Source organism: Kocuria sp. CCUG 69068 (assembly GCF_020833785.1).
Classification (GTDB): Bacteria; Actinomycetota; Actinomycetes; order Actinomycetales; family Micrococcaceae; genus Kocuria; species Kocuria rosea.
In genome coordinates this window covers 1-51,648 of sequence record NZ_PDDL01000016.1, presented here as the reverse complement: position 1 = coordinate 51,648, position 51,648 = coordinate 1, and the positions used below count along the sequence as shown (strand labels likewise).

The window sequence follows — 51,648 nt, the reverse complement described above, 5'->3', positions numbered from 1 at the left end:
GGCCGGGCGGATCGACACGGACGCCGCCGGTGCCGGGCGGGCCGACGGGTCGTCCGCCGGCTCCTCAGTCGGCCCGGCGGACGTGCCGCGCGGGGACTGGGCGCCCGTGGGGGAGCGGCCGTGAGCCCGCTGCCCCCGCTCGTGGAGCCCGGCCCCGAACTGACCCGCGAGGAGCTCGAGCGCTACGCCCGGCACCTGACCCTGCCCGGGATCGGGACCCGCGGCCAGCGGCGGCTGCGGAACGCCCGCGTGCTCGTCGTCGGCGCCGGGGGGCTCGGGTCCCCGGCCCTGCAGTACCTCGCCGCGGCGGGGGTCGGGACCCTCGGGATCGTCGACGACGACGTGGTGGCGGTCTCCAACCTGCAGCGCCAGGTGGTGCACACGACCGCCGACGTCGGCCGCCCCAAGTCCGTCTCCGCCGCCGAGGCCGTCACCGCGCTCAACCCGCTGGTGGAGGTCCGCACCCACCCCGTCCGGCTGGACGCGGACAACGCCGTGGACATCCTCGGCGGGTACGACCTGGTCCTGGACGGCGCCGACAACTTCGCGACCCGCTACGTGGTCAGCGACGCCGCCGCCCTGACCGGCACGCCTTGCGTGTGGGGCTCCATCCTGCGCTTCGAGGGGCAGGTCAGCGTCTTCTGGGCCGGGCACGGGCCCACCTACCGGGACCTCTACCCCGAGGCCCCGCCGGACGGCGAGGTGCCCAGCTGCGCCGAGGGCGGGGTCTTCGGCATGCTCCCCGCCACCGTCGGCGCGGTCATGGTCACCGAGGCCGTCAAGCTCGTCACCGGCACCGGGGAGCCCCTGCTCGGGCGGGTGCTGCTGCACGACGCGCTGGCGATGACCTGGCGCGAGATGCGGCTCACCCCGGATCCCGACGCCGCCCCGGTCACCGCGGTGGCCCGGCCCGCCGCGGTCTGCGCGCTGCCCGGCGCGGACGCCTCCGAGACCGTCGGGGCGGCCGAGCTGGCCCGGCTGCTCGAGCGCCGGGAGCGCGGGGAGGCGTCCTTCGCCCTGGTGGACGTGCGCGAGGACTGGGAGCGGGAGCTCGTGGCCATCGACGGCGCCGTGCCCGTCCCGCTGCAGGAGATCCTCGACCGCGGCGCGGACGCCCTGCCCCCGGAGGCCCGTGGCACGGACCTCGTGCTGCACTGCAAGGCCGGGGCCCGCTCCGCGACCGCGCTCGCCGCGCTGCGCTCCTTCTACGCCGGGCGGGAGGAGCGGGTCCGCCACCTCGAGGGCGGGGTGCTCGCCTGGGCGGCACAGGTGGACCCGGACCAGCCGGTCTACTGATCCGGTCTCCTGCGGCACACCGCTACACCACCGCGGAGGACGTGACCTTCTGTGACGCCGTCGTGACATTCCATGACGTGCGCCCGTCATCCGGTTGGTCCCGGACCGGGCGGTCTGATGCCATGGCAAGCGCCCCATTCAGAGCGGCTGAGAGATCTGGCTCGACGACGCCGCAGCAACCCGCCCTCCACCGGGGTCAGGGTGCTAATGCCAGAACCGATGGAGATCCCGGATCTGCAGTCGGTCCGTGACGTCAGCCTCCGGCGCTGCCGCCACCGGGCCCGCCCCCGGCGCGACCGGCCGACCGGCAATCCTCGGTGCGACCGAGAGGACCCCCGCATGACCCCGAGCACGGTCGAGGAGACCACCGCCCATCCCCGCGCCGGCACGGACCTCGCCGCCGGCCTGCCCGGGGACTACGCCGGGCTGCGGGAGCACTTCCGGCCGCTGTTCGCGGAGATCGCCGCCGGCGCCCTGGACCGGGACCTCCGGCGCGCGCTGCCCTACGCGGAGGTCGGCCGGCTGGACCGGGCCGGGTTCGGTGCCCTGCGCGTCCCGGCGGCCCACGGCGGCCCCGGGGTCAGCCTCGAAGACTTCACCCGGCTGCTGGTCGACCTGGCCGAGGCCGACTCCAATATCGCCCACCTCTACCGCTCCCACCACGGCTTCGTGGAGTCCCTGCGCTTCCTGCCCCGGGAGCTCCAGGAGGTCTGGTACCCGCGGGTGCTGGCCGGGGCCACCGTGGGCAACGCCTCCACGGAGAAGGGCGGCAACGCGCTGGGCACCCTGAACACCGTGCTCAGCCGGACCCCCGAGGGCTGGGAGCTCACCGGCCGGAAGTTCTACGCCACCGGCTCCGTCTTCTGCGACTACACCCGCGTCTCGGCCGCCCTGGACGGCCGCGACGGGCGCCGCTTCGCCGTCGTCGCCACGGACGCCGAGGGTGTGACGCTCGAGGACGACTGGGACGGCTTCGGGCAGAAGCTCACCGGCACCGGCACCGCGGTCTTCGACCGGGTGCGTGTCCCGGAGGACGCCGTGCTGGACCGCACCGCCGGCAGCGCGGAGGCCGTCCACGAGGCCGCCTTCTTCCAGCTCGTGCTGCTGGCCGTGCTGGCCGGCATCGCGCGGGCGGCCCGGAGGGACGCGGTGGAGACCATCGCCGGACGCCGGCGGACCTTCAACACCGGGCTCGGCCTGCCGTTCCGCGACGACCCGCTGATCCAGGAGGCCACCGGGCGGATCTCCGCCAAGGCCTTCGCCGCCGAGGCCACCGTCCTGCACGCCGCCCGCACCCTGGACGCCGGGATCGCCGCCGCCGCAGCGGCCGGCGCCGACCGGCCGGACTTCACCGGGGCCCTCCCGGCGGCGCTGCACGAGTCCGAGATCGCCGTGGAGCACGCCCAGGTCACCGTGCCGGAGCTGGCGCTCGGCGCGGCCCAGGACCTGTTCCTCACCGTGGGCGCCTCCGCCACGTCCACGGCCAAGGGCCTGGACCGGCACTGGCGCAACGCCCAGACCGTGGCCACCCACAACCCGATCGCCTTCCGCGCCCGAGCCCTCGGCGACTACCTCATCAACGGCACCCTGCCGGAGGGCCTGAACGCCATCGGCGACGCGAAGACCGGCGCCACGACCGATGTCACGGCCGACGCCGACCGAACCCCAGGAGCCTGACGCATGAGCACCACGACCACGGCCGCCCCGGGCCGCAGCAGCATCGTCCACGGCAAGAAGCGCGTCCTGGCCTCGGCCTTCGCCGGGACCACCATCGAGTGGTACGACTTCTACCTCTACGGCACCGCCGCCGCACTCGTCTTCAACGTCCAGTTCTTCCCCATGGCCACCGAGCTCGGCGGCATCGTGGCGTCCTTCGCCACGCTCGCGGTCGGGGTGATCGCCCGACCCTTGGGCGGGATCATCGCCGGGCACCTGGGGGACCGGATCGGCCGCAAGGCCCTGCTGGTGGCCTCGCTGCTGCTCATGGGCGTGGCCTCCACCCTGATCGGCCTGCTGCCCACCTATGAGGTGATCGGCTGGTGGGCCGTCGTCGGCCTCGTGGTCCTGCGCATCCTCCAGGGCCTGTCCGCCGGTGCCGAGTGGGGCGGCTCCGCGCTGCTGAGCGTGGAGCACTCACCGGCCCGCCACCGCGGGTTCTTCGGGTCCTTCACCCAGATCGGCTCCTCCGCCGGCATGCTGCTGGCCACCGGCGCGTTCTTCATCGTGCAGAACGTCATGAGCGAGGAGCAGTTCGCCGCCTACGGCTGGCGCATCCCCTTCCTGCTCTCGGCCCTGCTCGTGGCGGTGGGCCTGTGGATCCGCCTCGGCGTGGCCGACGCCCCGGAGTTCCTGGAGCACCGGGCCTCGGGGAACGTGGCCAAGGCCCCCCTGCGGGAGCTGCTGGTCCACCACCGCCGCCCGGTGCTGGTGACGATCGGCCTGCGCCTGGCCCAGAACGCCGTCTACTACCTGGTGACGGTCTACATGCTGACCTACCTGCGGGACGTGCGCGGGGACAGCGCCGCGGGCGTGACCGCGGTGATGATCGCCTCGGCCATCGGCCTGTTCTCCACCCCGTTCTGGGCCTGGCTGTCCGACCGGGTGGGCCGGAAGGTCGTCTCGGTGACCGCCTACGCGGCGATCGGCGTCTTCGGCTGGGTGCTGTTCGCCTTCCTCGAGGCCGGCCCGCTCGCCCTGCTGCCGCTCGTGGTCATCCTCGGCATCAACCTCGTCCACGACGCGGTCTACGGACCGCAGGCGGCCTGGTTCGCCGAGCAGTTCCCCGTGCACGTGCGGTACTCGGGCGTGAGCTTCGGCTACCAGGTCGGCACCGTCCTGGGCGGCGGGCTCATGCCGCTGATCGCCGCCCTGCTCTTCGCCGCCGGCGGGGACACCCCGTGGCTGATCGCCGGCTACCTCTCCGTGCTGGCCGTGCTCTCCGTCGTCGCCGCCCTGGCCGCGAAGGATCCCGCCCGGGACCGGCGCGGCACCGAACTCACCGATCTGCACGCCGGCCGGACCGCGGCCGACCCGGCCCTCGCGACCCCCGCCGCCGCGAGCGCCACCCAGCCCACCCCCGAGAGGACCACCGTATGAGCCGCCCCCTGCTGCTGAACGCCTTCGACATGATGGTGCCCGTGCACCAGTCACCGGGACTGTGGCGCCACCCGGAGGCCGGGGTCGCCGGCTTCGACACGCTCGAGTACTGGACGTCGCTGGCCCGCACCCTCGAGGAGGGCGGCTTCACCGCGCTGTTCCTGGCGGACGTCCCCGGCGTCTACGACGTGTACGGCGGCGGGGCAGAGGCCACGGCCCGCGGGGGAGTGCAGTACCCGGTGCTCGACCCGCTCGTCGCGGTGCCGGCGATGGCCGCGGCCACCGAGCAGCTCGGCTTCGGGGTGACCGCCTCGGTCACCTACGAAGCCCCCTACCTGCTGGCCCGCACCTTCGCGACCCTCGACCACTTCACCCGCGGCCGGGTGGCGTGGAACGTGGTGACCTCCTACCAGGACTCCGCCGCCCGCAACCTGGGCATGGACCGGCAGATCCCGCACGACGAGCGCTACGACCGCGCCGACGAGTACATGGAGGTCATGTACAAGCTCCTTGAGGGCTCCTTCGAGCCGGGGGCGGTGAAGGCGGACGCCGGCACCGGGGTCTTCGTGGACCCGGAACTCGTGCACCCCATCGGCCACGAGGGCACCTGGTTCTCCGTGCCCGGCCAGGCGCTGACCCACCCCGGACCCCAGGGCACCCCGTTCCTGTTCCAGGCCGGCGCCTCGAAGCGCGGACAGCAGTTCGCCGTGGACCACGCCGAGGCCATCTTCTTCATCGGCAACACCCCGCAGCTCGTGCGCCGGTGGACCGACGGCGTCCGGGCCGAACTGGCCGCGCAGGGACGGGCCGAGGACGCCGTGAAGACCTTCGCCATGGCCACCGTGGTGGTCGCCGAGACCGACGACGAGGCCCACGCCAGGCTCGACGGATACCGCCGGCACGTGGACATCGAGGGAGCGCTGTCCCTGTTCGGCGGCTGGACCGGCGTCGATCTGGCCGGGGCGGACCCCGACGCGCCGCTCGAGTACGTGGCCACCGACGCCAACCAGTCCGCGCTCGCGGCGTTCACGTCGCTGTCCCCGGACCGGACCTGGACGGTGCGGGACCTGGCCGAGTTCGTGGCCATCGGCGGCCGCGGGCCCGTCATCGCCGGGGCGCCCGGCACCGTGGCGGACGAGCTCGAGCGCTGGCGCGAGGAGGCCGGCGTGGACGGTTTCAACATCTCGGCGGCCGTGCGGCCGGCGGACCTGGAGCGGTTCACCACGATGGTTTCGCCGGAGCTGCGGCGCCGCGGCCTGCTGCCGGAGCCCGGGGCCCTCCCCGCCGGCAGAACGCTGCGCGAGGCGCTGGCCGGCGCCGGGCCGAGGCTGGCCGACGACCACCGCGGGGCCTCCTACCGCCGGTGACCGCAGGGCTCTTGGGGTTCGCCGCTCGACCGGCCCGGGACGGCTGTCCGCCGTCCCGGTTCCTCGGCACGGAGCGCTCCTGCCCGGGAGAGGGCAGGAGCGCTCCGCCGCGCCGAGGCGCAGAAGGCGGCCCCCGACCGCCGGGGAACGGATCATGGGGGTCGCTGCACCGGCGTGGGGGCCGGTGCCACCCGAAAAGTACCAGACGGTAATATCGCGGTGCACCATCCTGTGCGGATGCATGAATTGTGCTCCTCGGGGTCTCCCGACTGCCGACCCTCATTTCTCCCGGCTCGTGCCGCGACGACTGGGGACGCGGGCCATCACGTGCCATCGGAGCGGGGAACGAGGCGCCACGGATGTGTGCACACATGGTCCGCTAGCTAGAAGCCCCGGAGGATCACGTTCCAGTAGTCCCGGGGGAGGACCTCGAGGTCGAAGAACCAGGAGGCGCGGTTCGGGGCCAGCAGCGGCACGCCGGGGATGCTGGGCGCCAGTTCGTTGTCCCGGTCGAACTCGGCCAGCACGGCCCGGCCCCGCTGCACCGTCACGGGGGTCACGGTGTACCCGTCGTAGGAGGCCGTGGGCTCCCGGCCGTCACGGGTGGCCAGGAGGTTCTCGGTGAGGATCTTCGTCTGGTGGCGCAGTGCCCCGCCGGACGAGGCGGTCTCCAGTGCGGCAGCGTCCCCGCAGGCCCACACGGTGGGCACACGGCGGTGGCGCAGGGTCTGTGCATCCACGTCCGCGTAGCCCGCCCAAGCGGTGCCCGCGCCCGGCGCGACGCCCAGTCCCGCGTCGGCGATCCAGGCCGGGGCCCGGTGGACTGGGCTGTGGTGCAGCAGGTCGTAGGGCAGGTCCCGCGGCGTCCCCTCGATCGTGGCCCGCAGCCGGCGGGAGGCGGCGTCGATCGACTGCACGTGGGCGCTCGTCAGGACCGTGATGCCGTAGCGCCGGACCCAGGGCTGCAGCACCCGGTCCACGTCCGGCTGGCCGAACACGGTGGCGGTGGGCGTCAGCAGGGTCACCTCGATGTCCTGCAGGACACCCTGGCGCTGCCAGTAGTCGCAGGCCAGGTAGAGGATCTTCTGTCCGATCTGCGGCGTGGGCGCCGGGCCGTCCGGGATCGTGAACAGTGCCCGGCCGCGGCGCAGCCCGCGGATCAGCTCCCAGGTCCTGGGGGCCAGCTCCACGGTGTAGTTGGTCGAGGCGTGCGGGCCGGCCATCGCCTCGGCACTGCCGGGGACACGGTCCCAGTCCGGGGTGGACCCCGCGCAGATCACGACGTGCCGGTAGCCGATGTGCTCGCCGGAGGACAGTGTGGCCATCCGTGCCGCCGGATCCAGTGCCTGGACATGGTCCTGGACCCAGCGCACGCCGCGGGGCATCACGCGGTGCTGGGCCCGGGACATCTGCGGCACGCTCTTCAGTCCGGCGCCCACGTAGGAGAGCATCGGCCGGTAGTGGTGCGTGGACTTCGGCTCCGCGATCACGATGTCCGTGATGCCCTTGCGGCGCAATCGTGCGGCCAGGGAGATCCCGGCATTGCCGCCGCCGATCACGAGGACGTCAGTGGCGTGATCCAAGGGTGCAGTGGTCATCATGACTCCGTGGGACGAGGATGGCTCCACGGCACCGATCGGGGCCGTCCGACCATTCGACCACGAGCCGCGGCGCCCACGCCCGGGCGGTAAGCATCCAGGGGGTGAGGGGGCTCTCAGGACGTCCAACTCGAGGAACTTGTCGGTCGGGACAGCTGATCGCCGGAGCGATGCCGGTGCCTGTTCCGCCAAGGGTCCGGATGAAGTGGCGGCCTTCTGCCGAATATGAATGGCGGCGCACCCTGTCCGGTCGGGTGGCATTCTGCGCATAGATTCTCGGACCATCACTCACTGACAAAGTTGGGCGGCACCCGAGCCGTCACATCGTCACTGAGCTGCTCCGGACGGTGCCCCGCGGGTTCGTGATTCCGGTTGGGGTGGCCGAGGAACTCACCGCACCGCCAAGCAGCGGTCTCAGTGTGCCCCTTCAACTGAAAACACCCTCCCTGAAGGTTGTGCGGTCCCTCGCCGTGCACGGCCACCGGCCACCGGAGACTCCCGGCTTCACCGAGCAGCGTGGCCGGCATCCCAGGGCTGGCGACTGCTGAACCTGTACCACAGTTGAGCTCGCCTCGGGAGTCCTATTCGTAGTACTTGAAGCGCGGCTCACCCTGGACGCCTGCGCGTTGCATCGCCTCCTGCAGTTCCGGCAGTGCCGTGAAGGCGCGGGCCTCGTCGACCGAATCGAAGTAGTGGAGCACGAGCACGTTGTCCGGATCATCGACCATGCGGTGCACTGACTCGCCGGTGATGTTGCTGAATGCCGGTACGTCCGAGACGGAGTCGTAGACCTTTCGCCAGGCGTCGTAGTCGGCCACGCGGTGCCGGATCAGGAGCAGTGCCATAGTGGTCTCCCCGAGGACTGGATTGACGGGCGCGCCCGACCCAATGGTGGGAGGGCGCTGGTGACTACGTGCCACGCTACGCCCCGCTCGGTCGCCCCGGAAGGGGCGACCGAGCCGGGTCCGGGGCAGGACGCGGATGACGCGTCGACACCTGCCGATTCATCAGTCTCTTATGAGCGATTCTCGGTCAGTGGTGCCGCTCGACGCCGCCAAGTGTCGCTTTCAGGAGCCGACCGCACTCTCGGGCCAGTTATCACGTGGATAGTGCGGTCGACCTGTGCTACTGAGACGAAGGATTTTGCTACAAACTCGCCGACCGGCCCAAACCGTCCATTCGGGTGTGAGCCGCGGCGACAAGTGGTGGTGTTGTGACAGAGCTATACGGCGGCATCGAGGTCTTGCCTCTCGATCGGAGTCGTCGGACCGGCCGAGCTCGAGGTAATCAACGGGTTGACCGGCCGCGGGCGACCGTCCCACTTCCTTGGTAGTGGGACGACCCCTGCGGAGATCCTTGCCTGATGTGCATGCTCGGCGTTTCCTGTACCAGAACTTGGACCAAAAGTACCGGCCTGTTTAGGCCGTACGGAACCGACTTTCGGTACGCTGGCCGCATGGAATTGGGCTATGCGCGGGTCTCGACGGCCAAACAGGACCTCGAGCGGCAGATCGATGCCCTCCGGCAGGTCGGGATCGCGCCCGAGCGGATCTATGTGGACAAGAAATCCGGGGCCACCACCGACCGTCCCGGCTTGGCCGCGGCCCTGGCCTACGCCCGGGAGGGCGATGTGATCGTGGTGCACACCCTGGACCGGCTCGGGCGCACTGTGCGCGACACCTTGAACCTGATCCACGATCTCGCCGAGCGGGGGGTGGGGGTGCGCAACCTGGCGGATCCGATCAAGGTGGACTCCACCAACCCGAATGATCCGATGGCTCAGCTGGCGGTGGTGCTACTGGCGCTGTTCGGGCAGATGGAACGCACCTACACCCTCGAGCGCGCCGCCCACGCGAGAGCGGTGGCCACGGCCAAGGGCCGGCGGATCGGGCGGCCTACGGTGGTGGATGCGGACAAGCTGGCCTACGCCGCACACCTGCGCGAGTCCGGGCACACGATGGCGGAGATCGTGGCCAAGACCGGGATCACCCGCACCACCCTCTACCGTCACCTCCCGCCCCGGCCGGCAGAGGCCGTGACCGCCGGGCCGGTCACGGCCGCTGAAGTCGATCCTGACCCGGCGGACTGACTCTTCGCCACACCCGCGACGGTCAGGGGGTGGCCGCAGGGGCGTCCTCGGTTGGTTGGGCTCTGCCCGTGGTCCTGGGCGGGGGCAACGATGATGTCCTCCGCACCCGTATCGGTGTCCACGAGGTCCGTCTTGAGCTTCCGCCACAGCTGCTCGAGCGCCTCGGGCAACCGTTGACCACCGCGCTGGGGCGCCGGTGCTGCGGCGGCGGGTATGGCGTGGGGCGGGGTAGCCCCCCGGCCACCCCGCCCCACGCTGCTTCGTCGCGGACCTATGATCTGGCGCGCACCCCGGTTCCCCCCGGAACCACGATGCGCCCGGTCGACGCGGCCGAAGCTGGAGGATGGTCTGATGCAGATCACCTGTCCCCCTGATAGGCCAGGATGCTCGCTCTGACCCCCGCCAACAATTTTGAGGGAAGTGGCGACGTTCACAACATGACACATCAATGTGCGGTTGCGAACAGGGCTGGTCGGGATGGGCGGTGGGGGTGAGCAGGGCCGGGCGGTGCGCGAGATCAGTCGTGAATCTCCGCGGTCTCGTCCGCCAGGTCGTCGAGCACCCACTCCGAGAGCTGCCCGGCAGGGACGACGAACGCGCCCTCTTGCAGCAGTTGCGCCTCCCAGGCCGGGAGGGGCCCCTCGGTGGCCTCAGCGTCGTGGACGGCCATCGCGGCCGCGTAGCCCGCGGCCAACTCGAGGGCCCACTCCTGGTGGCCGGCGTAGCAGGGGTGACCGGGATCCGAACTGCTCACCTCCAGCCACCGGGCCGGATCCAGCGGGGCGGAGCTGGCGGGCAGCAACTGCTGGTGGAGCTCCCAGGTGACCTCGGCCCAGCGACCCGCCGGGGTGACCACCATGGGGTAATACGTGGCGACCCACCGGGTGGGCGAGGCGGGGTGCAGCTCAACGGCCAATGCCCCAGATGCAGAAATAGTCATGCCTTCTTCCTGTGCGCAGATGACGGATCGTCCGGCGGGGCGGCCTGAAGCGCAACCGCATCGCCGGGTCTGGGGGGCCCGATGGTGATCACCCAGGATAGGCACGGGGACGATAACCATGGAAGCAAGCTGAGCCATATGACATCAGGCCGATCTCCAAGCCATGGGTTGCGAGACGTCTCGTCCGGAAAATTTGCGCCCGCATGTTTCCGCGGTTCGGCCTGTCTCGTAGCTATGTGCTTTATCCATACCCCTAGAATCAGATACTCAACGTCGGTTGCGAGACAGATGGGGTGGACATGGGGAAGCTGATCGGCTATGCCCGAGTGTCGACGCGGCAGCAGGACGCAGACCGTCAAGTGTCTGACCTCCTGGGTGCCGGTGTGCGGCGCGATGACATCTATGTCGACAGTGGAGTGTCTGGAGGGCGTGCTTCGCGTCCGCAGTTTGACCGGGCGGTCGCTGCGCTCGAGTCGGGGGACACTCTGGTGATCACCACGCTGGACCGGCTGGGCCGCTCGACGCAGAACATGCTGGCCTTCGCCGAGGCACTGCGGGCGAGGGGAGCGGGGCTGAGGGTGCTCAACCTGGGTGGGGGAGACGTGGACACGGCCACCCCGATGGGGTCGATGGTGTTCACGGTGATGGCGGCCTTGGCCCAGATGGAGTTGGAGATCAAGCGGGAGCGGATCACCGACTCGGTGGCCAAGCGCCGGGCCGCCGGCCAGGACCTCGGCGGGCGCCGCCCGACCTTCACCGACTCCCAGATCCGCAACGCCCTCCGACTGATTGACGGTGGGGAGCCGGCTACCCAGGTCGCCCGCGACCTCGGGATGGGTCAAGCCCCCTGGAGTGGTGTAGCGATCTTTCGTGTAAGGGTCAGGCTGTGAGCGCGGTCAGGGGGTCGGTGGTCACCTCGCTTCCGGTGTCCGCGACGGTGGTGAGCCGGCAGCGGGTGAGGACCTCGAGGCCGAGATAGCGGCGGCCTTCGGCCCACTCGTCGGTCTGCTCGGCCAGCACGGCTCCCACGAGGCGGACGATGGCTTGCCGGTTGGGGAAGATCCCGACCGCGTCGGTCCGGCGCCGGATCTCCCGGTTCAGCCGCTCAGCTGGGTTGTTGGACCAGATCTGGGCCCAGACGTCCTTGGGGAAGTTCGTGAACGCGAGGATGTCCTCACGGGCATCGGCCAGGTATTCAGCCACCGCGGGCAGCTTCTCGGCGACGTAGTCCAGCAACCGGTCGAACTGGGCGTTCACGGCTGTCGCGTCGGGCTGGTCGTAGACGCTGTGGAGCATGGCTTTGACGGCCGGCCACATGGACTTCGGGCAAATCGACATGAGATTGGCCGCGTAGTGGGTGCGGCACCTCTGCCAGGACGCCCCGGGCAGGTTCGCCGCGATCGCGTCCTTGAGCCCGGCGTGGGCGTCACTGGTGACCAGGCGGACCCCGCCCAGGCCGCGGGCCACCAGATCGGCGAAGAACTCGTTCCAGGCCGCCCCGGTCTCGGCCGTGGCCACCCGCATGCCCAGGACCTCACGGTGGCCGTCACCGTTGACCCCGGTGGCCAGGAGCACGACCGCGTTCACCACGCGCCCGCCCTCGCGGACTTTCATCGTCAGTGCGTCGGCGGCGACGAAGGTGAACGGCCCGACGTCCCCGAGGGGCCGGTGGCGGAAGGACTCCACGTGCTCGTCGAGGTCACCGGCCATCCTTGAGACCTGGGACTTCGACAGGGCGTTGATCCCAAGGGTCTTCACCAGCTTGTCCATCCGGCGGGTCGAGACCCCGGCGAGGTAGCAGTCGGCGACCACGGTGATCAGCGCGGACTCGGCCCGCTTGCGGCGCTCCAGCAACCACTCCGGGAAGTAGGTGCCGGCCCGCAGTTTCGGGACGGCTACGTCGATCGTGCCCACGCGGGTGTCGAGGTCGCGGTGGCGGTAGCCGTTGCGCTGGGTTACCCGCTCGGGAGCGGGTCGGCCCCACTCGGCGCCGACCACCGCGTCCGCGTCGGCGGAGAGCAGCGCGTTGATCACCGTCTGCAGCAGGTTGCGCATCAGATCCGGCGAGGCTTCGGACAGGGCTTCACCGAGCAGGCCGGTGGGGTCGACAATGTGAGGAGCGGTCATCGTGATGATGTCCTTTCGAGGGTGCTGTGAGAGGTGAACTCGAAAGATCTCACGGTGGCCGCGCCCTCGTCCGCAACGACGAGCAGGGCCACCGCGCTACACCACTATCGGGGGCTCAACTCATAGGGGCCTGCGCCCGCTAGATGGTCCGCACACACGGAAGCCTCCACGGCCCACCGCTTCGTTCCCCGTCCACCGGCCCGACTGGTTTCGCTTATTGGTCTCCCACCCCCTGCCCTGTCGGGAGCGGGCTGCTCCACGGGGTGCAACGACCCCCGTGGTCCCATCGTGGGAATCGGACGCCGCGCGGGACAAACCCTGGCCGTGCAGACGATGTTCTTGCGGCCACTGTGACGTCGAGCAGGCGCCGGAGGCACGCACCGACGGCGCAACTCCGTGGGAATCTTGACGGAATCTTGAGGATCCCGCGAGGTGGGCGTCAAGTGTGGACGAGACCCTGAAGTTAGATCGGCTCCGGATGCCCCGGGGCCATGGACGCGACCCCCGACGGGCCGCACACTTCGCTGGCCCTGGAAGGGCCGGCTCGATCAGGGGGAGTCATGAGCGCGATGTCACGAGCGGAGAGAACCGATTCAGGGAGACTCGACGATGCACTGATCCGGCCCACACGCCGGTTGGTGGGGATCGATGCGGCGAGGGGGTTGGCGCTGGTCGGGTTGATGGCCATCCACATCCTGCCCTCTTGGAACGAGGAGACCGGGGAGGCCAGCTTCACCTGGCGGATCTTCTCCGGGGACTCCGCAGCCCTGTTCGCCCTGCTGGCCGGGGTCGGACTGGCCCTGACTTCCGGCGGAAGCCACCCGCACGAAGGCAAGGCGATGACCGCCGACCGGATCGGCCTGGCGATACGGGCCGTGCTGATTGCGGCGGTGGGGCTGTGGATCGGGACGCTGATGCCCGAAGACGCCCCGGCGGACAACATCTTGATCTACTACGGGGTGTTCTTCCTGCTGGCAATCCCCTTCCTGCACGCCGGGCCGAAGGTACTCTTCATCTCCGCGGCGGTCTTCGGGCTCGTGTCCCCGCTGCTGATGCAGGGCCTGCTCAACGAGCTGCCCGCCTGGAGCAACTACAATCCCACCCTCACCACCGTCCTGACGGAGCCGGGGGCCACGGCCTCCCAGTTGCTGCTCACCGGGACCTACCCAGCCCTGCCGTACATGACTTATCTGCTGGTCGGCATGGGTCTGGGCCGGTTGAACCTGCGCAAGCAGGAGGTGCAGATCCGGCTGCTGGTCATCGGTGTCGGGATCGCGATCTTTGCTCAGGCCACCTCCTACTTCCTGCTCTACGCCTTCGGCGGCTACCAGCGGCTGCTGGACGCCTCCTCGTTCGGTGAGGAGGAACTCGCCGAGGTCCTGATCTGGGGCCCGGACTCGCTGCCCACCTCCACGGTGTGGTGGCTGGCGATCGCCACCCCGCACACCAACACCCCGCTGGCGATCGCGGCCAGCCTGGGCGTTGCCCTGGCCGTGCTCGGGGCCTTCCTGCTGATCGCCCGCAAGGTCGAGGCCTGGTTGCTGCCATTGGCAGCGATGGGCGTCATGACTCTAACCCTGTACACCGCTCATCTGGTGGGCCTGTCCTTCGAGCTCCACTACGACCAGCCGTACCTGTGGTTCCTGATCCACGTGACGCTGGCGGCCTTGTTCGCGGTCGCCTGGTATCGCGCCCTGGGTCAGGGCCCGCTGGAGCGGGTGATCGGGCTCAGCGTGAAAGGCACCCGCCGGCTCGTGCTCGGAGGGACCACCGGGACCTCGCGCAGGTAGGTGCCCCGGCACCGCCGCGGGCCGTGCCGGTCACCAAGCTCCGAAGCTCTGGTGGCGGGCACGGCCCGCAGTCGTTCTCAGGCCTTAGGTCCGGGTGTCCCCAGTGTTCAGCCGGTGGGGCGACGGTAGGGCAGGTGGATCCGGAAGCTGGCGCCGCGGCCGGGGCCGTCACTGGCGGCCTCCAGGGTTCCGCCCTGGGCCTCGACCAGGGCCTTGCTGATCGCCAGGCCCAGCCCCGAGCCGCCGCGGTGGGCCTCCCGGCCGGTGTTCGCGCGGTAGAAGCGCTCGAAGACGTGCGGGAGATTTTCGGCGCTGATGCCCTCCCCGGTGTCGGTGACGGTGTAGGTGACCGCCTCGGCGGTGTGGTCGGTGCGCAGGACGATGGTGCCCCCGGTCGGGGTGTGGCGCAGGGCGTTCTCCAGCAGATTGCTCAGCACCTGGCCCATCCGCTCCGGATCCAGCGGCACCGGGGCGGTCTCCGGGCCGGTGCTCACCGAGGTGATCGACACGCCCTTGCCGGCGGCGTCGGGCTCGATGGCCGCGACCGCCTGGCCCGCCAAATGCTCCGGGTCTTGGGGGGTGAGCTGCAGACGAGTCATGCCTTCCTCGGCGGCGGTGAGCTGGCGGATGTCGCGGGCCAGGCGCTCCAGGCGGGTGATCTGGGCGTTGAGGATCCCGGTGGTGTGCTCGTCGAGGGCGACCACCCCGTCCTCGACGCCTTCCAGATGGCCCTTGAGACTGGCCAGCGGGGTGCGCATCTCATGGGCTAGATCAGCAAGCATCTGTCGGCGGATGGTGTCCACGGAAGCGAGCTTGGCCGCCATCTCGTTGAAAGAGGAGGCCAGGGCGTCGAACTCCGGGCCCAGCTTGGTGGAGGTGACGCGCACGTCGTAGTTGCCCGCGGCCACCTCTCCGGCCGCGGTGCTGAAGGAGGCCAGGGACCGCCCGATCGTGCGGTAGAGGTAGAAGGTGAGCATCCCGGCGATGTAGAGAGCCGGCAACCCGCCGATGGCCAGGGCCGTGAGACTCACCGAGCGGAAGGCGTCCTCCAGATGCACCAGCCCGAGGGCCTCATCGGCGTGACCGGACTCGACGAGCTCGTGGTAAAACATGTTCGGCCCGACCAGCACCGCAGTCACGACCACGATGATCAACCCGATCAACAGCACCGCGGTCTGGGCCAGCATCAACCGCACCGTCAACGGGCTCCAGGACCAGCGCGGGCCTGTTAAGACAGTGCTGCTCATTCTCCGGTGCCCATCCGGAAACCGATCCCGCGGATCGTATGGATGAACTTCGGGCTGGCGGCCTCATCGCCGAGCTTCTTGCGGATCCGCCCGATGTGCACGTCCACCAGGTGTTCGTCCCCGGTCCAGGCGGTGTCCCAGACGATCTCCACCAGCTGCCGGCGCGAGAGCACCATCTGCGTGTGGGCCGCCAGGGCGGCCAGCAGATCGAACTCGATCCGGGTCAGCGCCACCGACTCCCCGCCCACGCGGACCTCCCGGGCGGCCTCGTCCACCGTCAGGTCACCGATCACCAGCTCCTGGGCCCGCCCCGCCGGCGGCGGGGCGGGCGCCGGGGCGGGGCGGGTGCGGGCCCGGCGCAGCATGGCCTGGACCCGGGCCACGAGCTCGCGCGGGCTGAACGGCTTGGTCACGTAGTCGTCGGCTCCCACCGACAGGCCCACGATCTTGTCGATCTCGTCGTCGCGGGCGGTGAGCATCAGCACGTGGCAGTCCGAGAAGGTCCGCACCTGACGGCACACCTCGATCCCGTCGATTCCCGGTAGCCCCAGATCCAGCACGAGGACGTCCGGGGCGTACTCCCGCACCGCGGCGACCGCCTCCGTGCCGTCGTGGCGTACTTCGACGTCCAGCCCGGCCTTGCGCAGATATTCCGCGACCAGTTCCGCCAGGTCGACCTCGTCGTCGACCACCAGAACACGCCCGGTGAGCGGATCCGTCATCTGTCCTCCCTGTCCTGATCGCTGTGCTGTGAGTGCTGTGAGCGCTGTGAGCCTCGGTGTCCCGGGTAGCCGTGCTGCCCGCGCGGGACCGGCGGTGCGGGTGGGGCAGTCGTGGACGGGTTCACCGGTGAGCTGGTGGTCGGTGTGGTTGATGCTCTCCCGCACCGTGAACCGTCAAGGCTTCTCCGTCGTCTTCACAATCCGAGGATGCAACGGGTGGTCAGTATCAGCGGATCCCGGAGCTACCGCAGTCGACGATCTGAGGCCGTCCTGGCTTACGGGGTCCGTGATGCGTAGGTCGCCCCGTCGACGGGCATGTCACGGGGCGGGCCACAGCCCCGTCGCGGGGGACGCGTTCCCCATCACCTGAGGCGGTCAGCCGCTAGCCCCCCCCGCTGACATGATGCCCGGGGTCAGCGCGTGGGCTCGTTGTCGGCGAGGGAGGATGGACTGAAGGGGAGGGCGTCGCCCTCGCGTTGCTTGAGGTCCTTATACCAGCGTGCTGCGTCGTCCTGGGAAGCGGATTCGACGGCGCGCTCGGTGCGGTCGCCGCGGAAAATCGAACGCATGATCAGCCAGAAGATGACGCCGATGCAGATGGACGGCAGCACAGCCGCGAAGTACTCCATGGATGTATTCTCCCCTAGGGATCTGGACGGACGCTGGCGCCGGGTGTGTACTCAGCGCGGTGAATGGGTGTCTGTCAGGGGTATTCCACGGGGGCGGGTGGCGGTGTACCACTGGGCGCAGAAAACAACGATCAAGGTGACGTCCACGGCGTCCCCACCGTAATACATGATCTGCGCCCCGATTCGCGCGTCGGCGAAGTCAACGCCGGCGGGCGGATGGCCGTAAAGCCACTTGGCCAAGATCGAATGGGCTGTGAGAAACCCAATGAGCGCTGCGGTCCGCAGGCCGAAGGAGCTCCGGTGCGGGTTCGGGTCAATCCCCACCATCGCGGCGGTGAAAAGATAGCCGGCCAGGAAGACGTGGGCGTGGACGAGCGCATACAACCACACCGAGGTGTGCATCAATCCGTACAGATCGGTGGTGTAAAGCGCCCACAGGCCCCCGACGTTGAGCACCACCGCGACCACCGGATGGGTCAGAGCCCGCACGAAAGCGGTGCGCAGGGCCCGGGAGAGCGCGCGGGCCTGAACCACAGGCAAAGCACGCAGAGCAAGAGTGACCGGGGCACTGAGCACCAGACACAGTGGCGCGACCATGCCCAAGAGCAGGTGCCCGACCATGTGGGCGGGAAAGCTCGTGCGGGCGGCTTCAGCGATCGGGCCCACCACCGCGGCTCCAGCACAGAAGAGCCCGGTGCACCACAGCACGGCGCGGTGGATCGGCCACCGCCCCCGGTGTCGGGACGCCCACCATCCCGCGGCGTAGCCGACCGCGCCCAGACCGAACGCCAGGGCTGTGACGTATCCGAACAAAGTCCAACCGAACATGCCGTGGTCGTGACTCATCGCGATTATCGTACATCTGTTTTCAAGACCTGGTCGGTCGTTGATTGCCCTCGTCCGGCTGGCTGACCATTCCTGTATGGCCACGATGAAGCCGCAGTGGATGATCGACTGTGGGAGCTGATCGCCCCGCTCATACCGCCCCTAACGCCGCCGCGAGGCCCCGGTAGGCGGCCGTGGATCGATGACCGGGCCGCTGTGGAGGGCATCTTGTTCGTGCTGCATACCTCGGTGTCGGTGGCGGACCTGCCACCGGCTCTGGGGCGCGGGTCCGGACACAACCGCCTGGTTGCCTGTGCGCGTGTGACAGGCGGCCGGGGTTTGAGAGAAGCCCCACCGGGCCGTGCTCGAGGAGCTCTCCGAGGAGCAGATCCTCGACTGGACAGGGGCCAGCATCGACTCGGTGTCGGTACGAACCCAAAAAGGGGAGCGAGCTGACCGGCCCGAACTCCACCGACCACGCGAACCCGGGCTCCAAGTACTACCTGTTCACTGACCGCAACGGCCTGCCCCTGCACGTTCACGCCCCGGCCGCCAACACCCACGACAGCCGTCTCTTCGAACTCCTGATGGTGGCCACCTCCGGTGTGCGCGATCGGTGCGGACGTCCCGTGCAGCCACGGCGCCGCCCAGGCATCAAAGTGCGTGTTACCCGCCGTGGGATCGAGGCCAAAACTCATCTGGATCGACACGGCTTGGTGGTCGAGCGCCCCATCTCCGGGGTCTTGCGCTTCAAACGCCTCGGAATCCGCTACGACCGCATCGTCGGCACCCTGGTCCTCTGCCCTGCTCGGCCTCCCGCTCATCAACGTTCGCCGACTGCGCCAGGCGACCAAGTTATGAGATCAGGTGCACCTCAGCGTGCCTGCACTGCACCGGTGGCCGGCGAGGTGCCGGCATCCCGATTTCCCCGGGCAGGGGCCGTGATCCCTGCCGGAGCGCTCGGCTCGCCAGTCTCGGGGGTTGGTTTGCCGGACGCCACTCGTGCCGGGCGTATGGGCCCCTCTTCCTTGTCATTGAGGATGCCGTCCCCGTCAATGTCCGGGTCTCCTTCATTGAGCAGGCCGTCCCCATCCATGTCCGGATCAACCTCATCGACGAACTCATCGCCGTCGAGGTTGTCGTCAGCCTCGTTGCCGATGCCGTCCCCGTCGAGGTCGGTGTCTTCAATGTCGAGGATGCCGTCGCGATCGGTGTCCCGTCTGGTGTCCGGAACCCGGGGCGCCACCCCGGGCAGGAGATCCTTCTCTTTCCCAGTGCCCGCGGACGGTGGCGGCGCGGATGGTGGCGGCGCGGGTTTGGGCGGTGCCGGTTTGGGGGGTGCCGGCTTGGACGGTGCCGTTAGGGGCCCGGGCGGGGTCGCAGCAGGTGCTGGTTTGGCGGGCTTTACCGGCTTGGTCTGGGAGGCCGTGGGCTTTTGCGCTGCTGGCGGTGCAGGAGTCGGTGTGGGGCTGGGTTTTGCAGGAGCGGAAGGCTCGGCCGTGGGCTGTGGCTCCTTCGTGACCTTCTTGGTCGCAGCGGCCTTCTGCTCGGCAGCCTTCCTTTGGGCGGCCTTCTTCTGATCGGCTGCCTCTTCGCCTGAGGCGGCCTTTTTCTTGGCGGCGGTCTCGTCCTCCGGGAGAGCCGGCACGGGCACCTCCAAGGAGTATTTGCTGCGGGAGGCGGGAATGACGCGGAGGCCGTCGACCCAGTCGAAGGACTGGGGGTCCACGGCCTGCCCGTCGACCCAGGTCTCGAGGTGCAGGTTTGGTCCCGTGACCCGGGTTCCGGTGGCACCGACGGAACCGAGCTGCTCGGACGCGGTCAGCCGGTCACCGGTGGCCACCCTGACGTCCTGGAGGTGGTTGTAGGTGGTTCTCAGTCCGTCCGCGTGGGTGACCTCCACACGGTTGCCGCCCCAGACGTCCCAGAACACGGCCGTCACCTCGCCCTCGGCGGCCGCCACGACCGGCAGCCCTGCGGCGGCGGAAACGTCGGTGCCGTTGTGGAACTCGCGGTCGCCGCGATCGGGGGCGATCCGCCACCCGAAGGTGCCCCCGCTCAGGACGGTCCCGGGAGTGGTGGGGGCGATGAGGGTGTTGACGGGAAGCTCGCCCGAGTACAGCCTCGGTGCGTGCCGCCCCGGGCGCACCGTCGAGGCCGCGTTCCGGTCGCCGTCGCCCGGGCCGGTGCCTTGGCGCCAGGACCCGTTGCCCGCGGCGCCGTCACGGACGGGCGAGGTGGAACGGTTCTGCCGCAGCGGTGCCGCCGGGGGGTGCTGCCGCTCCTGACCTGACGCGAAGAGGCTCCACCCGCTGTCCGACCGCTCCGAGGACGTCGAGGATCCCGCCGACGCACCGAAGGCAGCCCCTCGTTCTTCGCCGGCCCCCGGAGTGACGCCCGAGCTGACGGCCACGCTCAGCGCCACGAGGGCCGAGAACGCGGCGAGGGCGCTCACCGGCGAGGAGGCGCGGTGACGGAGGTCGGGCTTGGCAGGGCGGCGAGAGGAGTCGCGGGGCATGATGGTGTTTCCCCCCAGGACGTCGCAGACAGCGACGGAAAGATCGAGCAACGGACCGCAGGCAGCAAACATTGGTGTGCGCGTAGGAGCACGGACAATCCTCCTGAGAATATGTCTTCGCTCCCGTTAATGCGGCGTCGTGCGGGGACGCAACGCTGTATGACGCGCAGAGCTGCCGCCCTCCGGTTCGAGGTTCCTGGTTCGGTGGCGGCGCAGTGGCGCTGAGGTACCTCACGTGACGCGGTAGATACCGATGTCAGGGCGCCCTGTCGTGGGTCAGATGTTGCCGTGGCAGCCAGGGTGGTTCGCGCCTGTGGTCAGTTGAGCAGATTGGTGAGGCCGGGGGCGAGCAACAAGATGGTGGGCACGGAGATGAGCGCAGCGGCTGCGCTGATGACTGTTGCCTTTTGCCCCGTCGGCAGGGGTGTGGCCTCCAGCCGCAGGATGCGCTGACGGGCATCCTCAACAGGGGCCGCGCCTGTCCAGGTGCCTTGGAAGCGGTGCGAGGGGGCAGCGAATCCACCGGCGCTGACGAGGACGACGGCTCGGGCGAGGGTACGGTCGTCGACGCTCCGGCGGGCGCGGTCGTCGGCGAGCATCTCGACGAGGAGCCCGACTTCGCGGTGGGCGCGGTCGGCGATGGGGAACCAGGGCAGGGAAGCCTTCCAGGCGCGGAACAGCATCAGCACGATGTCATGACGTTGGGTGGCATGCGCCTTCTCGTGCTCGATCACCGCGTCCAGCTCGTTTTCATCGAGCAGTGACAGCAGTCCGGCAGAGAGGACGGTCATCGTGGTGAACGCCCCGGGGAGGCAGTAGGCGATCGGGGCGGGGTTGTCGAGGAGCCGGGTGCCGGGGGCCTCGGGCAGCGGTGTGCTCAGGAGCAGGACCAGCTGGGCATGGCGCCGACGATCGTGTTCGGCGCGCACAATCGTGAAGATCAGGTTCAGCAGCAGATGCCCGCCGAGCAGAACTGCTCCGGACAGCGCGAGGATGTGCATCGGGCCTGCGGGCCCCCATGGCTGATCTCCCAAGAAGCTGGCGGCGAAGCTGATGCCGCCCGTGACCAAGTCCGGCCCAAAAGGGGCCAGGCCGAAGGTGAGCAAGGCCCCGAGCATCGACAGCCCGCCGGCCAGGGCGACGGCCTGCCAGAGCACCAGTGCGGTGGCGGGGGCGCAGGTCGGCCACTTGGCGTGCGAGAGAAGGATTGGGACGGGCCAGGCCAGGGCGAGGGCAAATGCTGCGAGGGCGATCGAGGCGCTGATCACATGGACTCAGTGGTCGTCGAGGAGGCGCCGCAGCGTTTGTGCTTCCTCGGAACTGACGCCCCCGACGAAGCGTTCGAGTACGGCGGCCCGGTCGTTGGCTGTTCCGAGGACCTCGTGCATGAGGGAGGCCATATGCTCCTCCCGGGAAGCCGCAGGTAAGTAGCGGTGGGGGCGGAAGGTGCGTTCCCGTGTGACGAATCCTTTGCGCTCCAGGCGGGACAGGACAGTGAGCACGGTGGTGGCGGCGCGGGGGCGGCCACTGTCGGTGGCTAGGGGGAGCTGGTCCTGAAGGTCGTAAGCCGACAGGGGGGTGTCCGCCTGCCAGAGGATCTCCATGATGGATCGCTCCAGGTCACCTAAGGAGGTTGCACGTTTTGATTCGTTGGTTGCCACCGGCTGATTCTAGCGGACCGACCCACGTGTTCTACAGTGGTGTAGAAGTAATTCTACGACTCGTAGAATTACTTCTACACCACTGTAAACAGGCTTGGGGGACAACCCATGGATCCGTTGGAGATCGCCCGGTGGCAGTTCGGGATCACCACCGTCTACCACTTCGTGATGGTCCCGCTCACGCTCGGGCTGGGTCTGCTGGTGGCGCTCATGCAGACGATGTGGGTTCGTACCGGCAACGGGCGCTGGCTGCGGATGACGAAGTTCTGGGGAAAGCTCTACCTGATCAACTTCATCATGGGCGTGGCCACCGGATTGGTGCAGGAATTCCAGTTCGGCATGGCCTGGAGCGAGTACTCCCGCTTCGTCGGCGATGTCTTCGGGGCACCGTTGGCGATGGAGGGCCTGCTCGCCTTCTTCTTCGAGTCCACCTTCCTGGGCCTGTGGATCTTCGGCTGGGACCGCCTGCCCAAGAAGCTGCACCTCGCCTCGCTGTGGACGGCCGTGCTGGGCTCGGTGGTCTCGGCGTTCTTCATCATCGTGGCCAACTCCTGGATGCAGCACCCGGTGGGCGTGGAGATGGTGGACGGCCGCCCGGTGATGAACGACGTGTTGGCGGTGCTGACCAACAACACGGCCCTGGTGGCCTACTCCCACACTCTGGCCGGAGCGGTGGCAGTGGGCGCGGCGTTTCTGATCGGGGTTTCCTGGTATCAGCTGTGGCAGCGCCGCCGGGACAACATCGACACCGTCGACGACTCCGGTGCCGTGGTTGTGGGGGAGCGGGCCGATATTCCCGGGCGGGACCGGGTCGACCACGGCGTGTGGCTGTCCAGCCTGCGCATCGGTGCGGTGGTCGCCGCCGTCGCCTTCGGCGGGGTCGCCGCCACCGGGGACCTGCAGGGCAAGCTCATGTTCGAGCAGCAGCCGCTGAAGATGGCTGCCGCTGAGGCGGCCTGCCACGATGGCACCAGCTTTTCGGTGCTGGCGGTGGGCCCGCTGGGAGCCCAGGACTGTGACCAGGTGACCAACGTCATCGAGATCCCGGGCCTGTTGTCGTTTCTGGCCCACGGGGACTTCGACACCGAAGTCAAGGGCGTGAACACCCTCATCCCACAGTACGAGGCCGCCTACGGCACCCACCTGCCTGAGGACCCCATGTACGGCGAACGGGCCGGCCAGAAGATCGACTACCTGCCCCTGATGGAGGTCACCTACTGGGGGTTCCGCCTGATGATCGGTTTCGGCATGCTCGCCGCCGGCTTCGCCGCGCTGACGCTGTGGCTCACCCGGAAGGGCACCGTCCCGGCTTCCAAGCCCTTGATGTGGGTGGCGGTGGCCTCCATCCTGGCACCCTTCGGGGCCAACATTGCCGGGTGGGTGTTCACCGAGATGGGGCGGCAACCGTTCGTGGTCGTCCCGAATCCCAACCCCAGTGGTGTGGACGGGGTCTACATGTACACCGCCGCTGCCGTCTCCCCGGGAGTCAGCGGGGAGGAAATCCTTTTCTCCCTCATCATCCTCGGGCTGATCTACGCGGTCCTGCTGGTGGTGGAGACGATGCTGCTCGTGCGCTACGTGCGCGGCGGGGTCGCCTCGGCCATGCCCGAGCTCGCCCACCGAGACGATGACCCCGCCCATCCCGAGGGCATGACCGGTCGGCGCGATGACGTGCTGGCCTTCGCCTACTGAGCCCGACGACCACAGAACGGTCTGTGACATGGAACTGCTTCCCACTCTCTGGTTCATCGCCATCGTGGTGCTGTGGACCGGGTTCATCCTCCTGGACGGCTTCGACCTGGGCGTGGGGATGCTCATGCTCATCAGTACCCGCGATGAGCGCCAGCGCCGGCAGATGCTCAATACCATCGGCCCGGTGTGGGACGGCAACGAGGTGTGGCTGATCACCGCAGCCGCCGGGCTCTTCGCCGCCTTCCCCGACTGGTACGCCTCCTTGTTCTCTGCCCTGTACGTCCCCTTCGTGTTCGTTCTGGTCGGGCTGATTTTCCGGGCGGTGTCCATCGAGTACCGCGGTAAGGTCCACAGCGACCGGTGGCGGCGGTGGGTGGACCGGGCCCTGGGGATGGGGTCGTTTCTGGTCGCCTTCGGGCTCGGTGCTGCCTTGGCTTTGACCACTACGGGCCTGCCGCTGGACGCTAATGGCGACCGCGTCGGCGGGGCCTTCGCCTGGTTCACGCCCTACGCGCTGCTCGGTGGGCTGGCGCTGGTGGGGTTCTGCCTCGTGCACGCCGCGGCCTTCCTGGGACTGAAGACCGAGGGCCCGGTCCGGGTGCGTGCCCGCCGGTTCCTCCTCCGTTTCGGTCCGGCCGCGCTGGTGCCGCTCACCGTGTGGGTGTTGGCCGTTCAAGTGGCACACGACACGGCCTGGACCTGGCCCCTGGTCGGTGCCGCGGTCGTCGCCGCGCTCTTCGGGTGGACCAGCGCCCGCCTGGGCCGGGAAGGCCGCGCCTTCGCCGGCTCCGCCGCACTGCTGTTCTGCGGCCTCGCCTCGATCTTCGCCAACGTCTACCCCGTGGTGCTGCCCTCCACGATCGACCCCGCCCACCACCTGACGGTGGCCAACGCCTCCAGCAGCGACTACACCTTGGGGGTCATGACCGTCGTGGCGGCCATCGGCTTGCCCTCGGTGATGCTCGCTCAGGGCTGGAGCTACTGGGTGTTCCGCCGGCGCCTGACCACCGGCCATCTTCCCGCCCCCCACCCCGTCCTTCCCGCCGTTGCCCCAAGCCGCGCCGCGGGTACCCGACGTGAGGGTGTGCCGGGGAGAGGCGTGGACGGGAACCAGCAGGCATGAAACGTCCTCCGCTGGGCCCCGGTGGTGCTGCCACAGTCTTCACCCTCGGCCTCCTCGGAGCGCTCAAGGCTCTGGCTCTGATCGGCATGGCCGAAGCCCTGGCCCGCGGCATCGTCGGGGTCATCGCTCATGACACGGCGGCCTGGCAACGGGCTCTGCTGGTCGGGGTCGGTGCCGGGCTGCTGCGTGCCGCAACCATCTGGGCCACCCAGGTCGTCGCCGTCCGCGCCGCCGGTCGGGCGAAGCGAGGGCTGCGCCGAGAACTCGCCACCGGCCTCCTGGCCGGGTGCGGCCACGACGTCGGCGCCACGACCACTGTGGGCACCATCGGCCTCGACGCCCTCGACGACTACTACGCGCGCGTGCTGCCCTCGGTCACCGCCGCCACCACCGTGCCTCTGCTGATCGGGGCGAGGATTCTGGCCGCCGACTGGGTCAGCGCCCTCATCATCGTGCTCACCGTGCCCCTGATCCCGGTGTTCATGGCACTGATCGGGCTGCACTCCCAGGACAAGGCTGAGGAGTCCTCCGCCGCCCTTCAACGGCTCTCCCACCACCTGGTCGAACTCGCCCGTGGACTGCCCGTCCTCGTGGGCCTGGGACGGATCGAGGAGCAGGCTGCGGCGCTGCGCGATGTCTCCGAGCAGCACCGGCACACGACCATGGTGACCCTGCGCACCGCGTTCCTCTCCGCGCTCGTGCTCGAGCTGATCGCCACGCTCTCGGTCGCCGTCGTGGCGGTGTTCGTCGGCGTGCGCCTCGTCTACGGTGACCTCGACCTCCTGGTGGGACTCATTGCCCTCATCCTCGCCCCCGAATGCTTCGCCCCCTTCCGCGACCTCGGCGCGGCCTTCCACGCCTCCCAGGACGGCATGGCAGCCTTGCACCGCTCCCGTGAGATCGTCGCCGAGCCCCCGGCCCCCGACATCCGCAGACCGACGCCACCGGAATCGAACCCCGCAACGATCAACCCCCAGCCGGACACCCCAGCAGACCAGGCACCCGCGGTGCGAATCAGTGGCGTGGTCGTGCGCTACCCAGGGCGGCCCTCCCCAGCACTATCCGGTCTCGACGCCGAAATCCCTTCCGGAACTATCACTAGCGTCGAAGGCCCCAGCGGCAGCGGCAAATCCACCCTGCTCGGGGTCCTCGCCGGAACCATCGAAGCCCAAGAAGGAACCATCCACGGGATCGACCCTGCCGCGGTGGCCTGGGTGCCTCAGCACATCCACACCATCGGCGAGACCGTCCTCGACGAGATCCAGCTCTACGCCCACGACACCGCTTCCGCCCACCACGCCCTCGCGCGAGTCGGACTGACCGGGCTGGCCGAGGCGGACCCGAACCAACTCAGCCCCGGGGAACTGCGCCGCCTGGGCCTGGCCCGGGGCCTGGCCCGCATCACCGCCGGGGCCCGGCTGCTGCTCCTCGACGAGCCCACCGCCCACCTCGATCCCGCCAACGCGCACCGCATCAGAAACCTCATCGACAACCTGCGCGGCACCACCACCGTGATCCTGGCCTCCCACGAAACCGAGATCACCGCCCTCGCCGACCAGAAAGTGCTACTGGGCGAACCCGCCAGCCCCCGCGGTGAGGGTGAACACCACCGGTCAAAGACCACCGCCCCGGAGGAGCAGCAGGCCTCCGATCGCCAGGGCGAGGCGTTCACTTCTTCACTCGCCGAGACCTCCGGTGGTGCGTTGGGCGAGCTCAGGACGTTCCTCGCCTCCACTCGCTGGCGCATGTTGGGGGCCGCGGCCCTGGGGACGGCCTCAGTCCTGTTCGCCGCTGCCCTCACCACGCTGTCGGGCTGGCTGATCGTACGCGCCAGCGAGCAACCGGGAATCATGTACCTGATGGTCGCCATCGTCGGCGTCCGCTTCTTCGGCATCGGCCGCGCCGTGCTGCGCTACGCCGAGCGACTGGCCACCCACGACGCCGTCCTGTCCGCCACCACCGAGCTCAGGTCCCGGATCTGGGCCGGGCTGGCCGCCCGAGGCCTGGCCTCCCGGGCCCTGGCCACCGGTGGGGCGGCGCTGGAGCACCTGGTCGACGCCGCAGACCGGGTCCGCGACCTGGCCCCGCGGGTCCTGCTGCCACCGATGGCCGGGGCCGGCACCGCCCTGGGGGCTGTCGTGGCCGTCATGGCCCTGTGCCCCAGCGCGGTGCCCACGCTACTGGTCGCCGTCCTCGGCGGGCTGTTCGCCGGGCCCGTCGCGGCGCTGCTGGCCGATCGCTCGGCGGCCCGCCACCTCACCGTCGTGCGCTCCAGGGTGATCCGCCGCTTCGCCGCGATGGTCGCCGCCTCCGACGAGCTGCGCGCCAACGATCGAGCCAAGGACATGCTCGCCCGGCTGGACGACCTCGAGCAGCGCGCGGACACGTCGACCCGCTCCAGTGCCTGGGCGCGGGGCCTGGGCGAGGCCGTCGTGGTGCTGGCCTGTTCTCTTTCCTCCGTGCTGATGCTGGCTACCACCGCCGAAGCCCTGGCGGCGGGCACGATTTCCACACCGGTCGTCGCCGGACTCGTGCTGCTGCCTCTGGGCCTGATCGACCCGCTGCTCGGCGTGGTCGATGCGGTACAGCAGTGGTCCGCGCTGGCCCAGTCACTGCGCAAGGTCCATGCCGTCACCTCCACAACCACCCGTCACGAGCGACCTCAGCCCCCCGCCGGGCTGGTTCCGGCTCAGGTCCAAGAGCTGACGCTGGCCGACCTGGCCGTCACCTGGCCCCAGGCGCCGGCCCCGGCATTCCGCCACCTCCAGGCCACCGTGCGACGCGGCCAGTGGCTCGTCGTTGAAGGTCCCTCCGGCTCAGGCAAGTCCACCCTGCTGGCGACCCTCCTCGGCCACTTGCCCGCCGCGGAGGGCTCATGGCAGGTCAACGGCTCCGACAGCACCACCTTCGACGCCCGGCAGCTGCGGCGGTGCTTCGCCTGGTGCCCCCAGGAGGCACATCTGTTCGACTCCACCATCCGCGGCAACCTCCTGCTCGCCCGGGGTAAAGACGATCGGCCCACCGATGAGGACATGTACGAGGTCCTCACCCGTGTGGGCCTGGGCCCCTTCCTGGACAGCCTTCCCCGGGGCTTGGACACACCAGTTGGGCCCAGCGGCGGGGAGCTCTCCGGGGGGCAACGTCAACGCGTCGCCGTGGCCAGGGCACTGCTCACCCGCGCCGACGTCATGCTCCTCGACGAACCCACCGCTCACCTCGACGCACCAGCTGCCGACTCGCTGATCTCCGACCTGCGCTCAGCACTGTCCGACCGCATCGTCGTGCTCGTGACCCACCACGCCGAACAACGTGCTGGAGCAGACGTCCACCTCCGCCTACCAGGGGTGCACCAGCACCGCCCACCGCAACCCAGGGACCATGCGCAGGCCAGAAACGGCGACCGGTCACTGACGCGTGTTCTCTGACCGCCCCGCCAACGCAGACGATCTCCCAAGACATCACAGCCCCAGATGAGATACACCTCTCCCGGGGACTCCGCGCGACCTGTCCTCAGCCGCCGACGCTCGGCCGGCCTGCGCTGGCGCGGGTTGATCCACATGGCTCCAACGGGACGTCATGGTGCATAGAACCGTCCCGTCACGAGACACTGCTCGATTCCCTCACACTTCCGGGGCGGTGGAAGTGTCGGTGCTGTTGTTTGCTGTGGCGTCTTCCGTGGATTGCGTAGTGGCGGGGCGGGGTGCGCGGCCCAAATCCACCACACGGTAGATCAAACCCGCCACCAGACCCCCCAACAACGGGGCGACCCAGAACAGCCACAGCTGGGACAGGCTCTGCGCGCCACCGATGGCCGCGGTGCCGGTGGAGCGGGCCGGATTCATCGATCCGCCGTCGAACGGCGCCAGGATGGTGAGCAGGAACGCGAAGGTCGCCCCGATCGCCACCGGGGCCAGTACCGCGTTGGCCCGTGGGGCGGTTGAGCCCAGGACCACGAGAACGAACAAGGTGCTCGCCACGAACTCAATCAGAAGCACGGTGGGCCAGCCGGCTTGGGAAGTGGAGTTCTGCCCGTAGCCGTTGGCCACCGCCCCCAGAGCCTGGGCGGTGGTGGCGGCATCGATCAGTGTCATCAGCACCGCCCACAGCAGCCCCACCGCGACCAGGGCCCCCAGCACCTGGGCCACCACGTAACCGATGGCGACCTTGGGTGATGTGCGCCCGGCCACGACCGCCGCCAGGGTCACGGCAGGATTGAAATGACCCCCGGAGACATGCCCGAAAGCCACCAATACCGCCAGCAGCCCCAGCCCGAAACCCAGTGCGGAATCGATGACCTGGGTGGCGAAAATCCCGGTGCCCACCCCGGCGAAAATCAGCACGGTAGTGCCCGCGAACTCCGCCGCCCACCGGGCACCGGTGGAGGGAGCCGGGGACACCTCGTTGGTGCCGGAATCTTTGCGCACCGCTTTCGGAACCGGAGCCACCAAATCCTGAAAGTCGAGGGCGGCCGTTCCAGCATCACGGGCGGGCGCTGTGGATCCCGCAGCAGCAGGTTGTGCGGTGTTGTCGGTCATAGGGGTTCTCCTGAACGTTGTATCGACACGGCAGGGCCAGAAGGGAAGGCCAGTAAGTCCGGGCGCCGGGCGCCGCTGCAATAGGACCACGGCTAGCTGAATGGTTTTTGAGCACGGGCTCAAATGTGTCGGCCCCACAGCAGGTCCTTGCTGGTCGGTCGCCTCACTCAAGGCTGACAGAGAGGGGACTGGCGAAGGCGCTTTCCCATTCTGTGGGTTCAGCGGATGTGTTGTGGGAGCCCATTCTTGATACCGCCGCCTCGACGGACCCACCCGCTGCTGCAGTTGGGTCCGGGCTCAGTCTTCGCATCGAGCGGAGGTGAGCACGAGCCCACGCCCGGCGCCGGCGGTCCGGGCCAGGGCCAGCTCCAGTGGGCCCTGGCCGTAGGCGCGCTGCCAGGCCACCGCGAACACCGCCGCCCCGCCTGCGTGGATGAGGAACCACAGGAGGGGCACCTCGTAGTGCACCATGGCGGCCAGGGCCAGCAGGTGGGCGGTGTAGAGGGTCAGGGTCATGGAGCCCGCAGCACTGAGCGGCAGCAACCAGGCGCCGGCCTTCCGCCCGATGAGCAGGAACGCCCCCAGCACGGCCGCACCGGAGCCGAGGCCATAGAGGATCGCGATCGGGGTGTTGGTGTGCGGACCGGGGATTAGCAGCCACCACCACGACGTGTCGGGCAGGACGGGGTCGGGGCCCCAGATGATGATCTCGTCGATCTGCTCCTGGCTCAGTCCCGGGGTGGAGCTCATCAGCTGGTCAAAGCCGCCGGCCTGCATGATCAGCACCCAGTAGACCAACCACGCGGCCAGAGCCAGGACCAGGCCCGCCCCGAGCAGCCGGACCTGGACGTGCAGGGACCGCAGGTTGAGCCGGCCGATGGCTACGCCGGCAAGCAGGTAGGTCAGGTATGGGGCCGCAGGGTAGGTACCGGTGAACAACAGTTGGGAGAGCACCGTGCCAGGGTCGGTGAGCACCCCGGTGATGGTGGGATTGTAGACCTCCATCGCGGGCAGCACGCCGCGCAGGGTCTGCATCAGCACCGGGGCGGTCACCGCGGTCACTCCGGCGAGGATGAACAGGGTCCGTGCGGGTAGGTGCAGGAAGGGGATGGCCAGCAGGAAGAACATCCCGTAGTAGGTCAAGATGTTGTAGGCGGGCGGGTCCTCCGGCATGACCTGGTTCACGAGCAGGCCCAGCACAGTGATCAGCACGGCCCGGATGAGCAGCCCCACCCGGTCGGCGGTCATCGTCCGGCCCCGGTGGGCTGTGCGTCCGCCGGTGGAGAACGCCAGCCCGACCCCGGCCAGCAGCGCGAACAGGGCCGCGGCCCGGCCGGCGAACAGCTGCCACTGCAAGGTGACCTCGTAGGTCTCGGGGTCCCAGGCCGGCAAGATGTGGATGGAGAACATCCCGACCAGAGCCAGACCCCGGGCGGCATCGACGCCCACCAGCCGGGATTTTTTCACCAGCGGGAGACCTGAGTCCCCAGTTGGCCCCCGCGTCCCCGAGGTCGGGTGGTGGATGCTGACCATGCTGGTGGGCTCCTTCTCTCGGATGTACCGGCGGGCCCCCGCCCACCGGTCCGGGCACTCCAGGCCCCTCCACCCCCATTTGACCAGGGCGGACTGTCCCGGGCTTATCCTTTCCCTGTGCCCTGGCTGTGTCCGCTGCCGCGTCTCCGGGCGCGCCATGCGGGCCTGCGAACGGTCGTCTCCAGGTCCGCCACCATCAGCACCACGGATGTGCACCAGGCCGAGAACTGGCCGAGATGGTCGGCGCCCGGGTCTTCCACACCCTGGACGGCCTCTCCTGGTCCCATAGGACCCTGCAGGCCACCGGCAGGCCACGCACCTGGGAACGGTTGGGGGCGGCGGGTCGTGTCGGCGTCCCTGGCCGTCCCAGCCGGCTTCCGGTGACGTCAGCCGGTCCACATAGGGGTTAGCGGTCCTCGGTGCGCTGCTGCAACTGATCCAGGTAGGCGTTGTAAGCATCCAAATCCGGGGTGCCTCTGACGGCGGCCTCGGCCTCTTCGCGGGCGGCGTTGCGCGCATCCTCGCGGTGCCACTGGCTCATGATGAACAGCAGAATCAGCACGGACGGCAATTCACCGTAGGACCAGGCCAACGAGCCGGCCAGGACCTGGTCGGCCATCGGGTCAAGGTTCCAGCTGCCTGGCGGGGTGGCGAAAAACTCCACGACGGGTAGCGGAGCCATCATGACGATGACGCCGAAGAAGGCGTGCAACGGCATCTCGGGGACGATGTCGGCCAAGCGACTGCCGTAGGTTTGTTTGGCCGGCAACGGGTCGGCCGACAGCAACGGGATCGTGAACAGGATCCCGGAGGCCAAGAACAGCAGTTCCAGCCCGATGTGGCCGTACCAGGTGGGCAGCAACCGGTCGTCAAGTCCGCTGAGATACACCCCGTAGAAACTGACCAGGAACAACGGAACCAAGAAGGCAGGATGGATGGCGAGCCTGCCCCACCTCGAACGCAACCCCCACAGGGCCAGGCGCAGCACCACGGCGCCGGGCCCGCGATGGGGTGCAGCCCGCAGCAGCAAAGTGCCCGGGCTGCCCAGGACCAGCAGCGCGGGAACGAACATCATCAAAGTCAGCTGCTGGAACATGAACACGGAGAACATGCGCAACCCGTAGCCTTCAATTCCCGCGCCCATGATGACCGCTGTGACCGCGCACCCGGCGAAGAAGCACAGGGTCCGCCACACCGGCCACCGCCGGCGTGCCCTCCACAGCCGGGCCGCTCCGACCAAATACAACACAGCCAGCACCAGCGCGATGGCCGGGATGAGTGGAATTGGTTGCAACGTGGGGGCCAGGAAGTTCTCCAAGCTCGGCGGCTCGGACGGGACCCAGACCGGCCCGGCCATGTTGCGGTCAACCATGGTCACGGAAAGCATCGACTGCCATGAGGACATTTTTGCATGCCACAGAACGGTCCCGAGGTCCGGATCGGGCCCTGAGCCCAGGACCGGTCCAGGAGGGACGGGCCTGCCACGCCGGCCTCTCCCCGGACCTGCCCGCGATATTGGGGATCGGGGCCGAAGAGCCCCGGTGGATTCCGGTCCCCGGCGCACAGCTGGGCCGAGCATGGGAACCGGTTCACGTCTGGGCCCGTCAGCTTTTGCGCGGACCCGGCCACGGGTGCTGATCCTGGCGTGCGAACGGAGATCATGATGGGTTGCGGCGCTTCTCCAACAGGTCCTCCATGTACTTGATCTCCGAGGTCTGGCTGGTGGCGATCGATTGCGCCAGAGAGGTCACCACGGGGTTGTCAGTGTGCTCCAGGATGGCTTGGGCCATGGCTGCTCCGGCTTGGTGGTGGGGGATCATCAACTCGAGGTAGAGCCGTTCGGCCTCCTGGCCTTGGGCGTCCTCCAGCTCGGCCAGCTGCTCGGCGGTGGCCATGCCCGGCATTCGCGCGTCCGGACCAGGGCTCGTGGAGTCCATGCCGGGCATGGATGTGTGGTTCTGGTCGCCGTCGTCCATCCAGGCCATGGCCGGTTGGGATGAGGCCTGGGGCAATCCCCACACGGAGAGCCAGCCGTACATCTGCCCGGCCTGTTGTTGCTGGGTGCGGGAGATGTCGTATGCCAACCGGCGGATCTCCGGGTCTTCCGTACGGTCACGGACCAAGGAACTCATTTCCACCGCCTGCAGGTGATGGGTTTGCATGTCGCGGGCGAACCCGGCTTCCGGGCTGCCCTCCGCCGGGGTGGACGACGTCGGAGCGCTCAGCTGCCCCACCGCCCAGCCGGCCGCCACCAACAGCACGGCCGCCAGCACCAGCAGGACCCACCGTCCCCGGTGCCCTGCCGAGCTCCTGGAGGCGGCGCCGGTGGTGCTGGTGCTCATGCGACCCGGCTGGGGGCATCGATGCCGCCGGTGCAGGATGCCCCGGGCTCCGGGGCGTCGGGGGACTGCCAGTACTTGGTCACGAACTGCTCCAGGCGCTCATCTTCCGGGGAGTCCAGGGCGACCTGAGCCCCCCACGCCGAGATCATGATGGGGGCGCCCAGGTCCTCGTAGGGGGAGAGCACCACGTAGGTGTCCGGGACGGCCTGGCGTAACTCAGCCACCTGGTCCTCGGACAGGGCGGAGGGGTCGTAGGCGGCCCACACGGCCCCGTGCTCCAAGGCGTGCACGGCGTTCTCCTCGGGCACCGGCTCGGTGTAGACCCCGCAGTTGAGCCAGTCACTGGCGTGGTCCCCGCCCACCGGGGGGGACTGCTCGTAGTCCACCGCGGTCTCCACGTGGGAGTTGCCGAGGCCCTCGTAGGTCTGCAGCCCGGCGATCTCGATGTCCTCCCGCGCCTGGGGCGGGGGATCGTTGATCACCGCCACCGTCACCAGGGCCCCGACCGCCGCGACAGCCGTCACCGCGCCCGCGCCCGCCAGGAGCCGCCGCCTGCGGGTGGCCCGGGCATCGGCCGCCCAGTGCTGATCCAGCAGCGCAGCACGTTGCTGCCGCGCCCGCTCCGGGTCCGTACCGCCAGCCATGCGTCCTCCTTGAAAGGCCCAAAAAGGGTCTTGCTCCTCATGAACGGGCAGGACAGTAGCTCACTGCGCTGAGCCTTTCCTGCAAGGCCTTCTTCGGAAGATCGTCCACCATCCACTCCTGGACATGTCGGCGAGTGTGCATCCTCGAGCGCAGGAGAGGCGCGTCCTCGGTGGCTAACGGCGACGACGCAGAAGATCCAGGCCTGGGGCGGGATGTGAGGACCGGGTGCGCACTCCTTGCTGGTCGTTCAAAGAGGACGCACCCGGAGTATGTGATGCCTGAACCGGCTCAGCGTAGGCAAACCTGGACCGGCCCGGAGCCGACGTTGACGCTGTCGAGGACCGCCTGGTGGCCGTTCCGGCCGCCGTGCACGGCCTCGCCGCCGCCGGGATGGACCCCGATGTGGGCGCCCCCGGGGAGCAGTCGACGAGGACATCGGTCTGGGTCTGGACGGTGGAGACGCGGGCGCCGGACTCAAGTGGTCGGCCGGTTAGCCGCGGAAACTGGTTCAGGCCGCGCCCAGCGCATCACTCACCGCCCCAGTGCAGGCCTGATCCCGGACGGTGTCACCGAAACGACCGATGTCCGACGGGGGTGCTTTCGGAGAGGAGCACTCCCGCAGCAGGTGAAGGGCGCAGCAGGTGCGCGTGAGGTAGAGGCGGTCCGGCCCCGGGTGAGAGCGGTCCGGGGATCTGCTGCGGTGACCATGTGGGGCACCGCAGCAGCGAGTCCGGCTCAGCGGTAGGTGTAGTACCCGTCGACGGGCATGGCGTTGACGGAGTGGACGAAGGTGCCCTGGGTCGGGTTCAACGCAGAGACCATCTTGCCGCCACCGATGTAGATGCCGATGTGGTTGCCACCGTTCTGGGACACCAGGTCACCGGGCTGCGGGGTGGCGGTCGGGGTGGCCGCGGCGATCTGCTGGGAGCTGGTGCGGGGGATGTCGATGCCGTTCTGGGCGTAGACCCAGCCGGTGAATCCGGAGCAGTCCCAGGCCCCGAAGGAGGTCCCGCCCCAGACGTAGCCGGTGCCCACACCCTGCATGGCCGTGCCCACGATGCCGCCGGCGGCCGGGGCGAGTTCGGTGGTGGCGGTGGACTGCGGGCTCACGCTCGAGGTGGCGGCGCTCTGCTGCGGGGCCGGGGCCTGGTCGGCGGGGGCGGCGGGCTGCGCGGCGACCGGGGCCTGGTAGGTGTAGGAGGCCAGATCGGCCATCGCCGAGGCCGGAGCCGCATAGGAGGACCCGGAGGCGGCGGGGATCTCGGCGTAGGCCTGGGCCGGAGCGATGGAGCCCACCAGTGCTGCGCCGGCGGCGGCGACGACGGTGGTGGTGCGCACGGCGCGCGAGGAGGTCTCGGCGCGGTGGCGGGCAGTGTTCTGCGTGAAAAGCGACATGGGTGGATTCCTCCCTTTGCCTACGAGGTGAGCTGTCGGATGCGGGTGGGAGACACCCGGCCGCAGAACGCACGCGCTCTGCACGGCTTAACCCCAAGGCCCCGGTACACCGGGACCGGTAATGGTTCCCCCGCTTCTGCCAAGCGATTTCTCTTCAGGAACCCCGGGCACCGGCAGAACTCGGCGATGTGCCACGGGGGCGCCAAGAAGATCAGCTCTCGGCACGCGGAGGACGATACAGGGCCCACCCCCTAATGTCACGTTTTGGTCACGGCCGCTGATCGGGTGGTCGCCTTGGTTGCCGAGGGTGCTCAGCACCGTGTTCCCGACCCAGCGGAGCTTCGTTTCGAGCGGGAACGTCAGGGTGTTCACCGTTAGCGGGGGCGTGGCCGGGGAGAGTCCCTGGTGGGCCCGAAGATGCACACCCTCGGCACGCCTGCGGCGGCCTGTCAGCACTGGGAGACCGCCGGTGGCTGCGGTGGGCGGTTTACGCGCGTAGGGTAAGAAAAGCGATCGAGGCTCTCGGGCGGTGGCTTCGGAGAATATCGGGAGGATAAATTCAGCGCGCACTCATATCTGCCGTAATCCGCCATCCGCCATCCGAACGAAGCACATTTCTTCATCGAATCTTCATGCCTTCAGCGTGTAGAGGAAGAACGGGCACGCTCAAGGGCAGGACAGGAATCGATGTGTTCGCCGGCAGGTGATTCGACTGCATGGCCTTAGGGGCACGCCCGGGGGTCAGTGTTCAGACGGCATCGACACGGCCGCCTCCAAGACGTTGATTCCGTTTGCGGCAACGGGAAATCCGGAGGATGCTTCGTCTGCTGCTTCCTCGATACTGCCGGTATATCCGGGCAGGACCAGGGCGCACCCCAGGACGAGGGCGGTGCTGGTGCGCTTCACAGGGGGCCTCCAACCGGCGGGGCGAGCGGGCAACGGCATCGGCCGCTCGAGACGCCAACAAGATATCCGCCTCGCCGTGGCGACGCCTGCCATGCCCTTGCGAAATGACCGCCTCCTACCCGAGGGGGTGGTCGTTGCGGTCCATCTGCCAGTCGGCCAGGTCCACGGAGACCGCCGCGGCGGCGCCGGCCCACAGAGAGAAGTCGAGCCATTTCCCGCTGAGCTGGAACCGGTCGTCGCTCACGGTCGGTCCTGCCCGGCGGGCCCGCCTTGGCCGAGCGGGACGGTGTCCTTCCAGAAGCCCTGGGCGCGGAGGAACCTCTCGAGGTTCTCGCGGTGGTCGGGGCACGCCAGCCAGCTCTTGCGGTGGTGTGGGGTGTGGATGCGCGGGTTGTTCCAGCGGATCCGCCACGCAGCGTCCGCGCCGCAGCCCTTGCGGGAGCACTGCAAGTTGTCGGGTCCGGCCGGTGGTGCCGCGGATCCGTGCGGGGACAGCGATCTGAGCCGGTCGGTCTCCACGGCGGTCGTGCTCCTCAGGGTACTCGGGCAGGCTCACCGGACAGCCCCGCGTCAGGCTCAGGCCGCGCCGCGGCGCCGGGAGGTGTCGTCCTCGACAGTAGCGGAGGAAGCCGGGTTCCCGCTGGGAGCAACCGTGCTCCCAGGGCCTGATGTCGCGGTCTGCGGGGCTCTCGTTGCGGTGTCTTTCCGTCGTCGCCGTGACCGGTGATGGACTCACCCGCCAACACGGGGTGAAGTGACCCCCCGTCATCAGGACACCCACGGCAGTGTGGCCCCTGCTCAGCGTAGGATTCCCGCTTTGACTTCGAAGTCGTTTGTATAGTTTTCCTCAAGATGGCGTGAAGATTCCCCATAACTTGCCCTCTGGTAGCTGTACGGGCTGTTCTTCCGGACCGGTGAGGGCATAGTTTGCGAGTGAGAACACCCCGTTCTCATCACCCCGTGCACGGGCGTTAGGGTGCCCCAGTCTTTGCTCCCCTTAGGCTGGGGCACCCGTCGATAATGTGGAGAAGCGACGTAGCCCGGACCGAAGAATCCGACGGATCCGAGACTGGCTCGCGGGCCCTCAATTGGCAATCCGAGGGCAAGACCCCCGACCCCTCTCCGGTGAGCATCATCATCCCGGTGCTCTCGCTGGTCATCATGCCGGTGCTGGTCGCGGTCAAGAAGAAGGCCGGCACGGCCCTGGGGGACGACCTGATCCTGGCTGGTGCCGCCGAGACCGGGATTTGCGCGCTGCTGTCCGTCTCCACTCTGACTGGGCTGATCCTCTTCCCGCTGACCGGCGCGGCGTGGGTAGACCCGGTGGCCGGGCTTATCCTCTTCGCCTTCGCCCTCCCCGAGGGCAAGGAGTCCGGGGCGAGCTTGTCGAGAGCGACGACGAGGACGAGGACGAGGACTGATCGACATCCCGTTCCACCACGCTGGTCACGATCACCACGCAACGCTGAGGGGCCTTGTGTCTGGCAGGGCCCTCAGCTGTCCCCGGCGGGGTTGCGCATCCAGGACACAACACCCACTGCCTTACATGTGGTGGATTAGCGGTTGGGCTTCGCCGAGGCCCTGTGGAGCAGGCGAGCAGGGCAAGGGGTACTGCACCTGGGTGGGAGAGACGTGGATACGTCTACCACGATGGGTTTGATGGTTTTCACCGTCATGCTCCTCCAGCGCTGTCAGCACTGGCTCGACGAGACCGCCCAACGCGACCTCACAGCGCCTTGACGCCAATAGAGCATCCACTCTGCAGGGCGCAACCTCGCTGGATGCACGGAGGCATATCAATGCAAATAGGTACATATTGGGGGACGGCGCAACCCGGAAGTGGGGGCACACCGGGAGGCCCGTCGTTGCTAACGTGAATGTTGGCGGGTATTCGGGGGAATACGGGCTGGTGTCCCCGAATGCTGCGCCCACGGGATCGTGTCCCATGCGCCAATCAGGATCTGGGAGTCCCACGGCGGTGGGCGAACGTGCCGACCAACAATCGATGAGGCAGCAACTGCCGAGCCAGTGGGGGAACACATGCTTAAGTACCAGACTCAGACGGACAAGCGGGGCGAGATCGAGATCCCGGTCAGCGGCATCCGGGTGACACCGATGGACACCAATGAGCTGCACCGGTGGATTGCGGCCACCTGGGAGGAGCGGCGCAAGACCGTGATTCTCGGCCACAATCTGCACAGTCTCTACACGTGGGAGGTCAACCCGACGTTCCGCGCTTTCTACGACAAGGCCGACGTGGTGCTGACGGATGGCTTTCCCATCCTGAAAATGGCCAAGTGGTGCTCCGGGCGGCCGCTCAGCGCCAGGCGCCACCGTATCGGCACCATGGATTGGTTGCCCGGCCTGATCCGGAGCACCCCCGTGCGGCGCGTGGCCGTCATTGGCGCGAGCCCCGAAAGCAACGCCGCCACGGTTGCTCTCCTCCGTGCGGGGGACCCCGAGCGCACGGTCGAGGGCTGGCCCGGCGAAGGGTGGAACCTCGCACTCGAGGACCGCATCGTCGGAACCCTCCAGGAGTTCCGGCCGGACTTCGTCATCGTGGGCCTGGGGATGCCGCTGCAGGAGGAGTTCCTGAGCCGGCACTGGGAGGAGTTGCCCACGGCGATCTATGCGGCCGTCGGCGGGGTGATCGACCAGTACTCCGGGATCCAGAAATCGGCTCCGCGCTGGCTCGGGCCCCTGGGCCTGGAATGGGCCTACCGGCTGGCCACCCAGCCGCGGCGGCTGGGCCACCGGTACCTCGTCGAACCGTGGATCCTCGCCTATCTCCTGGCGGCCAAGGCTGTCCGGCAGGGCACCAGAGGGGCGGACGCCAGTTCCTGAGCCGGCCGTGAGCGGTGAGCGGAGACTGTCCGTCCCGGCCCACCGTCTCGTGTCGGAGTGCATCAACAACGCTGCGGGTCAGTGCAATTCGTCCGCGGACCGGAGCGGGACCCGGCTCCCGCTCCGGTCCGCGGCCGACGCCTCCAGGGCGTCCAGCATCGCGTCCTCCTCGTCCTCACAGGTGGGGCGGGAGCGCCGGCGCTGCGGCCGGGGGCGCATGAGCGACCTGAGGTGGGCGGGCATGTCGTCGGCCATCTCGAGCTGGCGGACGACGAGCTCCTCGTCGCCCTCGCCGATGTAGTTGCCGTCCTCGTCGTAGAACCGTGCGAGCCGGCGCTCCATCTCCTGGGCGAACTGGCGGTCCCAGGCGTCGTTGCGGGCCTGCTGGCGGGCGGCGTAGCCCCAGGCCACGAAGAACAGCGCCGCGAACGCGTACCACTGCAACGAGTAGGACAGGTGCGGCCCGGAGTCGGTCTCCGGCTCCGGAGCCGGCGCGGGGGCCGCCGCGGGGGCCGGGTCCTCGGCGAAGACCTCGCCGTAGGCCGCCGTCCCGTTCGGCCGGTCCCAGCGCTCGCGCAGCTCCTCGAGGTCGATCGAGGCGATCTGGCCCGCGGGGGCGCCGCGGCTGACGGCCGGCTCCCCGGGCTGGAGCCGGGCGGTGACCGTGACCCGGCCGGCGGGCGGGGTCGGCACCTCGTCCGGCATCCCGTTGGCCGCCTCGCCCGTGGGGATCCAGCCGCGGTCGAGGACCACGACGTCCCCGTCCTGCGTGCGGAACGGGACGAGGACCTCGTAGCCGACGCGGCCGTCCTGCGGCCTGTTGCGGACCAGCACCTGGTCCTGGGGCAGGTACTCGCCCGTGAGCTCGACCGGGCGCCAGGTGAGGGAAGGGTCGTGGGCGGCGAACTGCTCGACGGCGGCCGCACCGGCCAGGGGCTCGGCGCGGTAGTTCTGCGTGATCTTGGCGTTCTCACCGACCAGGTGGTCGTTGCGGTCCATCTGCCAGCCGCCCAGGTACACCGAGACCACGGCGGCGGCGCAGGCGAGGAGGAAGAAGCCCAGCCACTTGCCGCTGAGTAGGAAACGGTAGGTGCCCATGTCAGAGCCCACCATCGGCCCGGCAGCCCTGGCAGAAGAGTGGCGGGGAGCCCGGCCCCACCGGGAGGAGAGCTGCGGCGCCGCGCGGTGACAGCGATACGAGTAGGTCGAACTTCACAGCGGTCGTGCTCCTCAGAGTGCGCCGTCGGGCTGACCGGACGGTCGGCGGCGGCCCCAGGAGCACGGCTGTCGCCGCACTCCTGGGGCCTGTGCTGTAGAGCATCTGCCGGCCCGGCGTGGGGGAATCAGTTCTTGCGGCGGCGACGGGACATCAAGCCCAGTAGCCCGATCACGGCCAGGGCCAGCACCACCACGGTGGCGCCGACGGCCCATCCGGAGAAGCTTCCGGAATTCTCCTGTACGGCCGCGTCCTGGGCTTGGGCGGAGCTGTCCGAGCTGTCGGCGCCCTCACCGGTCGGGGTCTCGGTCGGGGTGGTGCTGAGGGTGGGGGCCGGGGTGGTGATGTCCACACTGTCACCCACCTCGTAGGTGTAGGTGCCTTCGATGGGGTGGCCGTCGCTGGAGACCACCCGCCAGACCACCTGGTAGGTCCCTTCCTCGGACCCGGTCTCGGCCAGGGGCTGGATCACTTGGGAACCGTCGCGCTCGAGCGGGCCCTCGGTCACGGACTGCCCGTCGGGGCCGGTCACGAGCACCTGGTGGCCGATGTCCATGATCTCCCCGCTGTAGGAGAGCTCGATTTGTTCGGGGGCGGTCTCCAGCACCGCATCCTGTTCGGGGGAGGTGCTCAGCACCTCGTCATGGGCGGCGGCGGGGGCCAGTCCCAGGGCGGTCAGGGCGCCTACCGCGCTCACAGTGGCGGCGGTACGGCGCAGAGCAGAAGTCATGGTCAGCATGGCAGAGGGGTCCCTTCGAGGGGCAATGAGTGAGTGGGTCAGACAGGGCCGCCGAGCCGATGATCGGAGGCGGCCGTGAGGGAGTCGTCGAGTCTGCTGTCCGAATCCACGACCACCACCGGCCCCAACAGGGGTGGTGTTCAGCCGGCGGGCGACCGGGCGGGCCCGGTCGGGAGCGGAAGATTCCGACGACGAGCTGTCGGTGGTCCGCGGTAGGAGCGCACCGGTTGCAGCAGCGACTGATCCGTCAGTGCGTGCGGGCGCCCCTGCGGAACAGGTCGGGGCCGGTGCACCACGACCGGGGCGGACAGGACCCGCCACAGCCGGCGGACGCGCAGTCGCAGGGCGTCGAGCAGGTCCACGAGGGCCACTTCGCCGTGGCGCAGGAACGCGTAGGTGGCCGCGGCGGCCAGCACGTGGAAGACCAGCATGCCGGTGCCACCGTGCACCGCGTGAGCCTGGGCCTGGAGCACCAGGGCCGGCCCGGTGGGCGGTGAGCTCAGCGCCGCGTGGTGGGTGGCGTCGACCACGGTCGTCACGGATCCGGCGACGGTGAAGAGCAGGTGGAAGACGCCCTGGCTGACCAGCACGCCGGTAAGCAATAAGGAGCGGGAGAGGACCCGGCCGGCCAGAGCCATGCACACCGGCCCGGACAGCGCCAGGGACAGCAACACCAACAACACCGGAGGGACCTGACCGCCGGCGGCCACGTGGGAGGCGGCGGCGAAGGCCGTGGCCATCCCGGCTCCGGCCCACCCGCGGGCAAGACGGTGCGCCCGTGCGTTCACGCCTCCACCCCTCTCAGTTCATCAGCCGCTCGAGGCGGCGATCCCATTATGTGCGGGCCCTCGAGAGCCCCACCACATCGACAGGCCCTGGCGGCAGGTGCCGGTCGGGTCGACACCGCGGTGCGTCGTGTGTCCTCTGTTGTCAGGTCGCCGTGAAGGTCACGGCTTCCATACGTGGTCCTGGCTCAGGGGCGCCTCGTGGACTCGTCCCGCTCGGCGAGCCCGGCCATCATCGCGTTGTAGGCCTTGAGCTCGGCGTCGTCGGTGCGGTCCGCCTGGCGGTCCACGCGACGGTTTTCCTTCTTGCCTTCGATCGCCCACATGATCGCCACGACCACGGCGACGACGACGGTGGGGAACTCTCCGATCCCCCACATCAGGGCCCCGCCGAACTGCTGGTCCTCGATCGGGCTACGGCCCCAATCCCGGCCCATGTTCGCGAACCACCACGCCTGCAGCAGGGTGTCGGAGCCCATCAGGGCCACCCCGACGAAGGCGTGGTAGACCATCGTGGCCAGCAGCAGAATCAGGCGCATCATGTGGCCGGGACGGTGCGGGATCGGGTCGATGCCGATCAGCACGAGCATGAACAGGTACCCGGTGATCAAGAAGTGGGTGATCATGAACACGTGCCCCACGTGGTACTGCAGGGTGAATCCGAACAGTGGGGTGAAGTAGAAGATCACGATCGAGGCCGCGAAGTTCACCCCGGCGACGATCGGGTGCGTCACGATCTTGGAGAACGGGGAGTGCACCAGGGCCAGGATCCACTCGCGCGGCCCGCGGGTACCGTCCTGGCGGGGCTCCAGGGCCTTGAGCACCAGCGTCACCGGCGCCCCCAGGACCAGGAAGATCGGCACCACCATCGTCAACATCATGTGCTCGACCATGTGCGCGGAGAACAACACCAGCCCGTAGACGGCGACCCCACCGGAGGTGACGTAGAACAGCACCGCCAGCCCGGTCAACCAGGAGAGGCTGCGCAGCACCGACCAGGAGTCCCCGCGCCGGCGGACCTGCACGAACGCCCACAGGTAGAGGGCGGCGAGGAAGACCACCACCGCCAACCAGAGCGGGTCCACCCGCCAGGTGGTGAACCAGGAGGCGGCGGTGGGCTGGGGAGGCAGTGGGTACCAGGTGAGGATCTCGGCCGGGGTGGCATCCGGGGCGATCTCCTCGGGCACCGGTGGGGCGGTGCGCGACAGGGCCACGGCCACGCCCATGACCGCACCCATGACCAGCACCTCCCCGGCCACCAGCTGCCACACGGCACGCGTCGCGGTGAGACGGCCCGCCTCCAGGGCCGGAATCAGCCACCGGCGGTGAGCCACCCCCGCCAAACCCAGCCCCAGGGTCAGGGCGGCCTTGAGCAGCACCAGCTGCCCGTAAGGACTGAACAGCTGTTCCCAGGATCCGATGCGCACCGCCGCATTGATGGTCCCGGAAAGAAACACCAAGAAGAAGGCACCGAAGGCCACCGTGGAGAAGCGCCGCAGCACCACGGCGGCTATCGGCACCTGAGGCCGCACACCAGCGCCGCGGCCGGCCCCTGCCGGCAGGCTGCCGGTGCCGGCAGCCGATCCGCTCAGCTGCGGGGAGAGCCAGGCGAGCACCACCAGCCCACCGGTCCACAGACACACGCCCAGCAGGTGCAGGCCCAAGGAGTTCACCGCACCCATATGGTCCGTGCCTCCGGAGGAGTGACCGGTCAGGGCCATCGCCACCAAAGCCGTGCACGCCAGGCCGAAGGTGAGCAACAGCCCCATCAGGGCCCGGACGCCGAAGACCAGGGTGGTGACCACGGCAGCGACCACCACGGTCGCCGCCTGCGCCTGCCCCAGGGAAAGATCCGTGGCGTAGTACAACAGCTGCTGCGCATAGGCCTCGTCCCCGCCCACCGGCACCCCCGCCACATCGGAATAAGACAGCACCAGCACCACCACGGCAGCCACCGTCCACACCACCGACGCCACCTCGGCCAGACCCATCGTGGCCGTGAACAGGGGGTGCTCCGCCTCCTGGCCACCGTTGCGCCCGTCTGCGCGGCGGCGGAACCCACCACGTGTTTTCGGCACGACCCCCAGAGCGAAGAGCAGGGAACCCAGCACCACGACCAAGGCGCTGTTGTGCACCACCTCGACCACGGGCAGACCCCAGCGCACCAACGCCCCCGGATCCGCCGCCAGACGAGCGGCCCCCGAGCCGCTGTAGACCATCGCCAGAATCAACACCACCAAGGCCACCACCACGGCAACAACGAGCTGCCACGGCCTCACCCCGGGACCGCCCAGCCTGCCCAGCCCGGGGTGCGCCTGCCCGGTGTGCTCGGGCGTTCTCGTACTCATGAGCTGATCTCCTTCACCCGCCGCTGCAGAAGGGGAGGCGGGTTGCCTCCATTGTCCCTGCCGGGCACCCCACCCAGCCCCACAGGATCGGCCCCGCCCCTCAGCAGGTCTCAGCGACGGCCTTCTGGGCTGCGCCGGGAATCTCACCGCCTCATACGCGGCCTCTGGGTGGCTCGGGGGCCAGTGGGTGGCCAGCAACTTTTCCAGGTACTGGATCTCGGGCGGCTGGCTGGTGACGATCGACTACGCCAAGGACGTCACGGCTGGATCCTCCGTGCACCCCGGGATGGCGGCAGCCCCGCTGGGGCCGGCCTGGTGGCGGGGGGTCATCAGCTACAGGTCCCGTCTTCCGGCCTCTGCCCTCTCAGCGTTCTCGAGGCTGGCGAGCTGCCCAGCATCGCCGCAACTTTTGGTGGGGCAGCCAGGATGGACCTGCGCGGCCCACCGTGGCCGTCGTCCTCGTTCATTCATGCCAGGACCGGCTGGGTCGAGACCGAGGGTCATCCCCACACCGAAAGCCACCCGCCCGTGGGCCTGGCCTGTTGTTGGCGGGTGTCGGCCATAACGGACTGGACACGCAAGAAGGGCGTGCCCATCCACGAAAGGATGGTTCACGCCCTCAGCCCCGGAGCTCTCCGCCGCGCACAGTCTGCACTGCGCACAGCGGTTTCCGCAGTGCCCCCGAGCTCCTGACATCGCCCCAGGCGGGGAGCAATGTCCATCTAGATACTTCCCGGTCCTTGGCGGGACCAACGCCAGTCTTGCCCTCTTATTTTACTTCTCCCTTGGGGTTGACCCCGTTTCGTGGACATCGAGTTATGCGGCTTCTGCCGCGGGGTTCATGAGCTGGTGCTCGAAGGCTACCGGGCTGAGCATGCCCAGTGACGAGTGCCGTCGGGTCCGGTTGTAGGTAGCCTCGATCCAGGCGCCGACGCCGCGCTTGGCGGCGGCCTTGGTCGTGAATCTCCGCCGGTGGTAGTACTCGGTCTTCAACGTCGACCAGAACGATTCGATCTGCGCGTTGTCCCAGCACACCCCGGTCCGCCCGACCGAGATCCTGACGTCCAGCTCGGCGGCGACCTCGGCCAGCCGGGCGGAGGTGTACTGGCAGCCGCGATCGGCGTGGAAGATCACTCCGGTGGTGTCACACCGGCGCAGGGTCACTGCCCGGCGCAGCGCGGTCTCGACCAGCTCAGTGCGCAGGTGGTCATCGACCGCCCAGCCCAGCACCCGCCGCGAGCAGCCGTCGCGGACCGCACACAAGTACAGCCATCCCTGATCGGTGGGCAAATAGGTGATGTCCGAGGTCCACACCGCATCGAGGCGGCCGCGATCGAAGTCGCGCTCCACCAGATCGGGGATCGTGTGCGCGGACTCGTCTGCGACCGTGGTCACCGGGTGCCAGGTGGCCGGGCTGATGCCGGCGATGCCGTGGGCGCGCATGAGTTTCGCGACCGTCTTGCGCGAGACCACCTCCCCGACAGCGCGCAGGTCGGCCAGGATCCGCGGCGCACCGTTGACCCCGTCGGAGGCCGTGTGGGCGGCCAGCACCTTCTGGCCCAGCTGGGCCCGTCGCACAGCCGAGGGACCCGGCGGCCCCTCGCGACGTGCCAGCCAGGCGTAGTAGCCCGACCGGGACACCTCGAGCAGCTCGGCCATGCGGGTGATCTCGTAGTCGGCCTTCTCCGCGTCGATGAGCTCGAACATCCTCACCGGTTCTGGTTCTCGGTCGCGAAGAAGGCGGCTGCTTTTTTCAGGAACTCCCGGTCCATCCGCAGCTCGGCCACCTCACGGCGCAACCGCTCCAGCTCTGCCCGCTCATCGGTATCCAGTGCTGAGGGCGGGTCGTCCATCTTGGCCCTCTCGATCGCGACCCAACGACCCAGCAGAGCTTCTCCGACACCGATCTCCTTCGCCACGTGGACGATCGGGCGCCCGGTGTCGATCACCAGATGCGCGGCATCACGCCGGTACGCGGGCGTGTACCTCTTCCGTTTGGCTCCCACAGGAACATCCTCCCTGGCAGGCACCAGGCCTGACCATCAAGGACGTCCACCGAAGGGGGTCAACCTCACCCTCCTGATCGCGAGCTAGGGTCAAGCCCCTAACGGTTTGAACCAGCTCGTTCTAGACCCGACAAAGATTGGTGTCACCCGGGTCTTCCGAGCTCAAGGGGACTCGCATGACTCGGCAGGACGTCCTGCGCCAGCGTCAGGCCACCCACCGCCTGCCGGTGCTGCGCCAGGGGGAGGTCTGGGCGGACGGAGTTCTGGACAACTCCACACCGGACCCACGGGTCTCACACCGCGTCGACAACCTGGTGGGTCAGTAAGTTTCGTCGCGCCGTACGGCAGGCCTTCGGATTGGCTCGTGTGCACCCCTGGGTGTACCGGGGAAATCAACCTCCGGGTGGACGTTGCGCAACGACCTGGCCGACATGCTTTAGATGTCGGCCCACCAAGAATTAGCCCCCACATCGGGGGCAGGGACTCTGGCACACTCAATCCCCGCATCTCGCCAGGAGATCAAAATGTCTTCCACTCCCGCATCGTCCACGCCTACCGCCAATCTCAACAGCCGGCGTTACTTCTCCAAGGCTATTTTGTCCATGGCCTCGCTCACCTTGGCCGCAGGCGGCCTCGCCACCCTCGGTGCACCGGCCCAAGCCGCGCTCACGCCGACCACCCAGGTGCCATCCGCCGCGGTGGAGACCCAGGGTCAACAGCAGCAGAAGGGCTGTGAGGTGGATGCTTACAAGCCGCATTACAAGAAGTATCAGGGGAAGCATTACGCCGCGTTCCCCTTCAAGGTGAAGTGCGACAAGGGCTACACCAAGGTGCAGGTGAAGCAGTACTACTACGCCGAGGACAAGCACGGTAATTCCCACGAGCACGGCAGCGACTACTACCAGTACAGCTTCAACCACCACGGCGGTGAAACCTGGGGCGGGGGACACTGGCGCCACGTCAATCACCACCAGGACAAGAAGGTGTACCACGTGGTCAAGTACCGCTACTGGGACGGTCACGGCTGGTCGGACTGGTACAAGGATGTGAGCCACAAGACCAGCCTCGGGCACTGATCGGGCTCTGGTGGGGGCCAGCCGGCTCGCGGCTGGCCCTCACTCTTCGACCGCGGCGAGGGCCTTCTCCGCACACCGCCGTAGCGGATCACGGCGCCCCGCAGCATCCCGTCTTGCACCACTCGCGAAAACTAGTTCTGGGGCGACGGAACCATGACTGAACCGTCCCGGTCTCGGGGGTCGAACTCCGTGGGCAGCGGCACGGTTCCGTCCCCCCACGTAGAGGGTGTCCTTCGCGCCGTCGCGAAGATGAAGGGAGGGAAGCTTCCCCGTTACGGGTGAGGGCTGAAGCCCACGAGATGGAGGGGCAGGAGGGGGTCACCCCGCCGGGCCCCTCTGCACAGCCGGTCCCCAAGGACCAGGCCGTCCTGGGCGAGGTGCTAGATCAGGTACTCCACTCTGCCAACCACGGATGCCGGGGGGTGACCATCGCCTGTGCCACGGAGCACACGGTTGGACTGTCCGATCAGCCCAGGAGCCTCAGCATGCACTGGGTCTGCGCCCCGTGATGGCAGACCAGCCGGTCCACCGGATCGCTGTCATGAGAGAATTGGAACATGTCCTACCCTGCGACGCTCGGCGCCTTCCCGCCCAATGAATCCCGCGGCGCCCAGGGGACGTCGCCGGACAGACTTGTCGAGGACCCTCCCGCGAAGGTCGACCCGAAAACGGTCTTGTACGAGGAGAGATTATCTGCCGCGTGGTGGATGTGGTTGCTCGTGCTCTTCGCGGGTCTGGTGGGTCTGATCGCCCTGGCTCCGATCAACATGTGGGTCGGGGCGGCGGTGGGGGCTGTGGTCGCCGGCGGCACTGCCGTGGCATTGATTGCCTCGAGCACCGGAATCGTGATCACCGGGGAGTCGTTGCAAGTGGGGCGCGCTCGTATTGAGCGCCGATTCGTGGGTGAGGCTGAAGCGTTTCGCGGCAGCGCCGTCCAAAGAGTGCGCGGCCCTGAACTGGACGCCCGCGCTTACATGAACTTCCGCGTTTCCGTGGGCCCGGTGGTGCGCATCCAGATCACCGATCCCGTGGACCCCACCCCGTATTGGTTGACCTCAACCCGTCACCCGGAGCGCATGGTCGAGGTTCTCTCCGCCGGCTGAGCGCGGCGCCCACCGGGGCATTCCCCGGTGGGCGCAGCTTTCAGAGGCTCCGGTGAGTCTTGAGGGTGGGTGTCACCCAGATGGCTTCGGCTTCCGTCGGTGCCAGCTCGATCGCGGTGTGGTGATACCCCGGTACACCGGTCGTTCCGCTGGCTTCCTGAGCGATGACACGAAAAGCCCCACCCGGCACGAGGCCGCAGTCGCGGAACCGGGTGAGGCGGTGTGGGTCGGCATCGGAAAGACGAATGATCTCGTATCGTCCCGGCTTCGCCTCGGTGAGTCGGGTGGTATTGAGCGGGCGGCGGGTGCGTCCCTGCGCGGTGGGGATCGGGTCCCCGTGTGGATCCACCGTGGGGCGACCCAGCCGGGCGTCGATGCGTTCGATCATGGCGTCGGAGGCGGCGTGCTCAAGACGTTCGGCCTCATCATGAACCTCCTCCCACGGATACCCCAGCGTGGTGGCCAGGAAGGTCTCCAGCAGCCGGTGCCGGCGCACCATCGCCACCGCGTACGCACGCCCCTGAGGGGTGAGGGTGACGGGCTTGTAGGGCTGGTACTCGACGAGCCCCTGGCCGGCCAATCGCTTGACCGTGTCGGTGACGTTGGGGGCAGAGGTCCCCATCCGTGCCGCCAAGGCTGTGGTGGTGATCGGCGGGTCGCCCCATTCGGTGGCCGACCAGATCGCCTTGAGATAGTCCTGGGCGACCGGGGTGATCTCACTCAAGTCCATAGGACCCACGCTACCGAGTGCCGCACCGCAGCTGCCGGGCCCATTCAATCGGCTCCGGCGACGGTCAGGATGATCAGCGCCACGTTCAACGACACGATCAGGGCCACCACCACCCAGGCGGCGACGGTCAGAGCCACCTTGTTCACGAAGACCCCCATCAGGGCGCGGCTGCTGCTCAGCCGCACTAACGGGATCAGAGCGAAAGGGATGCCCAGGCTCAGCAGCACCTGGGACAGCACCAGCGCCCAGGTCGGATCCACTCCGACCGCGATGATGACCAAGGCGGGGATCAAGGTGATCAGCCGACGGACGAACACCGGGATGCGCAGGTGCAGCAAACCGCCCATGATTGCCGACCCGGCGTAGGAGCCCACCGAGGTCGAGGCCAGCCCGGAGGCCAGCAACCCGATGCCGAAGGCGATCCCGACGGCCGGACCGAGGGCGGCGGTGATCGCCGCATGGGCTCCTTCGATGCTGTCGGTACCGGGCACCCCGGCGAGGTTGCCCGCGGCCAGTAACAGCATCGCGATGTTCACCGACCCGGCCACGAGCAGGGACAGCAGCACGTCCCACCGGGTGGCGCTCAGCAGCCGCGGCAAGGCCTCGGTGGGCACTGAGCGCCCGTGGCGATCGCGCGCCAGGGCGGAGTGGGCGTAGATGGCGTGGGGCATCACCGTGGCCCCGAGCATGCTCGCGGCCAGCAGCACCGTCGGGGTGCCCTCGAACCGCGGCACGATCCCGGCGACGGCCTCACCCCAGGACACGGGGCCGAAAAACAGGCCGGTGACGAAACCCGCGGTGACGATCGCCAGCAATCCGGTCACGACGAACTCGAAGAACCGGGGGCCGCGGTGGGTCTGGAGGACCAGCAGCAGCATCGAGATCACCCCGACGATCACGCCCCCGGCCAGCAGAGGGATCCCGAAGAGAATGTGCAGGGCGATCGCCCCACCGATCACCTCGGCCAGATCCGTGGCCGCGGCCACCAGCTCGGCCTGGACCCAGTACCCCAGTCGCCGGCCCCGGGGCAGACGGTCACCCAGCAACTCGGGCAGACTCGATCCGGTGACCAGCCCGACCTTGGCCGAAAGGTACTGGATGAGGACCGCCATGGCATTGGCGGCCACCAGCACCCACACCAGCAGATATCCGTACTGGGCGCCGGCAGTGAGATTCGCCGCGACGTTGCCCGGATCCACGTAGGCCACGGCGGCCACAAAAGCCGGGCCCAGTAACCACGGCAGCGGCTGCCGGCGCACCCACCGCTCCCCGGGGGAAGAGGCGGCAGCGCCCGTGGAGCCGGTGCGCCCCGTCCCGATCCTCATAGAAAGTTAACCTATACGAACTTTTCGCTGCGGGGAACCGGAAGCCTGACTGCCGGGCACGCTCATGATTTCCCGGGCTTCGCCTCCACGAAAGGTGGATGGCATCGACGGCCGATCACAGTGGCGCGGAACGTCAGAGGTGCGGGCTTCCCGGGCGGGTGAACTGCCGGCCAGTGGCAGTGGCACGACACGCTCAGGATCTCGGCTTACCCGGGGTTGCGCGGCGGAGCCGGCCGAGGCCGGGCACGAACCGGCCGGTGGCTGCGGCATAGGAGGCGTATACCTGTCGGTGGGTGCGCAGCAGGTAAGGCTCTTCGACGAGACGGACCTGTAGCTCGACGGCCACCAGCAGGCACAGCAGGGCTGCTGCACTGACCGCGGTGGGCACCAGAAGGGCCAGGCCGGCCATGGTGGTGAGCATCGCCGTGAAAATAGGGTTGCGCACCACGGCGAAAGCCCCGGTGGTGACCAGTTCTGTCCGTTCGGTGGCGTCGACGCCCACCCGCCAGGAGGCGCCCATGCCGGCCTGGGCGGCCAGTACACCGAAGAACCCCACGATGGTGATGAACGCCCCGGCCCAGGTGAAAGCCGCTGGTAGTCGGGGCGCGGCCACGGCGCCGGTGAGGGCGAGGACAGGCCCTGCTGCGCCGAGGACCAGAGCGATCGCGAAAAGTATTCCGCCCCACCACTCAGCAGAGCCAGGCGCCCCGCTCAACCCGCGGAAACCGGTGGACCCGGTGCGGCGCCGATGGATCCACGACCGCGCACCGAAGGCCACCGCCAGGCCGGCCAGATACAGGCTCAGCGCCAGAGCCGCGGCCATCATAGTCCTCCTCGATCAGGCTCATTCCAGCCCCCGGGCTGGCCCTGGCGGGGCGTGGAGGCATACTCAAACCACCCCCTAACAGTACACGGAAACCTGTACTTTTAGGGGGGAAGCGTGGTGACCCTTGCCCACATCTCGCCCCTGTCCCGGTGTGCCGTAGCGCAACTTCACCACCGGCGTTGGGCAGATGTCCCTGGATGAGTGGCGCCCGGTTCGTTTCGCCGTCGACCAGTAGAACTCGGCCGGGAGGTGAAGCGGACATGCCATCTCCCTTTTTCGGAGAAGCCCCGTGGTGTGTCGGCGACCAGCAGGAGCCTCGTCCCTTTTCGGTTGCAGGGCCAATCCGCCCCTCCCGTGCCGCAGCACTACGAGGGTTTCCCTGGCCGTCACCGCACCGATGAAGATCCTGGCAGCGAGAAAATTATTCCTTCCGCGTGGCGATGGCGGCGTCGTCGACCGGGGACTGCTGCGGGGACTCCGCGGCCAGCTCCGGGTGGTGCAGGTCCAGCGCCGGCCGCTCGGAGCGGATGCGCGGCAGCGAGGTGAAGTTGTGCCGCGGCGGCGGGCAGGACGT

General features: G+C 68.9%; 44 protein-coding genes and 2 riboswitches. Of the genes, 16 read left to right on the top strand and 28 right to left on the bottom strand.

Features of this window, described 5'->3' with window-relative positions; translation table 11 throughout:
* The first annotated feature begins 120 nt into the window (after positions 1-120).
* The 4 genes from moeB (at position 121) to CRM73_RS05260 (ending at position 5,759) form a co-directional block, all read left to right on the top strand.
* On the top strand, positions 121-1,296 hold the full coding sequence (gene moeB, locus CRM73_RS05275) for a molybdopterin-synthase adenylyltransferase MoeB (protein ID WP_181372623.1): 1,176 nt from the start codon (positions 121-123) through the stop codon (positions 1,294-1,296).
* 131 nt (positions 1,297-1,427) lie between these two features.
* A riboswitch (SAM riboswitch) is annotated at positions 1,428-1,522 on the top strand.
* A gap of 113 nt (positions 1,523-1,635) precedes the next feature.
* Positions 1,636-2,973, top strand: coding sequence for an acyl-CoA dehydrogenase family protein (locus tag CRM73_RS05270; RefSeq protein ID WP_229587046.1), 1,338 nt, complete (start codon positions 1,636-1,638; stop codon positions 2,971-2,973).
* Positions 2,974-2,976: 3 nt separating this feature from the next.
* Positions 2,977-4,392 carry an MFS transporter gene (locus CRM73_RS05265; RefSeq protein WP_229587045.1) on the top strand — a complete coding sequence of 472 codons (1,416 nt, stop codon included), beginning with the start codon at positions 2,977-2,979 and terminating at the stop codon, positions 4,390-4,392.
* On the top strand, positions 4,389-5,759 hold the full coding sequence (locus tag CRM73_RS05260) for an LLM class flavin-dependent oxidoreductase (protein ID WP_109244372.1): 1,371 nt from the start codon (positions 4,389-4,391) through the stop codon (positions 5,757-5,759). The genes CRM73_RS05265 and CRM73_RS05260 overlap by 4 nt, the downstream gene beginning before the upstream one ends.
* Before the next feature lie 383 nt (positions 5,760-6,142).
* Here CRM73_RS05260 and CRM73_RS05255 read toward each other — a convergent pair whose 3' ends face one another.
* Positions 6,143-7,357: an NAD(P)/FAD-dependent oxidoreductase gene (locus CRM73_RS05255; protein WP_109244373.1), complete on the bottom strand. Its 1,215-nt coding sequence runs from the start codon at positions 7,355-7,357 to the stop codon at positions 6,143-6,145.
* A gap of 581 nt (positions 7,358-7,938) precedes the next feature.
* Positions 7,939-8,202, bottom strand: a complete 264-nt coding sequence (locus CRM73_RS05250) for a hypothetical protein (RefSeq protein WP_035929481.1) — start codon at positions 8,200-8,202, stop codon at positions 7,939-7,941.
* A 611-nt stretch (positions 8,203-8,813) separates the two neighbouring features.
* Here CRM73_RS05250 and CRM73_RS05245 point away from each other — a divergent pair.
* A complete protein-coding gene (locus CRM73_RS05245) occupies positions 8,814-9,446 on the top strand; it encodes a recombinase family protein (RefSeq protein WP_229587044.1) in 633 nt (210 codons plus the stop codon).
* Positions 9,447-9,963: 517 nt separating this feature from the next.
* Here CRM73_RS05245 and CRM73_RS05240 read toward each other — a convergent pair.
* The gene (locus CRM73_RS05240; RefSeq protein ID WP_229587043.1) at positions 9,964-10,386 is read right to left on the bottom strand and encodes a hypothetical protein; all 423 of its coding nucleotides are present in this window, start codon (positions 10,384-10,386) and stop codon (positions 9,964-9,966) included.
* 299 nt (positions 10,387-10,685) lie between these two features.
* Between CRM73_RS05240 and CRM73_RS05235 the strand changes: the two genes are divergently transcribed.
* Positions 10,686-11,276 carry a recombinase family protein gene (locus CRM73_RS05235; RefSeq protein WP_109244597.1) on the top strand — a complete coding sequence of 197 codons (591 nt, stop codon included), beginning with the start codon at positions 10,686-10,688 and terminating at the stop codon, positions 11,274-11,276.
* On the opposite strand, the gene CRM73_RS05230 is transcribed toward CRM73_RS05235, so the two are convergent.
* Entirely contained in the window at positions 11,266-12,513 is a 1,248-nt protein-coding gene (locus CRM73_RS05230) for an IS256 family transposase (protein WP_109223276.1), read from the bottom strand. The two genes, CRM73_RS05235 and CRM73_RS05230, sit on opposite strands and share 11 nt — an antisense overlap.
* Positions 12,514-13,004: 491 nt before the next feature.
* Here CRM73_RS05230 and CRM73_RS05225 point away from each other — a divergent pair, with 491 nt between their 5' ends.
* Positions 13,005-14,303 (top strand): heparan-alpha-glucosaminide N-acetyltransferase domain-containing protein, encoded by a 1,299-nt coding sequence (locus CRM73_RS05225; RefSeq protein WP_370658523.1) that lies wholly within the window; start codon positions 13,005-13,007, stop codon positions 14,301-14,303.
* Positions 14,304-14,410: 107 nt separating this feature from the next.
* Here CRM73_RS05225 and CRM73_RS05220 read toward each other — a convergent pair whose 3' ends face one another.
* The 4 genes from CRM73_RS05220 to CRM73_RS05205 form a co-directional block, all read right to left on the bottom strand.
* A complete protein-coding gene (locus CRM73_RS05220; protein ID WP_229587041.1) occupies positions 14,411-15,490 on the bottom strand; it encodes an ATP-binding protein in 1,080 nt (359 codons plus the stop codon).
* A 56-nt stretch (positions 15,491-15,546) separates the two neighbouring features.
* Complete coding sequence (locus CRM73_RS05215; RefSeq protein WP_229587040.1) at positions 15,547-16,272, bottom strand: response regulator transcription factor; 726 nt, start codon at positions 16,270-16,272, stop codon at positions 15,547-15,549.
* A gap of 413 nt (positions 16,273-16,685) precedes the next feature.
* Entirely contained in the window at positions 16,686-16,901 is a 216-nt protein-coding gene (locus tag CRM73_RS05210; protein ID WP_115163759.1) for a hypothetical protein, read from the bottom strand.
* A gap of 51 nt (positions 16,902-16,952) precedes the next feature.
* Positions 16,953-17,747 carry a cytochrome c oxidase assembly protein gene (locus CRM73_RS05205; RefSeq protein WP_229587039.1) on the bottom strand — a complete coding sequence of 265 codons (795 nt, stop codon included), beginning with the start codon at positions 17,745-17,747 and terminating at the stop codon, positions 16,953-16,955.
* Positions 17,748-17,843: 96 nt separating this feature from the next.
* Between CRM73_RS05205 and CRM73_RS19910 the strand changes: the two genes are divergently transcribed.
* A complete protein-coding gene (locus CRM73_RS19910) occupies positions 17,844-18,182 on the top strand; it encodes a transposase (RefSeq protein ID WP_370658522.1) in 339 nt (112 codons plus the stop codon).
* 418 nt (positions 18,183-18,600) lie between these two features.
* Here the strand turns inward: CRM73_RS19910 and CRM73_RS05200 are convergent, their stop codons facing one another.
* The 3 genes from CRM73_RS05200 to CRM73_RS05190 form a co-directional block, all read right to left on the bottom strand.
* Positions 18,601-20,181, bottom strand: coding sequence for a peptidoglycan DD-metalloendopeptidase family protein (locus CRM73_RS05200; RefSeq protein ID WP_229587038.1), 1,581 nt, complete (start codon positions 20,179-20,181; stop codon positions 18,601-18,603).
* 380 nt (positions 20,182-20,561) lie between these two features.
* On the bottom strand, positions 20,562-21,512 hold the full coding sequence (locus CRM73_RS05195; RefSeq protein ID WP_229587037.1) for a M56 family metallopeptidase: 951 nt from the start codon (positions 21,510-21,512) through the stop codon (positions 20,562-20,564).
* A gap of 6 nt (positions 21,513-21,518) precedes the next feature.
* Positions 21,519-21,905, bottom strand: a complete 387-nt coding sequence (locus tag CRM73_RS05190; protein ID WP_219930804.1) for a BlaI/MecI/CopY family transcriptional regulator — start codon at positions 21,903-21,905, stop codon at positions 21,519-21,521.
* 108 nt (positions 21,906-22,013) lie between these two features.
* On the opposite strand from CRM73_RS05190, the gene CRM73_RS05185 reads away from it, so the two are divergent.
* Genes CRM73_RS05185 through cydD form a run of 3 tightly spaced genes read left to right on the top strand, consistent with a single transcriptional unit; the run spans position 22,014 to position 28,145 of the window.
* On the top strand, positions 22,014-23,597 hold the full coding sequence (locus tag CRM73_RS05185) for a cytochrome ubiquinol oxidase subunit I (RefSeq protein ID WP_229587036.1): 1,584 nt from the start codon (positions 22,014-22,016) through the stop codon (positions 23,595-23,597).
* Between the two features lie 28 nt (positions 23,598-23,625).
* Positions 23,626-24,720, top strand: a complete 1,095-nt coding sequence (gene cydB / locus CRM73_RS05180; protein WP_229587035.1) for a cytochrome d ubiquinol oxidase subunit II — start codon at positions 23,626-23,628, stop codon at positions 24,718-24,720.
* Positions 24,717-28,145: a thiol reductant ABC exporter subunit CydD gene (cydD, locus tag CRM73_RS05175; RefSeq protein ID WP_229587034.1), complete on the top strand. Its 3,429-nt coding sequence runs from the start codon at positions 24,717-24,719 to the stop codon at positions 28,143-28,145. The genes cydB and cydD overlap by 4 nt, the downstream gene beginning before the upstream one ends.
* Positions 28,146-28,340: 195 nt before the next feature.
* Here cydD and CRM73_RS05170 read toward each other — a convergent pair whose 3' ends face one another.
* The 9 genes from CRM73_RS05170 to CRM73_RS05135 form a co-directional block, all read right to left on the bottom strand.
* The gene (locus tag CRM73_RS05170; RefSeq protein ID WP_084271836.1) at positions 28,341-29,255 is read right to left on the bottom strand and encodes an MIP/aquaporin family protein; all 915 of its coding nucleotides are present in this window, start codon (positions 29,253-29,255) and stop codon (positions 28,341-28,343) included.
* Positions 29,256-29,552: 297 nt separating this feature from the next.
* Complete coding sequence (locus CRM73_RS05165) at positions 29,553-30,722, bottom strand: heparan-alpha-glucosaminide N-acetyltransferase domain-containing protein (protein ID WP_219930791.1); 1,170 nt, start codon at positions 30,720-30,722, stop codon at positions 29,553-29,555.
* A gap of 472 nt (positions 30,723-31,194) precedes the next feature.
* A complete protein-coding gene (locus CRM73_RS05160) occupies positions 31,195-32,160 on the bottom strand; it encodes a cytochrome c oxidase assembly protein (RefSeq protein WP_062737404.1) in 966 nt (321 codons plus the stop codon).
* Positions 32,161-32,446: 286 nt separating this feature from the next.
* Complete coding sequence (locus tag CRM73_RS05155; RefSeq protein WP_062737386.1) at positions 32,447-33,130, bottom strand: DUF305 domain-containing protein; 684 nt, start codon at positions 33,128-33,130, stop codon at positions 32,447-32,449.
* The gene (locus tag CRM73_RS05150; protein WP_062737385.1) at positions 33,127-33,774 is read right to left on the bottom strand and encodes a DUF3105 domain-containing protein; all 648 of its coding nucleotides are present in this window, start codon (positions 33,772-33,774) and stop codon (positions 33,127-33,129) included. The genes CRM73_RS05155 and CRM73_RS05150 overlap by 4 nt, the downstream gene beginning before the upstream one ends.
* Positions 33,775-34,510: 736 nt before the next feature.
* The gene (locus CRM73_RS05145; protein ID WP_062737384.1) at positions 34,511-35,170 is read right to left on the bottom strand and encodes a C40 family peptidase; all 660 of its coding nucleotides are present in this window, start codon (positions 35,168-35,170) and stop codon (positions 34,511-34,513) included.
* A 5-nt stretch (positions 35,171-35,175) separates the two neighbouring features.
* Positions 35,176-35,366: riboswitch (cyclic di-AMP (ydaO/yuaA leader) on the bottom strand.
* Positions 35,367-35,911: 545 nt separating this feature from the next.
* Positions 35,912-36,076: a hypothetical protein gene (locus tag CRM73_RS05140; RefSeq protein WP_154676752.1), complete on the bottom strand. Its 165-nt coding sequence runs from the start codon at positions 36,074-36,076 to the stop codon at positions 35,912-35,914.
* A 115-nt stretch (positions 36,077-36,191) separates the two neighbouring features.
* Complete coding sequence (locus tag CRM73_RS19720) at positions 36,192-36,320, bottom strand: hypothetical protein (RefSeq protein ID WP_255219702.1); 129 nt, start codon at positions 36,318-36,320, stop codon at positions 36,192-36,194.
* Entirely contained in the window at positions 36,317-36,595 is a 279-nt protein-coding gene (locus CRM73_RS05135; protein WP_062737383.1) for a hypothetical protein, read from the bottom strand. The genes CRM73_RS19720 and CRM73_RS05135 overlap by 4 nt, the downstream gene beginning before the upstream one ends.
* Positions 36,596-37,201: 606 nt before the next feature.
* Between CRM73_RS05135 and CRM73_RS05130 the strand changes: the two genes are divergently transcribed.
* A complete protein-coding gene (locus tag CRM73_RS05130; RefSeq protein ID WP_062737382.1) occupies positions 37,202-37,636 on the top strand; it encodes a hypothetical protein in 435 nt (144 codons plus the stop codon).
* A gap of 480 nt (positions 37,637-38,116) precedes the next feature.
* Positions 38,117-38,920 carry a WecB/TagA/CpsF family glycosyltransferase gene (locus tag CRM73_RS05125; RefSeq protein ID WP_062737381.1) on the top strand — a complete coding sequence of 268 codons (804 nt, stop codon included), beginning with the start codon at positions 38,117-38,119 and terminating at the stop codon, positions 38,918-38,920.
* A 78-nt stretch (positions 38,921-38,998) separates the two neighbouring features.
* Here the strand turns inward: CRM73_RS05125 and CRM73_RS05120 are convergent, their stop codons facing one another.
* From CRM73_RS05120 to CRM73_RS05100, 5 genes are all read right to left on the bottom strand, one after another.
* Positions 38,999-40,018 (bottom strand): SURF1 family protein, encoded by a 1,020-nt coding sequence (locus CRM73_RS05120; RefSeq protein ID WP_062737380.1) that lies wholly within the window; start codon positions 40,016-40,018, stop codon positions 38,999-39,001.
* A gap of 245 nt (positions 40,019-40,263) precedes the next feature.
* The gene (locus tag CRM73_RS05115; protein ID WP_158279242.1) at positions 40,264-40,866 is read right to left on the bottom strand and encodes a copper resistance protein CopC; all 603 of its coding nucleotides are present in this window, start codon (positions 40,864-40,866) and stop codon (positions 40,264-40,266) included.
* A 149-nt stretch (positions 40,867-41,015) separates the two neighbouring features.
* Complete coding sequence (locus CRM73_RS05110) at positions 41,016-41,615, bottom strand: hypothetical protein (protein WP_217905969.1); 600 nt, start codon at positions 41,613-41,615, stop codon at positions 41,016-41,018.
* 233 nt (positions 41,616-41,848) lie between these two features.
* Positions 41,849-44,008, bottom strand: coding sequence for a cytochrome c oxidase assembly protein (locus tag CRM73_RS05105; protein WP_062737377.1), 2,160 nt, complete (start codon positions 44,006-44,008; stop codon positions 41,849-41,851).
* A gap of 816 nt (positions 44,009-44,824) precedes the next feature.
* Positions 44,825-46,014, bottom strand: a protein-coding gene (locus tag CRM73_RS05100; RefSeq protein WP_136341198.1) for an IS3 family transposase whose coding sequence is annotated in 2 segments (ribosomal slippage) — positions 44,825-45,762 and positions 45,762-46,014 — 1,191 coding nt in all. Because the reading frame shifts where the segments join, the coding sequence is not laid out codon by codon here.
* 176 nt (positions 46,015-46,190) lie between these two features.
* On the opposite strand from CRM73_RS05100, the gene CRM73_RS05095 reads away from it, so the two are divergent.
* The 3 genes from CRM73_RS05095 to CRM73_RS05085 all read left to right on the top strand — a co-directional run bounded on the left by CRM73_RS05095 (position 46,191) and on the right by CRM73_RS05085 (position 48,193).
* Complete coding sequence (locus CRM73_RS05095) at positions 46,191-46,340, top strand: hypothetical protein (protein ID WP_154676743.1); 150 nt, start codon at positions 46,191-46,193, stop codon at positions 46,338-46,340.
* Positions 46,341-46,538: 198 nt separating this feature from the next.
* Complete coding sequence (locus tag CRM73_RS05090; protein ID WP_109222870.1) at positions 46,539-47,090, top strand: hypothetical protein; 552 nt, start codon at positions 46,539-46,541, stop codon at positions 47,088-47,090.
* 557 nt (positions 47,091-47,647) lie between these two features.
* Positions 47,648-48,193, top strand: coding sequence for a DUF3093 domain-containing protein (locus CRM73_RS05085; protein ID WP_084271834.1), 546 nt, complete (start codon positions 47,648-47,650; stop codon positions 48,191-48,193).
* Positions 48,194-48,233: 40 nt separating this feature from the next.
* Here the strand turns inward: CRM73_RS05085 and CRM73_RS05080 are convergent, their stop codons facing one another.
* The 3 genes from CRM73_RS05080 to CRM73_RS05070 all read right to left on the bottom strand — a co-directional run bounded on the left by CRM73_RS05080 (position 48,234) and on the right by CRM73_RS05070 (position 51,074).
* The gene (locus CRM73_RS05080; RefSeq protein WP_062737372.1) at positions 48,234-48,923 is read right to left on the bottom strand and encodes a metal-dependent transcriptional regulator; all 690 of its coding nucleotides are present in this window, start codon (positions 48,921-48,923) and stop codon (positions 48,234-48,236) included.
* Between the two features lie 44 nt (positions 48,924-48,967).
* Positions 48,968-50,248, bottom strand: coding sequence for an Nramp family divalent metal transporter (locus CRM73_RS05075; protein WP_186374934.1), 1,281 nt, complete (start codon positions 50,246-50,248; stop codon positions 48,968-48,970).
* A gap of 193 nt (positions 50,249-50,441) precedes the next feature.
* Positions 50,442-51,074 carry an isoprenylcysteine carboxylmethyltransferase family protein gene (locus CRM73_RS05070; RefSeq protein WP_062737370.1) on the bottom strand — a complete coding sequence of 211 codons (633 nt, stop codon included), beginning with the start codon at positions 51,072-51,074 and terminating at the stop codon, positions 50,442-50,444.
* Positions 51,075-51,648 lie beyond the last annotated feature (574 nt).

Coding starts and splice junctions, on each gene's coding strand:
- CRM73_RS05270 (WP_229587046.1), top strand. CDS start 1,636: ATGACCCCGAGCACGGTCGAGGAGACCACCGCCCATCCCCGCGCCGGC.
- CRM73_RS05265 (WP_229587045.1), top strand. CDS start 2,977: ATGAGCACCACGACCACGGCCGCCCCGGGCCGCAGCAGCATCGTCCAC.
- CRM73_RS05260 (WP_109244372.1), top strand. CDS start 4,389: ATGAGCCGCCCCCTGCTGCTGAACGCCTTCGACATGATGGTGCCCGTG.
- CRM73_RS05255 (WP_109244373.1), bottom strand. CDS start 7,357: ATGACCACTGCACCCTTGGATCACGCCACTGACGTCCTCGTGATCGGC.
- CRM73_RS05250 (WP_035929481.1), bottom strand. CDS start 8,202: ATGGCACTGCTCCTGATCCGGCACCGCGTGGCCGACTACGACGCCTGG.
- CRM73_RS05245 (WP_229587044.1), top strand. CDS start 8,814: ATGGAATTGGGCTATGCGCGGGTCTCGACGGCCAAACAGGACCTCGAG.
- CRM73_RS05240 (WP_229587043.1), bottom strand. CDS start 10,386: ATGACTATTTCTGCATCTGGGGCATTGGCCGTTGAGCTGCACCCCGCC.
- CRM73_RS05235 (WP_109244597.1), top strand. CDS start 10,686: ATGGGGAAGCTGATCGGCTATGCCCGAGTGTCGACGCGGCAGCAGGAC.
- CRM73_RS05230 (WP_109223276.1), bottom strand. CDS start 12,513: ATGACCGCTCCTCACATTGTCGACCCCACCGGCCTGCTCGGTGAAGCC.
- CRM73_RS05225 (WP_370658523.1), top strand. CDS start 13,005: ATGGACGCGACCCCCGACGGGCCGCACACTTCGCTGGCCCTGGAAGGG.
- CRM73_RS05220 (WP_229587041.1), bottom strand. CDS start 15,490: ATGCTGGCCCAGACCGCGGTGCTGTTGATCGGGTTGATCATCGTGGTC.
- CRM73_RS05215 (WP_229587040.1), bottom strand. CDS start 16,272: ATGACGGATCCGCTCACCGGGCGTGTTCTGGTGGTCGACGACGAGGTC.
- CRM73_RS05210 (WP_115163759.1), bottom strand. CDS start 16,901: ATGGAGTACTTCGCGGCTGTGCTGCCGTCCATCTGCATCGGCGTCATC.
- CRM73_RS05205 (WP_229587039.1), bottom strand. CDS start 17,747: ATGAGTCACGACCACGGCATGTTCGGTTGGACTTTGTTCGGATACGTC.
- CRM73_RS05185 (WP_229587036.1), top strand. CDS start 22,014: ATGGATCCGTTGGAGATCGCCCGGTGGCAGTTCGGGATCACCACCGTC.
- cydB (WP_229587035.1), top strand. CDS start 23,626: ATGGAACTGCTTCCCACTCTCTGGTTCATCGCCATCGTGGTGCTGTGG.
- cydD (WP_229587034.1), top strand. CDS start 24,717: ATGAAACGTCCTCCGCTGGGCCCCGGTGGTGCTGCCACAGTCTTCACC.
- CRM73_RS05170 (WP_084271836.1), bottom strand. CDS start 29,255: ATGACCGACAACACCGCACAACCTGCTGCTGCGGGATCCACAGCGCCC.
- CRM73_RS05160 (WP_062737404.1), bottom strand. CDS start 32,160: ATGGTTGACCGCAACATGGCCGGGCCGGTCTGGGTCCCGTCCGAGCCG.
- CRM73_RS05155 (WP_062737386.1), bottom strand. CDS start 33,130: ATGAGCACCAGCACCACCGGCGCCGCCTCCAGGAGCTCGGCAGGGCAC.
- CRM73_RS05150 (WP_062737385.1), bottom strand. CDS start 33,774: ATGGCTGGCGGTACGGACCCGGAGCGGGCGCGGCAGCAACGTGCTGCG.
- CRM73_RS05145 (WP_062737384.1), bottom strand. CDS start 35,170: ATGTCGCTTTTCACGCAGAACACTGCCCGCCACCGCGCCGAGACCTCC.
- CRM73_RS05125 (WP_062737381.1), top strand. CDS start 38,117: ATGCTTAAGTACCAGACTCAGACGGACAAGCGGGGCGAGATCGAGATC.
- CRM73_RS05120 (WP_062737380.1), bottom strand. CDS start 40,018: ATGGGCACCTACCGTTTCCTACTCAGCGGCAAGTGGCTGGGCTTCTTC.
- CRM73_RS05115 (WP_158279242.1), bottom strand. CDS start 40,866: ATGACTTCTGCTCTGCGCCGTACCGCCGCCACTGTGAGCGCGGTAGGC.
- CRM73_RS05110 (WP_217905969.1), bottom strand. CDS start 41,615: ATGGCCACGGCCTTCGCCGCCGCCTCCCACGTGGCCGCCGGCGGTCAG.
- CRM73_RS05105 (WP_062737377.1), bottom strand. CDS start 44,008: ATGAGTACGAGAACGCCCGAGCACACCGGGCAGGCGCACCCCGGGCTG.
- CRM73_RS05095 (WP_154676743.1), top strand. CDS start 46,191: ATGACTCGGCAGGACGTCCTGCGCCAGCGTCAGGCCACCCACCGCCTG.
- CRM73_RS05090 (WP_109222870.1), top strand. CDS start 46,539: ATGTCTTCCACTCCCGCATCGTCCACGCCTACCGCCAATCTCAACAGC.
- CRM73_RS05085 (WP_084271834.1), top strand. CDS start 47,648: ATGTCCTACCCTGCGACGCTCGGCGCCTTCCCGCCCAATGAATCCCGC.
- CRM73_RS05080 (WP_062737372.1), bottom strand. CDS start 48,923: ATGGACTTGAGTGAGATCACCCCGGTCGCCCAGGACTATCTCAAGGCG.
- CRM73_RS05075 (WP_186374934.1), bottom strand. CDS start 50,248: ATGAGGATCGGGACGGGGCGCACCGGCTCCACGGGCGCTGCCGCCTCT.
- CRM73_RS05070 (WP_062737370.1), bottom strand. CDS start 51,074: ATGATGGCCGCGGCTCTGGCGCTGAGCCTGTATCTGGCCGGCCTGGCG.